A 57,671-nucleotide genomic window follows, 5' to 3' on the forward strand; every position below is an offset into this window, starting at 1 on the left:
AACCACACAGGTGACGAAGATTTGAAGAAGTTTTTAGAAAGCTTAATTGAAAATGATATGAATTCAGAAGTAGAAGAGTTAAAAACTCTTTTAAAGATTAATGGGGTAGCTTTACCGCCTGCTCCTCCAGAACGACCAGTTGCATCTATCGAAGACATTCCCCCAGGGGCACGTATTAATGATGTTGAAATTGCTGCTGCTGTATCTGCAGGGCTAGCAGCTGGACTTGTGACATGTAGTCAAGTGATGGGGAAATGTCTTCGAGAGGATGTAGGGATGCTATTTGGACAATTTCATATGAAAAAAGCGCAAGCAGGTGTAACGTTGCTGCGTTTAAGTAAGAAAAAAGGGTGGGTAGTTCCACCTCCATTACATGTAAGAAATTCTGATCAAGCTTAATAAACAAAAATAAAAAAGTGGTATTGGCCACTTTTTTATTTTTTAGATGTATCCTCAACTTTAGATTTATTTATTGTAGAAGAATCCATATATTCATCTGACATTTCCATAGCATATTTATCATGATGAATATGGTTGTGATTTCTTAATTCATCATCGTTACGCAGTACTAGTCTCTTCATATAAATGTGGAAGAAAACCTCTATTCCGCCAATAATTAATGCGGCTAAGAATGAAGAAAGTCCAATGTTACGAGTAGCATCTAAATTAGTAAACAAGGATGTTAGTAACCAAGTTCCGAAAAAGCTTAAGCCGAAATCTGCCATTGTAGCAATCATATTTCCGTATTTAGGTAAAATGAAGAGGTCTCCGATTAAATAGGCAGCTCCCGTAAGAAAAAGAGAAATTAGTAATACTCTAGGAATTGAAATGCCTTGAAAGATACTGAGCATGATTAGCAATACTGCAGTTATCGCTGTGTATTTAATTAATAAGGCAACAATATGTTTCATCATTTTCCTCCATTGTTTAAACGTATATGGAATACAATATTTCATTAAAAACGGATTATGCTTTTATATAGCGTAACCCGTTTTAATCACCCTTTAATGGTAAGAAGTACAACCTGGTTAAGAAGCAGGCTTATACTACAGATAGTATTTTCGGAATAACGAGTTTTATTCACAAGGTGTATTTCCATTCTTATAATACAGACGTTGCCTAAGTACAGTGTTTCTTTATTAAACTTAATAATTTTTTCCGTTTTGATTTTTATACTTAATGTATCTTTTTGTCTACATATTTTCCGTAATCAGGTACAGCAATTTTATCAAATTCTTGAACCAGTGTTTTGAGGCTCGTTGATAGCAATTCACCTGACATTGGTATCCCATGTCCAGTAATAGCGACTAGAGGCTTTAATTCTTCTAATTTAATGACTGATTCTTTAGCGGCTTTCCAGTCTGTTGTTAAATAACGAGGCGGACCGCTTATTTCCTGTTCTTGAGTTATTACTTTATACAGATACTCCTGTTTCACTGTAACAAAAGCGTCCCCAGCAATTAAAGTTCGGTCTTTCTCTCGGAATAATGAAATATGTCCAGGAGTATGCCCTGGTGTATGAATCCATCTAAACTCTGGCATATGGGGAACAGTTCCATCGATAGGTAGTGCTTTTACGCTATTTCCTAAATCAATCGGTTCATTAGGGAACAGGGGAGACATTTTCGCTACCATACCACCTTCAACTGTTGGATCTGGTTCAGGGTAGCTTTGTTGTCCAGTCAAAAACGGTATCTCCATTTGATGGGCATAGACTGGAACATCCCAATATTTAATGAGTTCAATTATTCCTCCAACATGATCAAAATGCCCATGAGTTAAAATAATTGCTTTTGGACGGCTATTTGTACCAAATCGCTCCTCGGTAACAGAGATAATTTCATTTGCACATTTAGGCATTCCAGCATCAACTAAAACAAAATCATTGGTCTTAGGATTTCCAACAAAGCATATATTGACGATTTGAATCGTGTAACAAAATAAATCAGGTAATACTTCGAGGCCATGACCACTTTCAATTGAAGTTGCTGGAATAAACTTGTAATCACTTCCATAATTCATTTCCTTGTCCACCTTTTATCCCCCTTAATATGTTTCAATACGACATTATAGTTCCCTAATTTCTCAAATCCATTTTGGGGGATTTGAGAAAAGAATTAGTGGGGATTACAAAAAATAAAAATTAAGGTGGAGACATATCAATTTATATAAAGTGCAAACAGAAAATATTGATTTTACAAGTGTAGTTTTTACTATTTTTTGAGGAGGGGTTATGAGTTAATAAAAGGTTCATCTGAATATTTTAATGTAGGTTTATAAAGAATACAGAACAGTAGCTAATAGAAATCCATTAAATGAGGCGATTACTTGTACCGATGCTTTTTATAATCGAAGGATATTTAAGTTTTGTGATGTAATTGAGATTGAGTAAATTATGCTTTTCAATAGCTATTAACAGCCCTTTCAGTGATACTAATATCTCTTACTAGCTATATGATATATTCTATTTTTTATCTAACTAACGCTCTTAGTGTAGTTGGTGTCCTTGCATTGAGTACTTCATGGTTTTTATTCATTTTCACATGTTTCATCCGAAAGAAAAACGGAAATCCCTTCTTTATTAGAGATAGGAAATTCCGGTTCATCTTTTTTATAAACAGTTCAATTGTATTTCAAATTCACATGATGATTCGGTAAATCACCTTGGATAAAGTAGGCTTTATTGATAGCGAATCTGTATTTCTTGATTAATTACTGCCTATTCCTCATACATCATTTTCCTCGTCATTCCACCGTCTACGACAAGGTTTATACCTGTAACAAAATCATTTTCACTGGCTGTTAAATACAGACAGGCTCGTGCAATATCATCTGGTTTTCCTACACGCTTTGATAGATGCTGTTCATGATCAATTTTACTTAATTTTGAATAATCTCCGGTTTCAATCCAACCTGGGGAAATAGCATTCACTGTAATCCTATCTTCGCTAAATGAGGCTGCGAGCGCATGTGTAATAGCAACGATCCCACCTTTTGTGGCAGCATAAGATTCTGAATTTGGCTCAGACATAATCGCCCTTGTAGAGGCGATATTCACAATAGATCCACCTTCTTTGTTATGACGCATATACTTTGCTGCTTCACGCGAACCCAAGAAAACACTTCTTAAGTTTGTATTGATCACATCGTCCCATTCTTCTAACGAAATATCGTAAGGGGACTTGAATAACTCTTTTCCTGCATTATTAATTAAAATATCTATCTGACCGTATGTTTGATTAGCTACTTCCATTAATCGAATAATATCTGTTTCCAGCCTTACATCTGTTTGTACGAAAAGTGCTTCTTTACCCTGTTCTTTCATCTTAGTAACTGTTTTTGCACCTGCTTTTTCGTCTATATCTGCTAAAATAACATTGGCCCCTTTTTCTGCATAATGTAAAGCAATTCCTCTCCCGATTCCATTTCCAGCCCCTGTTATGATCACTGATTTATTAGAAAAATTCATTGTAATTACACTCCTTTTAAAAAAATATAACGTCTTTATTTTTTTATATAACATACAAAAATTATCCTTCTGCATAACCAATAGTTAATTAATTATGCTAGTATTTTTACTCTTCACTAATAAAAGGAGTAATTATCTTTTTTTCATAAGAAGATAACACAATATTCGTTGATGGAGTACCATATTGCATTGAATCATCAATAAATTGTTCTAAACTTTCTACAGAATGTGTTGCTATTTTGACAATATAGCTAATTTCTCCTGCTACTCTATAACACTCGAGTACATCTGGATGATTATAGCAAAAGTTAGATAATGATTTACAATTTGTTGATTTAAACAGTATAAGTGCAGAAATTGGACGATTTATTTTTTTTAGAGAAACATGTGCATGGTAACCTTCAATAATTTGTTGTTCCTCTAACTTTCGTACTCGCTCAGTTACTGACGGGGAAGATAAGTGAACCGCTTCCGCTAAATCCTTCATTGAAATTTTTGCATTTGACTGTAATAGTCCCACGATTTTTTTATCAATTTGATCCATAAATTACCCAACCTTTTTTTATAAAATAGAATAACCTAAATTCTTTATAAAATAAAGCAGAACAATCAAATATCCTTATTGAACTTATTTATCAGCCTTCTATACTTGTATAAAATAAGGGTAGAAGGAGGCGGTTTACGATATGAAAAAGATTTTATTATTATTAGCTGACGGGTTTGAAGCAGTAGAAGCTAGTGTATTTACAGATGTACTAGGCTGGAATAAATGGGAGGGAGATGGATCAACCGAGGTCGTAACAGTTGGTCTTCGGAATAAATTAACTTGTACTTGGAATTTTACTGTCATACCGGAAAAAACGGTTGATGATATTCAATTAGATGAATTTGATGCACTAGCTATTCCAGGAGGATTTGAAGAGGCTGGTTTTTATCGGGATGCATACAGTAGAGAATTCTTACATGTTATTCAACATTTTTATGCCAAGCAGAAGCCTATTGCCAGTATTTGTGTTGCATCATTAACGCTTGGCAAAAGTGGAATTCTTGTAGGTAAAAAAGCTACCACATACAGTCATCCAACGAGTAAACGAAAAGAGCAGTTAAAGAATTTTGGTGCAATAGTACAAAATGATTTAATAGTACAAGATGGAAATATTATTACATCATCAAATCCAGGCACAGCTTTTGATGTTGCGTTTTTATTACTTGAAAAATTAACATCTAAAAAGAATGCTGAACATGTAAAGGACCTTATGGGATTTTAGGCATTTATTCTTTTTGTGAGTTTTTTGTGCTTGCTAGAAGTAATGTGAAAAGTCGCCGTGCTCTAGCTCTATTTGCTGAACCCGAGGAAAAAGAAAAAGGGTTTGATTATTACAATACTTATAATAGGAGAATTTTTATGATTATAACACTTTTCACATATATATTGTTAGGTTTATCTTTAGCGATACCTGCAGGTGCTATGACAGTCCAAATGACGAAACAAGGAATGAGAAATGGTTTCGTACATGGTTGGTTTGTAGGTATAGGAGGAATGACTGTAGATTTATCTTTAATAGTTCTGATTTATCTAGGGTTCTCTAGTGTATTAACCAACCCATGGGTAGAAACAGTTATGTGGCTACTAGGTTTTGTATTTTTAATGTTTATTGGAATAGAAAGTATTAAAGAGGCAAAGTCAGAAGTTAACATGGAGGGAGAAGATCCTAATAAATCTTTATTATCAGCTTATTTATCTGGTTTTATGATTGCTATATCACCGGCTAATATTGTATTTTGGATAGGGGTCTTTGGCCCGGTTCTCGTTTCTTCATTAGGTAATGCAAGCACATCTACATTTATATTAATAGCTGTAGGTATTTTATTAGGTATCTTAATGCATGATATGATCTTATTAAGCTTTGTTCATTTTACTAGACGTTTTCTAAATCCAACCTTTATTAAAAGGGTATCTATATTTGCCGCAATAGTCCTATTCGGATTTAGTGGTTATTTTGGGTACGAGTTTATAAAACAAGTAATGACTTTTATCTCAAAAGCATAGTTCTTATAAACTTAAATAGGGTGGTTATAATGTAAATGAAAAAGATACGTATTTTAAACGTAACATAATTGTAAATATGTTATATCACGTAGGCAACCCCTTAGGAATCCATTGATCCCTAAGGGGTCTTTAAATTCCTTACACGTAGCCTTTAGAAAAAAGAAACGATCTCAACTATAATTGATGTTGTATGAGCTTAGCTCGATAGCTGGGGTACTACCCGCATTTTAACGAAAATATACGCTAAGCAAATTTCGATATAAAAGAAGCCAAATTTTCTACTTTAAGAAACTTTCGGCTTCAATTCGTTATAAGTTAGTTGCCACTTCGTTTTCTCCATATTCTTTCACTATTTTATAAAAAGTATTTTTCTTTAGTTTCAATAGCCCCGAACTTAATTCCCGTTAATTCTCCATTTTTCCACTTTGGATAAGTTTCTTCTATAGTTCATGTGTTGGAGGGAGTGTGAGGCTCCGATCTTGCATTCCATTTTTTTATTCTCTTCGAAAATTCTTCTTATGTAATCTGTTGCGATTGACTGTAAACAAGTTCTAGTGATACATTTGCAGTTGTCTTTTAACATATTCTTGTTGTTTTGAGTTTGATTTTTTGATCATATTAATCACAGCATCGTATTCGAAAAAGAAATGTTTTTTTGTTAACTTCAATGATAAAAACATCATTTTGAACAGGATTTTCAAAGAAAAATTGCTCAAAGAATGTAGGGTGGGTCTCGTTATGCACAAGTTTTAACATAGATTATTGTTCCTTTAACTGTATGATTTTATATTGTGTTATCTAATAATATGTTTAAGATGGAGTAGCACTACATCGCTATTAAGCTAAGAAATACATTCTTTCTCAACACGAAAAAAATGAACTGAATTTCTATGGACAACTATGAAAGGATAAAATTTTCGTTTTGGGGATACTTCAAAACCTTAGGTTGGTGGGCATGTATGGAGTGCCCCAAAATTGATCCTTTTATTATTAGATATTATTTGCTGAAAAAAGCTTGCCATTAATGAAAATGGCAAGCTTTTTATCTCTATGAGCAATATTTAACTACATTAAATTAGAAATTAATTAGCTCGTTCTAATTTTTATATAAAAGGAAGCAAAATCGTAATTAACGTATTTTGTAGATATTTCCTCTTTCTAATAGTCATAAGTGTAATGACTATTCTTTCCAAGGTGAATGTAAAACGCAATCACAGAAATTTTTGCGTTTAAAGCCTGGAAGAAGTAACGAGCAAACATCTGCTTTAATGTTTCCAAAAGTAGTTTCAGGTTTATGAGCGAAACCTTCAAGGAAAGCAGGAAGGATTTTTTGTTTGAAATTATCTCGAGGGAAAGCAGATACAACTTGCTCGCGAATTTCCTCTGAAATTTCGTCATATCCATCCCCCATAACATCGTATCCTACTCCAGAATAAATTAATGAAACTTGGGGTTCTTTATATTCAGCAATTCCAATCGTTGTGTGAAGTGCAATCGAATCCCAAACCAGTCTAATTGACTCATTATCCATGCCATGTTGTTGCAGAAAACTACGTGCAGCATTTGCACCATCTACTTCAAAACGTTTGTCTGGACTACTAAATTTCTTTGTAAGTCCAAGATCATGGAATAGAGCGCTAACATATAATAGCTCTTCGTCATACTTAAGATTAGCTTTTTTCCCTTGAAGAGCACCGAATAAGTAAACACGATTTGAATGATTCCAAAGTAAATCGTTACCATATTCACGAAGAATTTCTTGCGCCTCTACTGCTATTTTACTATCTGGAATTACTATACCTGCAACTGTTTTTTGCATATAAATTGCCTCCTATAAATAATTGATATTGTCCATTTTCTTGCTAGCTCATGAGCTTAACTTAATTATATAAAGCATCTATTATTTATCAATGTAATCATTTCTATCGTTTTCATAGAAAGTATCTATGATTAAGGTTTCAATAAATCATAAAGAAACAAACTCAAATAACTACTTTTAACTTAAAAAATTTTGGCGCCTCCTATTTCACGAATTAAATTTATCCTTAATATATAAATGTTTTATGTACTCAAAATAATAGATGTCATCTATGTTAACTATAGAAATTATAGAATTGATTAATAGTTGACTGAGAGTTAAACTGAAGTTGCTTTACAAGATAGCAATACGAAATGATAAGTAACTTTAATAGATAAAAATTTCACGATAAGGGGTATATAAAGTATCTTGTAAAGCGTGGTTTTAAACGTAATGATATCTGTATATGTTTAGGTTAGAACTTAAAGGTAATCCTTTGAATCCATTATGCTTTTGCAAAAGAGGACTAGTGTGAAATGAAGTTATTTTCTTGTAGTGAATGGCTTTCATTCTTCTATGTATATTAATAAAAGTAATGAAAGCTTGTTGATGGCAAAGATTATATTATCAATGTTTGCTTTATGTTTTTTAGGAAGCCAATGTTTTTTATTTCATTTAAGTATTTGAATGTGTTTTAGCTAGTTCGCTATTGCAAAGTAGATTGGAGGAATAATAAATGGAGGTTTTTCATTCTGGAGAGCGTACTGTACACGATTTACTAGGTGTACAAAAGATTGCAAACTCTGCAAGTACAATGATTCAACAGACACTCCCAAAGAAGTTCATGAATTTTCTCAATGGACAGAATTCATTCGTGATGTCTTCTATGGATCAAAGAGGAAGAGTTTGGAGTTCATTTTTAGCAGGAAATCTTGGTATCATACAAGCTATTGAAGCCGACATAGTTAAAATCAATACAAAAATAAACGAAGGTGACCCTTTATTTCTAAATATTTTACAACATAAAGAAGTAGGGATTTTAGTAATTGATTTTGCTTCCAGAATAAGAATACGAATAAATGGTAAGGTTTCGATAGTTTATCCAGATGGAAACTTTGAAATCAAAATTGAACAAGTATTCGGTAATTGTCCTAAATATATACAGGCGAGAAGATTCGAATATAAAGCTGTTGAAGAAATTGTAAATAAGAAACTTCATCCACTTAACACTTTAAATAAAAAGCAACAGAATTGGATTAGTGAATCTGATACTTTTATTATTGCAAGTGCAAGTTTTGAGGGAAAGATGGACATTTCCCATAGGGGTGGGATGCCAGGATTTGTTCATGTCATTAATGAAAAATCAATTATATTTCCGGATTACTCAGGAAACATGTTGTTCAATACCTTAGGAAATATTTTTCAAAATCCCAATGTTGGGTTACTGTTTTTTGATTTTAATACTGGTGGTACATTACAAATCACAGGAGAAGCAAGTATCATTTGGAACATTGATCAAGATATTCTCTCAAAGTTCCCTGGTGCACAACGTTTAGTACAATTTCAAATAATTGAAGTACTTGAAGTACCTTGTTATGAATCTTATAACTGGGAGTTCTTGAATTATTCTACTTTCAATCCAAAATAGAAAAGGCGGGAAAATATTATGCAAATTAATATCACTGTTACAGAAGCAGCTATTAAACATTTCGAAAGTTTAGAGACTAAATATCCTAACCATTTTCGATTTCTACAATATGAAATGGGAGGCTGCGGGCGTCCATTGGATGGGGTTGTAAGAATACAATTAATTAAATCAGATGTAGGTTTCGAAGAAATTCAAACAAACTGGAAATCATTTTATATAAACAAAGCCTCTTTAGCTTTTCTTGATGATAATTTAACTATTGATTTCTTTGAAGGATTTCAAATTAGAAGCTCTAGTCAAACTTATAGTCACAACATCCCTTTAGAAATTGAAAAATAAGGGTACTCATTGTTAAATAGATAGAAATCTTTAAGCTGAAAGGTGAAATAAATCATATATAACCAACAAAATTTTTGTAAGGGAAAGGCTATAGGAAATTAAATATACCCACTAAGCAAAATTATTATCGAATCTCAAATAACAAAAGCGTAATTTTCTCTAGTAAATTTAATTAGAGAAAATTACGTTTTTTTATAAATGAAGGAATAGAACATTTAGGCAATAATACAGTAAAGGGAGAGTATGGAGCGTTTATAAGGCTGAAAAATTAAGGATTTCTTATAATATGAATAAAGATATGCAAAAAAATATAATTATTTTTTTAAAAAGGAGATTATTTTTATATGGAATTAAGACAGTTAGAGTATTTCATGACACTTTATAAAGAACTTCATTTTACAAAAGCAGCAGATAAGCTAGGTATTACGCAACCTACATTAAGCCATCAAATTAAAGCTCTTGAAGACGAAATAGGTATGCCGTTATTTGACCGCATGGGAAAGAAAATAGCCATCACTGACGTTGGTTCTATTTTAGCCAACGAATGTAAAAATATTTTTAATGCATTAGATAATGTAAAAGAACAAATCAGTGAATTAAAGGAGATAAAAGGAGGTAACATTGCAATTGCCACTTTGCCTGGCGAACTAACAGACTTAGTCTCCACTTTATTATTAGATTTTCATAAAAATTATCCGGAGGTAACAGTAAAAATTATAAGTTCAGATGAAATACTAGAATTAATAAACCAGAATCAGGTTAATTTTGCTGTTACAATTGATTCTTCCGAGTACGTATTCGAAGATGAAAAAATTGTAAAAATACCATTATACACAGAAGAGTTATTTTTAGTGGTATCAAATAACCATTCACTAGTTAATGAACAAGAAATACAATTCTCAGAATTGAGTAAATTACCATTAATCTTGTTCCCAGACAGTCATGAATGCAGAAAGTTATTGAATTATACATGTTTACCACAAAAAATAAACTTGTCTCCAATTATTGAAACCTCTAGTATCGAATCGTTATTTGATCTTGTTAGAAATGGATTTGGCGTGACAATTGTCTCTAAAACTTTACTTGATATTACTGTAGATAATGATGTATTAGCAATTCCTATAGTAAATCCTAGAATTAGTAGGAAAGTTAACCTTATTTTACGTAGAGATAAATTTATTGGGTTTGGCACTAGAAATTTTATTGAATTGCTTACAAATGAAATTATAAAATTAGGATTTCCTATTTCTGAACAAAGTAAAGAACAGATTAGAAAATTAATTAAATAGTGATTGAATTTCGAATAACTATTAGAGGGGAGATAGAACATATCTATCATTATAATAGAAAAAGTAACATTGCCCTATCTTGTTATAGATATATAATTTAATTAAAGTTTCAATTAGTTTAGATCATCAAAAAAATGTCCTTTTTATCTAAATTTCTTAGAACTTATTTGTGAAGCTTTAATTGACGAGCGTATTTTTTTGACTTTTATTGAAAGTGGATTACACTATAAAAATTTTAGAGAGTAGATAATTTGAAAGTAGGTAAAAAAATGTGTGGCTATGTAGGATGTTTGTATAATACTGCAAAAAGATATTCAGAAACAGAAAAAATACAATTTGAAAATATGACGAATCTGTTATACCACCGTGGTCCAGATGACCAGGGATATTTTCGTGACGAGCATGTTCAATTTGGGTTTAGACGGTTAAGTATTATTGATTTGGATGCGGGACATCAACCGCTAGCATATGATAATGAACGCTATATACTTATGTTCAATGGTGAAATTTATAATTATATAGAATTACGTGAAATGTTAATTAAACAGGGAGCATGTTTTTCAACTCAGTCAGATACGGAAGTTATTGTTGCATTATATGCCCAAGTAAAAGAAGAATGTGTAAATTATCTTCGTGGAATGTATACTTTTGTAATTTGGGACCGTCAAGAGAAAAAATTATTTGGTGCTCGCGATCATTTTGGAATTAAACCACTTTACATTGCACAACAGAACGATATAACTTTCTTCGCATCTGAAAAGAAAAGTATCCTACATGTAATGCAAGATAAGGGTGTAAATCCAACTGCTCTCCAACATTATTTTACATACCAATACGGACCAGAACCAGAAACATTAACAAATGATATTAATAAAATTGAACCTGGTCATTATTTCATAAAAGAAATTGGAAAAGAGATAGAGGTTTATCGCTACTGGAAACCATATTTCAATGCTTCAGATAACAAAAAAGAGGAACACATTCGAGCAATTCGTGATGTATTATATGACTCAGTAAAAGTACATATGCGTAGCGATGTTCCAGTGGGTGCATTCTTATCTGGCGGGATTGATTCATCTATTATTGCTTCTATTGCAAAAGAAATAAATCCAAATCTCCTAACATTCTCTGTTGGTTTTGAGCACCGTGGATTTAGTGAAATAGATGTAGCGAAAGAAACTGCTGAGAAATTAGGAGTAAAAAACTATAGTGTATTGGTAACACCACAAGAATTTATGAATGAATTCCCAAAAATCATGTGGCACATGGATGACCCATTAGCAGATCCAGCAGCAGTACCATTGTACTTTGTTGCAAAAGAAGCACGTAAACATGTAACAGTTGTTCTGTCTGGTGAAGGTTCAGACGAGCTATTTGGCGGATATAATATTTATCGTGAGCCAAACTCTTTAAAAATGTTCTCATACATTCCCACTTCCGGGAGAACGGTTTTAAAAGCTTTAAGTGGAGCACTTAAAGAAGGGTTTAAAGGGAAAAGTTTTCTAGAGCGTGGATGTACACCAATTGAAGAACGTTATTATGGTAATGCAAAGATCTTTCGTGAAGAAGAGAAGATTAAGTTAATAAAGTCTTACAATGAAAGTGTTAACTATAAGGATGTTACCAAAGCATTGTACAATGAAATTAAGGATTATGATGATGTAAGTAAAATGCAATACATTGATATGTACACATGGTTACGTGGAGATATTTTATTAAAAGCGGATAAAATGTCTACAGCTCACTCACTAGAATTACGTGTTCCATTTCTAGATAAAGAAGTCTTTGATGTCGCTTCTAAAATTCCAACAGAATTAAAAATTGCCAATAGAACTACAAAGGCTATTTTACGTGAAGCCGTACGTGGTATTGTTCCAGATCATGTACTAGATCGTAAGAAACTCGGTTTTCCAGTGCCAATCCGTCATTGGTTAAAAGATGAAATGTATGACTGGGCTCTGAATATTATTAAAGAAAGTAAAACCGAACATTTAATTGATAAAAAATATGTATTAAACTTACTGGAGGCACATCGCACAGATAAAGGTGATCATAGTCGTAAAATTTGGACAGTACTAACCTTTATGGTATGGCATCAAATTTATATAGAACATACATATGATACAAATTTATTTAGTGAAGAGTGTCGAGTATATAATTTAGTTTAAATTTATATGTCCATCAATTTAAGAATTATATAACGCCTTCAAACAAAACTGTCCATTTTTACTTGGAGGGAAAGCATCAACAAAACGTGAATTTCGTACGCTAAGCAATTTTCAACATAGAAAAGGCCGATTCCCTGTACGCTAAGGGAATTGGCCTTTTTTATCAGTGTAAGAAACATTCAACCAATCATTACATATCATCATTAAAATACGAACGTATATACTTCAATAACAGCTAACCAAATGATAGGAAAAACACTGTAGTATATTTAACTGCTTGCTAGTATGCCAGAGCAGTTCGTCTGTATTAAAAAAATGATACAGGAGCAAACAAAGATTCCGCGCCCAATCTTAACGCAAGATGCAAAAGAAAGGATTGAAAATAAGCTGTTAACTTCATATTTAGGTGAAGAAGAGGTTTTATTTACATATTATAAAAATAGCTATCTATATAAAAATTACATAACAGAAGCTGGTATAAATCCAGTAAATAAGACAATTACTTGTACGGAGGACGGAGGATGCTTTTCATAATCAAAGGATGTTTAAGTTTGGTGATGTAGTTGAAGTGAATTAGAGGAGGCATATCTCTTCCTAAGTTAATTATATCATGTAAATCAAGTTCGAAATAGACTATTTATTCGTATTGACTCCTGCTACAATCAAGAACACATGCATAGTAAGGAGAGATGTTACATGAGTTCTTTTGTTCTCGATTTTCAGGAAATAGAAAACACGCAGCTTTCGCTCGTCGGTGGAAAAGGTTTGAATTTAGGGGAGTTAACAAACATTCAAGGTATACAAGTACCCGAAGGTTTTTGTGTTACAACGGTAGGATATGAAAAGGCTATCGAGCAAAATGAAGAGCTTCAAACTTTGTTGCAGCAGCTAACAAAGTTGAAAATGGAAGAGCGTGCTCAAATTGGTGAAATGAGTAAGAAGATTAGAGAAGTCATTATGGCAGTAGAAATCCCTACTGATGTAGTGGAAGCAGTAGCTCATTATCTCTCACGTTTTGGAAATGAACATGCGTATGCCGTGCGTTCTAGTGCGACGGCTGAAGATTTACCGTATGCTTCATTTGCAGGTCAACAAGATACGTATTTAAATATTATCGGAGAAGAAGCGATTTTACAGCATGTAAGAAAGTGCTGGGCGTCTTTATTTACAGAGCGAGCAGTTACGTACCGCATACAAAATGGTTTTAAACATAATCAAGTTTCTATATGTGTTGTCGTTCAAAAAATGGTTTTCCCTGAGGCTTCGGGCATTTTATTTACGGCTGATCCGATTACTTCTAACCGAAAGGTGTTATCAATTGATGCCAGTTTTGGACTTGGTGAGGCATTAGTATCGGGACTGGTCTCTGCCGATAATTATAAAGTAAAAGAAGGCGAAATTTCAGAAACGATGATAGCGACTAAAAAAATAGCTATTTATGCTTTAAAAGAGGGCGGAACAGAGACGAAACAGATTGATCCGGTTCAGCAAAAACTTCAAACATTGTCTGAACAACAAATTTTACAACTAGCACAGATCGGAAGACAAATCGAAGCTTATTTTGGTTGTCCGCAAGATATTGAATGGTGCTTAGCCCATGATACAATTTATATAGTCCAAAGCAGACCGATTACGACTTTATATCCAATTCCAGAAGTAAATGATGGGGAAAATCACGTGTATATATCAGTTGGTCACCAACAAATGATGACCGATGCGATGAAACCATTAGGTTTATCTTTTTTCCTGTTAACGACTAGTGCCCCTATGCGTAAAGCGGGAGGCAGGTTATTTGTTGATGCTACGCAACAATTAGCTTTACCTGCTAGCAGAGATTACTTAATAAACACTTTAGGAAAATCGGATCCACTTGTAAGAGATGCATTAACGACTATAATCGAGCGAGATGATTTTATTCAATTGTTACCGGATGATGAAAAAGAAAAGGATCTTAGTAAAAATGTGCCATCTGCAAGTTCGCAACAACAACCTGAGAATGATCCGGAAATCGTTACGAATTTAATAAAGAATAGTCAAACATCAATAGAAGAGTTAAAACGAAACATGCAAACGAAATCAGGGGTGGATGTACTTGATTTTATTTTAGAAGACATTCAGCAATTAAAGAAAGTATTATTTAACTCGCAAAGTATAGCTATTATTATGGCAGGTATGAATGCTTCATCATGGATTAATGAAAAGATGGAACAATGGCTAGGGGAAAAGAATGCAGCAGATGTACTTTCACAATCTGTACAAAATAATATTACTTCAGAAATGGGTTTAGCATTATTAGATGTTGCAGATGTGATTCGGCCGTATCCAGAAGTCATTGCGTATTTACAACATGTAGAAGATGACAGCTTTTTAGATGAATTAATTCAGTTTAAAGGCGGGGAAAAAGTTCGGGATGCAATCGATGCCTTTCTAAATAAATATGGAATGAGATGCAGCGGAGAAATCGACATTACGAAAACGCGCTGGAGTGAACAGCCAGCTACAATTATACCGATGATTTTAAATCATATAAGGGACTTTGAATATGGTGCTAGTAAACGGAAGTTTGAAGAAGGGCTGCAGGAAGCTGTGAAAAAAGAAGAAGAGTTAGTAAATCGATTACAACACTTACCGGATAGTAAACAAAAAGTAGAAGAAACGAAGCGTATGATTCGCAACATCCGTAATTGTATCGGGTATCGTGAATATCCAAAATACGGCATGGTTAATCGTTATTTCATATATAAGCAGGCGTTACTGAAAGAAGCTGAGCAACTTGTGCAGAGCGGTGTCATTCATGAAGTTGATGATATATACTATTTAACTTTTGAAGAGCTTCACGAAGTTGTTCGCACGAATAAACTAGATTACGAGCTGATACAAAAACAAAAAAATGATTACAAATTATATGAAAAACTAACGCCTCCTCGTATAATGACGTCTGATGGAGAAATCATTACAGGTAAATATAAACGAGAGAACCTCCCAGCTGATGCGATTGTAGGTTTGCCTGTTTCATCAGGAGTTATAGAGGGAAGGGCACGCGTTATTTTAAACATGGAAGAAGCGAATTTAGAAGAGGGCGATATATTAGTTACTGCTTTTACTGATCCGGGCTGGACACCGTTATTTGTGTCTATAAAAGGGTTAGTCACTGAGGTTGGTGGACTTATGACACATGGAGCAGTGATTGCACGTGAATATGGATTACCGGCAGTTGTCGGTGTGGAGAATGCTACGAAAATAATAAAAGACGGACAACGAATTCGGGTACATGGAACAGAAGGATATATTGAAGTGTTGTAATGAAATAAAAGATCATCCGCTATTAAAGTGGATGATCTTTTATTATATAGCGGACTTATTTCTTTAAACCAGCTGCATAAAAAGGTCCATGAACTGCAATAGTTGATAAAAAGCGAGCAATCTCCTCAGGTGTTTCTTTTTGTCCATTATTTAACCATTGCTGGATGACACCTATATGTGCAGATGCCATATAAGAAGTTAAGTATTCGCTTGGAACAAGTAAATTCTCCTTATTAATGAGAGGACCATTCGTATCTTCAAATAATGTTTTCCACATAAAGTCTTTCAGTTTTGTTTGGAAAGATAAATCTCCTTTCGGACTTAGTACAGCTCTCATAAAATCACTATTTTCATTTAGAAATTCAAGAATAGAAGTGATAAGTATAAATGGCATTGTTGGAGAAGGATTTGTTCCAAGGTCAGCAATAACTTCCGGGAATTTCTGTTTAGCAATGTTAGAAAACTCGTACATAATGTCTTCTTGGCATTTTGTCATTAAATCAAATTTATCTTGATAGTGCGCATAGAAAGTACCGCGATTTATGTTTGCTTTCGTTGTAATATCTTTCACTGTAATGGCGTCAAAACCCTTTTCTTCAATTAGCTCCACCAATGCGTTCCGTATGGCAGTTTTCGTACGAACAACACGCAAATCTAAATTACTATCGCGCAAAGCATGTCCCTCCTTAATTTTACTGAACACATTTAGAAAATGTGTCTTATAACCGACACATTCACGATTTTTGATTATTGTATAAGGTTCAACTCGAACATATAATTCAAAATATAAATAAACAACACGTTGTTGATTATTATAAATCAAATTAAAGGAGGAGAAAAGAAGATGTTTAAAAATAAACTTTTATTGTTATCACCAGTTATTGCACTACTTGTTGTTTTTATTTTTTCATTAACGTTATTTCCAACTGTTCAACCGCAGCCGAAAAACTTGCCAATTGCAATTGTAAATGAGGATCAAGGTGTAGAAATTCCAAATCAACCGAAAATGAATATGGGGCAAACAATTGTTGATACGGTGAAAAAATCATCGAAATCAGAGGAAGAACCCGCAGTGAAGTGGGTAGAAGTAAAAAATAAAGAAGCCGTTCAAAAGGGATTAAACAATAAAGAGTATTACGCGGCATTAGTCATCCCGAAAGAATTTAGCGCAAAACAAGCGTCGTTACGAACACCACAGCCATCTTCACCTGAGATAGAAATATATATTAATCAAGGAATGAATACGGCTGCATCAACTATGGCAGGACAAATATTACAGGCGACCGTTGATAATATGAACAATAATGTTCGTACGCAAATATTAGAAGGGTTAAAAGCAAAAGGAGATACTGTAACAACAGATCAAGCTGTGAAATTAGTAACACCTATTGTAAAGAACGTGAAAAATATGAATGAGGTCGGCAAAAATAGTGCGAACGGTAACTCACCAATATCATTGTTCCAGCCGTTATGGATTGCAAGTTTAGCGAGCGCAGCGATTATTTTTATTGCGATTAGTAAAATACCGGTAAGTTCACGAAAAGAAAACTTTATATTGAAAGTAAAACAAATCGTAACAGGAGCTATTGCGGCACTTGTAATTGGATTTGGTCTTACATGGATTGCAGATGGGATGGTAGGATTAAATATTTCGAACTTCACGGATACAGCTCTATTCTTATCCATTACTTCTTTTAGTTTCTTCTTAATGATATCTGTGGTACTTTCATTAGTTGGGCTAAAAGGAATCGGTTTATTCGCTTTATTACTATTTTTCGGGGCGCCGTTATTATCATTAGCACCTGAGATGTTGTCTCCGTTTTATCAAGACTGGGTTTACCCATGGTTACCAATGAAATTTATGATCGAAGGCTTAAGAGAAATCTTCTTCTTCGGAAAAGGGGTAAGCTGGAATACACCTGTTACTGTACTCGTTTGGATTGGTATAGTAAGTGCGGTTATTATATTAGCAACTGCATTCAAACGTAGTGCAGTAAAAGGGCATAAAACAGAATTGAACGCTTAAAAAAAGCCGTTTCACTAAATTAGTGAAACGGCTTTTTTTGATGAAATCTATAAGTTGAAAAATTAGTATTTGCTGTTGTCGCCTTGGAATAAGTTTTGATGACTTTTTCTTAACGTAAATGCCTGATTGTTAAAAAGTGTTGTATGTAATTAAGCCGGAATTTCTAAAGATCGCGTACGTTCCAAACAATCTCACCGCGCTCGTCATCCCACGTACTGTGATGCCTCTTAAACCCTATCTTTTCTAGCACCCGGAGGGAAGCGATATTCCAAGCGCCTACAGTCGACCAAAGCCTGTGGCGCCCAGTAGCAATTGCAGCGTCCAGTACAACGGCTGCTGCCTCAGTCGCATAACCTTTTCCATGAGCGCTACGGAACAATTCGTATGCAATCTCCGGCTCTTCAAGTGTGGAACGACCGATAATCAAGCCACAGTATCCAATAAAATCGCCTTCGTCTCGCCTACGAATAGTGAGAAGGGAAATGCCATTTTCGTCTGCTTTCTTGCGCATCTCAATAAGCCGGCTACGAACGGAATCAAGGGCTGGCATGTCCACACCACGTTCGCCAATTAATTTTCTCATCCAAACTGAATCGGATTCCTCCCACATACTCAGGTCAAGTCGTTCGGTTTTTAGCTGGAACTCCATAGTTTTAAATAAAGATGGCATAGCGGAACCTCCTAGTTATGTCACTGAATTCATAATAGCTTCGCACCGCATCATGTTGAACTTCTCGTTGATTCGCGAATGTATTTTCCCACTCCCGCGAGAGTTTATAGCAACAGTATACAATAGTGTTATTTTTATGCATAAGCAATTCTTTTGCAAAATAGACCATTTTCTCAAACTTTACTTTCAATCTAAAGCTGTCCCGTTATATACACATGCTCCTACTATTTCAAAATGCATAAAATGTTATGCGAAAGTATGGAGGGGATACAATGTATAATTCGAATTATTATGATTGGTATAGGCAGAATGATAAGTTGATAAGTGATATTGAGAAAGCTATAAATGGAGAGTATAGCGCTATAAGCTGCTATGCAAAATTAGCGAATATGGCTCCAAGTCAAGCAGAGAAAAAACAAATTCTTGAAATTCGTAATGATGAAATAAAACATTTTCATCACTTTGTACAAATTTATACGAATTTAACTGGCAGGCAGCCGAAACCACAGATTACCGAAGACTGTCCGAATACCTACTTACAAGGATTAGAGTTCGCTATACAGGATGAGCAAAAGACAGTAGATTTTTATTTGGAAATTTCAGATGAGACATCGGATGCACATCTGAAAGATTTGTTACGGAGAATAGCTGCGGATGAACAAAATCATGCAGTATGGTTTTTATATTATTTTGTGAAGTCGAAGTGAGCATTAAGAATGACTGATGTGGTGAATATATTAGAAGTTATTTTAAAACGCAGTGCAACGATTGAATAAGATATGTAAATGTAAGTAGAAGGAAACCGTTTCGCTAGTAGTGGAGCGGTTTTTTATGATGCACATAGGTATCGACAAAATATAGTAATTAAATTTGATATATAATGTATGGAACAAAAATAAATAAGCTAGGAGCAGACATATGAAAAGAGGGATTACAGTAGATATTCTAGATGGATATGATAATTTACTTTGGAAAGTGTTAAAGCCAATTGATATTACTGCATTTGATTGGCAAGCCATGGGAAGGGAGGAAGCTTATATAATAATAGAGGATGAATTAGGTCCAGAATTATTTTCAGAAGATAACGAGATCATGGTAGGTTCAGCTTTAAAAAAGCTAATAAAAGACAACATATATTATCTTTTATTTGTAGACTTAAAAGCATATCCAAAAGGGGAAGTACTAGGAGAAATTGAAACATATGAAGAATTTAAGGAGAGTAAGTGTGAAGTAGTCGTATTAGTAGCGGATGGTGATTACATACAAATTTATGTGAAAAACCAAGAAGAGATTGAAATGATGTATGAAAACGCACGGAATCAAGGATTGTATGTAGAATATATTACAGATGAAAATGATGGAAGGACTCGTTTGTCAGTATGGTAGCAATTTGAAAGGGGAAAGGCAATATGGAGAGAAATATAAGTAAAGAATATGCAATTCGAATTGCTACCGAAAATGAGAGTGATAGTATTAAAACTCTATTAAAAGAAGTAGCACAATGGCTACAACATAAAGAAGTGGATCAGTGGCAGTATCTTTTAGGAGAGGAAGCTACGGCTGAAATACTAGAACGTATAAGAGAGAAATATACGTATGTTGTTCTGAAAGAAGATGAAATAGTTGGTACGATTACAGTTTCTCCTAAACAAAATGAATGGGATGAACATATTTTTGGTAAAGAGGAAGTTTCTAATTCATTATATATTCATAGATTTGCGGTGAAACGAAAATATAAGGGGAATGGAATAGGAGAGAGGGTTTTACAGTGGATAGACGAGAATGTACAATGTGATAAAGAGTATTTGAAGTTAGATTGCGTGGGGCATAATCGTACGTTGAATGATTTTTATAAGAAAAATGGTTTTGAATATGTTGGAAGTACGGATGGGCTTAGTAAGTTTCAAAAGAAAAGGAGAATGTGAATGCATCCAATTAACGTAAGTTTAGTTGAAAAGTTAATACAGGAACAGTTTCCCGAATGGGCCCCTTTAGAAGTGAAACCTGTAAAGTTTAGTGGGCATGATAATAGGACGTTTCACTTAGGGGATGAGATGAGTGTAAGATTGCCAAGTGATGTGGCATATGCACCGCAAGTAGAGAAAGAAAATAGTTGGCTTCCTATATTAAGTAAGGGACTTTCTTTACCAATTTCTACACCAATTGCGAAAGGAAATCCGTCTGAAGCGTATCCATTGCCTTGGTCTATTAATAAGTGGATAGAGGGAGAAACAGTTACGAAACAAAACGTTCGTGATTTAAATGAATTTGCAGCGGACTTAGGATCTTTTTTAGTAGAATTGCAATCTATTAATGCGAGTAACGGCCCTTTAGCTGGACCGCATAATTTTTACCGGGGCGGACTTATATCGGTATATGATGAAGAGGCGAGAGTTGCTATCGAAAATAATAAGGATATTTTTGAAGATGCATTATTAAAGCATCTTTGGAATTTAGCACTTAGCTCAACGTGGGATCGTAAACCAGTTTGGGTGCATGGAGATGTAGCGCCGGGTAATTTACTCGTTAAAGGTGGAAAGCTTTGTGCTGTAATTGATTTTGGTATTTTAGGAGTAGGAGATCCTGCTTGTGATGCAGCGATGGCGTGGACGTTTTTTGATGAAAATAGTAGAAATGTATTTAAAGAAGTATTACGCATGGATGAAGAAACGTGGAATAGAGCGAGAGGATGGGCACTTTGGAAGGCGTTAATTACATATGATGCGAATAGGGGTAGTAATGAAAAAGTAGCAGAAGAATCGTATCGTATCATGCAAGTGATTGTGGATGATTATGAGAGGTAATAGAAAAGCCTATTTTAAAATAGGCTTTTTCATATGATTAAATAGTAGAAATAGAAAGAAGGAATATAACATAATTATACAGAATATTTAGATAATAGGAGGTGTCGAATTTTGAGTGAAATTGAATTAAAGAGTAATGTAATTAAGACAGGGCGAGAGAAGGGGATTATTCTTCGGTTTATACTTACTAGTCTCGTTGGAGTGTTTATGTTTTTCGTTCCTGTTACGATAAACGGTGCATCGTCTATTATGATTGATCATATCGTATCGTGGATCAGGGCTTCCGTTCCAGGTGTAGTACCTTATTATGCATTATTTGTTATGGCAATTGGTGCGATTTATCCATTTTATACGAAGAAATGGAATGCATCTATCGTAGACGTTTGTTTTTCTATTTTAAAAGTAGTTGGTGTCGTTTTTGGAGTATTATATTGTTTGAAAATAGGGCCAGCTTGGTTCTTTGCACCAGATGTTGGGCCGTTTTTGTATGAGAAGCTAGTCATATCAGTAAGTTTGCTCGTTCCAATTGGTTCGGCATTTTTAGCGTTATTAGTTGGATATGGATTGCTTGAATTTATCGGTACATTTTGCCGTCCAATTATGAGGCCATTATGGAATACGCCAGGGAGATCGGCGATTGATGCAGTTGCTTCCTTCGTTGGAAGTTATTCGCTTGCCCTTCTTATTACGAATCGTGTGTATAAAGAAGGAAAGTATACGACAAAAGAAGCAGCAATTATCGCTACAGGATTTTCTACAGTATCCGCTACATTTATGATCATCATCGCAAAAACATTAGATATTATGCATTTATGGAATGTTTATTTTTGGACTACGCTTGTTGTAACATTCATCGTGACTGCTATCACCGTAAGAATCCCGCCCCTTAGTAGAAAACCAGATACATATGTAACAGAAGAAGGATTTCCAGAGCCTGTTTATAAAGAAAAAATGCTAGAACGTGCTTGGGAGGATGCGTTAGAAGTATCAAAGTCTGCACCGAGCATTATGAAAAATATTACAGTGAATTTAAAAGACGGATTTATTATGACAATGGGAATTTTACCATCTATTATGTCAGTAGGATTAATTGGTATCGTCTTAGCGAAGTTCACGCCAATATTTGATTGGATCAGTTATATTTTCTATCCGTTTACATGGCTATTACAATTACCGGAAGCAGACTTAGCTGCTAAAGCTGCATCAGTTGGTATTGCAGAAATGTTTTTACCGTCATTATTAGTAGTAAGTGCACCACTTGTGACAAAGTTTGTCATTGCAGTTGTTTCCGTATCATCTATACTGTTTTTCTCCGCTTCCATTCCTTGTATATTATCAACAGATATTCCGTTAAAAGTATCTGAACTTATTATTCTGTATGTGCAGAGAACGATTTTAACGTTGCTTATCATTACGCCGATTGCTTATTTGTTGCTTTGAAGTTTTAATAAGATAAAGTTAAACAAAAGAAGCCGTCTGTAAAAAAGAGGGCTTCTTTTGTTTAAAAGCGGGATATTCTTATTTATTTTTCGTATATGAGGTAACGCTTCTTAAGAAGATTCCTAGTCCCGCAAAAAAGAATCCTAAGCATAATAAGCTGCCTGGCGTTCCCCAAGTAATTTGATCTAGCATTTATTATCCCCTCCCGTTTATCATTATATAGAATTTATTGGAAATTATCAAAAAAATTCTTTTTTAAGGGTTACTGATGAGTCTTCCTACCTTATACGAGAAGAATATATTTGAAAAGAATTCTTTTCTTTATATTTCTTTATTCTTATAATACGTTTTTGATTCTTATGATATAGTAACAACAAAGGGGGCTTAAAAATGGAAATTATTCACGAAAGAGCAAAGTTGCGGTTAATGGATAATACTGATGTCGAAACTTTGTTTTCGATTGTAGAAGGAAATCGGGATATTTGGGCGTATTTAATTTCTAAAATGGATAGTGTGCAAGATATGCAACAATACGTTCAAAAAGCGATAAAGGGTTACGGAAGAGGTACTCAAATACCTTTCATAGTCGTAGATCAACAGTCGAATAAGATTGTAGGAAGTACACGTTTATATAATATTTCAGTAGAAGATAAGACAGTTGAGTTAGGGCAAACGTGGTATCATCCGAGTGTGCAACGTACGAGTATAAATACAGAGTGTAAGTATATGCTTCTTCAGTATGCTTTTGAAAAATTGCATATGCTGAGAGTGCAAATTAAGACGGATACAAGAAATGAAAAAGCACAACGAGCAATTGAAAGATTAGGCGCAGTAAAAGAAGGTGTGCTTAGAAATGAAAGAAAATTACCGAATGGTTATGTGAGAGATGCGGTGGTGTACAGTATTATCTCGAGTGAATGGCCAGGCGTAAAAGAACAATTGTTAGAAAAATTAGAGTTGTATAAAGAAAAGTTATAATTCGTGTTTTGAAAGGTATATTGTTCGTGAGATATGAAAAATATACCTTTTTTCTTACAAAATGCTACTTTATTTTAATTCCTTTTGTTTCATCGTTCCCTTCTGAGAAAAAATTCGTTACAATGTAGTTGTATGGTAATAAACTTATGAATTTAAAAAATGTAATGAAAACCGCAAATGAAAATGAATTGATAATCCTCAATTTTAAATGAAAACCCTTTTATACATAAATAACAAGTAAAGTTCCTTCTTTTAAATAAACTCAAACAAAACGATTTGATATAAATGTTTTTTATAGAAGTATGGATGATGTACGGAGGCAATTACAAATGAAAGAAAATAAGAAAAGTAAGAAAAGACGAATCTTTCAAGTATTTTTACTAATGATTTGTTCTGCTATTTTATATGTAAGTTATGCAGCTTACGATATTTGGAGTTATCGTTTTAAAGCAAATGATGACGTGAAAACGGATGCTGGTATCGTACTAGGCGCAGCTTCATGGAATGGAAAACCATCTCCTGTATTTAAAGAAAGAATTAATCATGCGATTTCTTTATATAGGAACGGAAATATTAAAAAGATTATTTTTACAGGTGGTACAAAGTTCGAGGCAGAACTTGAGGAAGCACGTACTGCAAGAGTATATGCAATGAAACAAGGTGTAAAAGAGGAAGATATTTTAATTGAAACTAAATCCCTTTTCACTGAAGAAAATTTAAAAAATGCGAAGCAAGTTGGAATAGAGAACGGTATACAAACATACACGATTGTAAGTGATCCACTTCATATGAAACGCGCAATGAGAATCGCAAAACATATTAATATTGAAGCGTATGCTTCACCAACGCCGACATCAGCATATAAAACGTTAGATACAGAAATACCATTCTTCTTTAAAGAATTATTCTCGTATATTGGATATGTAACCTCTTTGCCGTTAAAAGCATTGAAGGGGGACTAATATAAGAAAAGAATCTATCCTTAAATAGGAACTTTTCTTATTAGTCAAAAACATTGTATTTTTATCGGAATAGTGAAACAATAGAGAGGTAGCTTCATATAATCATAATGACAAAATGAACGGTTTATGAATCGAGCATAAAGGAGATTATAGTATGGCACTCTCATTTGTTGAAACAGAAGAACAGTCTTTAATTATTGAGAAAATAAATAAATTGATTCCGAAGTTCATGGAAAGGGAGCATCAGCTAAGTGAATTAGGATCATTTCCGTATGAAAATATAAATGATTTGAAAGATATTGGATATACGAAATTAACGTTACCGAAGGAATTTGGTGATAGTGCGATTTCTTTATATGACTTCGTTTTATTTCAAGAGAAAATCGCGGAAGGCTGTGGAGCTACTGCATTATCGATTGGCTGGCATCTTGGCATTGTGAAGGAGCTAGCGGAAAATCGCTCTTGGAATGATGAGATGTTCAAATGGTTTTGCGAAGAAGTAGGTAATGGTGCGCTCTTTAACAGGGCAGCAACAGAACCGAAAACAGGGAGTCCGACGCGTGGCGGCAAACCAGAAACAATAGCGGTTCAACAAGGCGAGAAGTGGGTTATAAATGGAAGAAAAACTTTTACAACGATGGCGCCAGTACTTGATTATTTTATTATTTCAGCAAGTATGGAAGGCCAAGAAGAAGTTGGTGAGTTTGTCATTCCAAGAAATACACTCGGTGTATCTATTGAAGAAACGTGGGATAGCGTTGCAATGAGAGGGACTGCTAGCCACGACCTTGTCTTACAAAATGTAGAGATAGAAAGCCGCTTTTTTACGGATGTAAAAAGCGGGAAAGTGAAACAAAAGGGTATTGGCTGGTTGCTACATATACCAGCATGTTATTTAGGAATTGCACAATCAGCAAGAAATTATGCAGTTCAATTTGCGGGATCATACAAGCCAAATAGTTTAAACCATTCTATTAGTTTATTACCGAATGTTAGAAAATTAGTTGGAGAATTAGAACTCGAGCTTATGCAAGCTCGCGTCTTTTTATATCAAATTGCGAAAAAATACGATGAGGCAGAAGATAAACTGTCACTGCAAGCAGAATTAGCGGCAGTGAAATACGCCGTAACAAATGCGGCGATATCCATAGTGGATAAATCAATGCGCATCGTAGGAGCAAAAAGTTTATCAGAAAAAAATCCGCTCCATCGTTACTATTTAAACGTCAGAGCAGGATTACACAATCCACCGATGGATGATGCAACATTGTCTATGCTGGCGGATGCGGCGTTTCGGTCGTAGTATTTAAAGCTTACATTTTATTGTTTATGGATATTATAGTTGTTTTGAAAGCACGGGTTTGATTAGTAATCAAACCCGTGCTTTTTATGTGTATGAAGTACTTGGTTGAGATGTAGGTTTTTAATATAAATGATTATCATGGTTTTTTGATTGTTTCTTGTTGAAAATTCTTATTGTAATGCCAGTTTGGAGGCTGTATAAACATTTTTCGTATTTAATCCCAAATTAATGGTCTTTCTAAGTTTACCATTCGTAAATATTGTAAAAATTGACCTGCATGGACCGCATCATGATAGGCAATTCTTAATAGCATATCACCTAAATATCGTTGATAGCCAACATCACTTCTATCAATAAGTCTTGAATCTAGCTCGGCTATGCTTATTGATTGAACATATTCTATGAAGTCAGTAAAGTATGATTGTGCCAATTCAATTTCTTTTTTTACACAAGTAATTGGCTCGTCATCATACGGGGTACGTATGTCGTTTATTGAACCGTTGTTTTTTATAATCATATGATAGTAAAAAGTTGAGCTCCATACGTGACGAATCATTTCACCAAAGGACATAGCCTCAGGATCAGGCTTCCAATTAAGAAAATTATCGGGAAGAGAATTCCATAATTTTTCTGAGCGCCTTCTCGTTTCTTTTAAATTTAATATACTAAGATCAATTGCATTCATAATACATTCTCCTTTACTATTAAACTTAAAATAATTGTATCAATTTAATAGTTAGGGTATCATCGAAATATGAATGTATATCCGAATATCTCATATATAGCTAAACTAATTGCTGAACCTACAAGAGCAATCATCTTAGAGTGTCTAATGAATAATCAGGCACTACCTGCTAGTGAATTGGCTTATATGGCAAAAGTGTCACATCCAACAATTAGTTCGCATCTTTCTAAATTAGTAGAAGGGAATTTACTTACAGTTGAACAACATGGTAGACATCGTTACTATCGACTTGCTAATCAAGAAGTTGCAGAAGTGCTTGAAAAGTTAGGGACAATTGCACCAACAGTTCAAGTTCGCTCTTTAAAACAATCAAGCCAACTAAAACAAATTCGTTATGCTCGAACTTGTTATGATCATCTTGCAGGCAAACTCGGTGTAGAGATAACTGAAAAATTACTTGATAGGAAATTTATAATTTTAGAGGATGGAGAATACATTGTAACGGAACAAGGTAAGAAATGGTTTCTGAATTTTGGAATAAATATTGATAAGGCAGATATAAAAAGGAGGGTATTTGCAAAACCTTGTCTTGATTGGAGTGAACGACGCTACCATATTTCTGGTTGGTTAGGGTCTGCAATTGCAAAACTGCTTTTTGAACAGGGATGGATTACGAAAACGGATAAGAACCGAGCTGTCCATCTTACAAAGAAAGGTGTAAAGTTATTAGAAGATCAATTAGGCATTGATATGAAAACTGAGGAAAGAAAAGCTTGAAATTAGAAAAGTCCGTCAAAATGACGGGCTTTTTCATTATGGTAGGAGTGTACATGAATAATAGGATGTTATCAATAATCGTTGCTAATAAAAAATCTTTCTTTTCATTCTTCTTTTTTAAGTTTTAAAGGAGAAAGCTAGGCTTCTTATTTTTACTAATGTTATAATAAGAAAAAAGCACGAAAAGAGGTCATCTCATGCTAGAGGTTATTGCAACATGTTTAGAAGATGTAAAACGAATTGAAAGTGCTGGCGGGAAGCGGATTGAATTAATTTCATCTTATACAGAAGGTGGTTTAACACCGAGTTATGCTTTTATAAAGAAAGCGGTAGAAGCGGTAAGTATACCAATTCATGTTATGATTCGTCCGCATGCGAAGTCTTTTACATATACGGAAGAAGAAATTGAAATGATGAAAGAAGATATTGTAGTTGCTCAGAAATTAGGAGTAGCTGGTGTTGTATTAGGTGTATTAAATGAACGAAATGAAGTGGATGAAGGGAAATTAGCGAACTTACTATCTGTTGTAGATGGAATAAATGTAACGTACCACCGTGCGATAGATGATATAGAAAATCCAGTAGAAGCAATGAACACTTTAAAGAAGTTTCATAAAGTGACTCACGTTTTAACTTCAGGTGGACAGGGAAATATAGTAGAGAATATTCCGGTGCTTACAGAAATGCAAAAGGTAAGCGATGGTCAAATTCAGCTTGTAGCTGGAGCTGGGGTGACGAAAGAAAATATAAAGCGATTGCTAGATGAAACTGGAATTTCGCAAGCTCATGTCGGTACAGCGGTAAGAGAAGGAAAATCATGTTTTTCTGAAATAGACCCTAATTTAGTACAAGAATTAGTTGAAATCATAAAATAAGTGCTTAAGAAAGAGGAGAAACGATGAAGGAAAATACGAAGAAAGAATTATTCTCTTGGGCTAAAACGATAGGTTTTACCCTTGTATTAATTGCTATTATTCGCGGTGTTTTATTTACACCTTCTTTAGTGCAAGGTGAATCAATGATGCCCACTTTAAAAAATAACGAACGAGTTCTCGTGAATAAGATTGGTTATAGTATAAGTGGATTAGATCGCTTTGATATTATCGTCTTCCACGGAAAAGAAGGATACGATTTAGTAAAACGAGTAATTGGTTTGCCAGGCGACACAGTTGAGTATAAAAATGATGTTTTATATGTAAACGGAAAAGCGATGGAAGAACCATATTTAAAAAAGTTTAAAGAAAAAGCAGTAGGCCGTGTATTAACTCCAGACTTTACGTTAGAACAAATCACTGGGAAAACGAAAGTGCCAGAAGGCCAAGTATTTGTTTTAGGGGATAATCGTGAAGTTTCTAAGGATGGTCGCATGTTTGGCTTTATTTCAGAAGATGAAATTGTCGGAAAAGGACAAGCTGTTTTCTGGCCGTTGGAACAAGTAAGAGCGTTATAAAGTGTGGTGAAGTATGGGAGAGATATTCTTCCATACTTTTTTATTTGCTTAAAATCTATTGAATGAATTGAAAGAATATTTTATAATTTTAAATTATATGTTTGTTTCGAAAAACGGAATTTAAGTTCCGTAATTCGGAACGAAAGGGAGATAGAATGAGTATAAATAAAACGGCAGTTAAGACAATGGATATTTTAGAGTTGTTTTATGAGCATGAAGAGCTAAGTTTAACTGAGATGGTTCAGCTTACAAATATGCCGAAAACATCTGTTTATCGTTTAATTGGTTCGTTGGAAGAGATGGAGTTTTTACAAAAAAACGAAAAGGGGAAATATCGTTTAGGGGTCGTATTTTTACGGTTCGGTCAACTTGTTTCACACCGATTATCAGTAAGAAATATAGCAATTCCTTATATGAAAGAACTTAGAGATAGTTTAGGACAGGCAGTTAATTTAATAATTCAAGATGGTAATGACGCAATTTATGTTGAAAAGATGGAAGGTGTTCAGCCAGTACGCGTGTATACGGCGGTTGGAAGAAGAGCACCGCTTTATGCTGGTGCATGTCCGAGAATTTTACTATCGTATTTTTCTGAGGAAGAGAAACGGAGATACATAGAGGAAGTGGATTTAAAACAGTTTGCAGATGGAACAATTGTGGATAAGGAACAATTGCTAGAAGTGTTGCAAATGGCAAAAAAGGAAGGCTACACAATTAGTTATTCTGAGTTAGAAAATCATACAGCCGCAATAGCAGCGCCCATTTTCGCAAGTGATGGAACGGTTGTAGCAGGTATGAGTATTTCGGGATTAGCAATTGAGTACAGCGAAAGTAACATTTCATATTTTATCGCTAAGGTGAAAGAAACAGCACATCGCATTTCGAAAGAACTCGGCTTTTTGGCATAGAAAGAGGGAGTAGGATGAAATTTTCTGCGTTAGGGGATCAAGCAATTATTGTTACATTTGGTGAAGAAATTAAGATGGATATATATGAGAAAGTACAGCGGTTATTTCAAGCACTGCAGCAACATCCGTTTGCAGGAATGATTGAGTGCGTTCCGTCGTTTACTTCATTAGCTGTTTACTACAATGTATACGAAGTATGGAAGAGAAATGAGAGAAGTGAAAGGCCATATGATTACGTTCGCCAGTATATAAAGGAGCTGTGTGATTCTTATAAAGAAGAAGTAAAACAGGATGTGAAACATATTTCTATACCAGTGTGCTACGGGGGAGAATATGGACCTGATTTAGAAGAGGTTGCACATTATAAAGATATACAAGTAGAAGATGTGATTCGAATACATAGTGAAACTACATATTTTGTATATATGTTAGGTTTTACACCAGGGTTCCCGTATTTAGGAGGACTATCAAAAGAATTAGAAACACCTAGAAAAGAAACACCACGGTTACAAATCTCTCCTGGTTCAGTAGGTATTGGCGGAAATCAAACAGGTATATATCCGCTTGAAACACCAGGAGGATGGAATATTATCGGCCGAACTCCTATTTCATTATTTAATCCGGAAGAAGAAATACCAACATATATTCAAAGTGGTATGTATTTACGATTTATCCCAATAACGAAGGAAGAGTACGTATCACTTGAGGGGGCTAAAGAATGGATGTAGAAGTTTTGCATGCGGGAATGTTTACAACAGTCCAAGATTTAGGGCGATCTCATTATCAACAATACGGTGTACCAGTTGGCGGGACTATGGATCAAAGTGCACTTCGGATGATCAATATGTTAGTTGGTAATAAGGAGAATGAAGCGGGACTCGAAATGACGATTATGGGACCTAAATTGTTAATAAAGAAAACGACTTTACTTGCGATTGGCGGAGCAGATATGGAACCGTTATTGAATGGAGAACGTATCCCGTTATGGCGTCCCATTTTAGCGGAAGAAGGTAGTATGCTTTGTTTTGGAAAAGTGAAAAGTGGTTGCAGAGCGTATGTAACTTTTGCGGGTGGTATACATATTGAGCGTACAATGGGAAGCAAAAGTACGTACATACGTGCTGCGATTGGTGGTATAGAAGGAAGAATGTTGGAAAAGGGTAACTACTTCCAAATTGGTGCACAACCAGAAATGGCGAGTCGTTTCATTCAAGATTTACAAAAAGATGCGAGAATAAAAACGAAATGGGCAATTAGCAACAGAGTACTACCAAAGTATAAGAAACATCCAAAGCTTCGTGTCATAACTGACTTTGAATATGATCAATTTACAGAAGAAAGTAGAAAGGCATTTTTTACGAAAGAGTATAAGGTATCTAATTATGCTGACCGTATGGGCTATAGGGTTGAGGGAGAAGTTTTAAATAGGAATGAAGAAAAAGAGATTTTATCGAGTCCTGTTACATTTGGAACCATTCAAGTTCCTAATGGTGGACAGCCGATTATATTAATGGCAGATAGGCAAACGACAGGTGGCTATCCGAGAATGGGAAATATCATTTCAGTAGATTTACCTCTTCTTGCCCAGCTAAAGCCGGGGGACTATGTTTCTTTTGAGAAAATTACGCTTGAAGAAGCGGAACAATTGTACATAGAACAAGAAGTAAATATGAATCTATTAAAGAAATTCATCGCTTTACGAAGCTGAAATTAGGAGGAATACATTATGACTACAATCGATTTAAACTGTGATTTAGGAGAAAGTTTTGGCGCTTATAAAATGGGGAATGATGATGAGATTCTTCCGTTCGTTTCCTCTATAAACGTTGCTTGCGGTTTTCATGCGGGTGATCCGTCTATTATGCGTCAAACTGTTGAAAAAGCTTTGGAGCATAACGTAGCAATAGGGGCGCATCCTGGATTTCCTGATTTAATTGGATTTGGTAGGAGAAACATGAATGTTTCAGCAAGTGAAGTATACGATTATGTTTTATATCAAACAGGCGCATTAGACGCATTTGTGAAAGCGGCAGGCGGGAAAATGCAGCATGTAAAGCCGCACGGTGCCTTATATAATATGGCGGCAACTAATCCGGAAATTGCAGATGCAATTGCAAAGGCAATTTATTATATAAATCCAAGTCTATTACTTTATGGTTTAGCAAATAGCGAGGCGTTTATACAGGCTGCAGAAAAATACAAAGTAACTCTTGTACAAGAGGCTTTTGCGGATCGTACATATAAGCAAGATGGTACATTAACGAGCCGTACAGAAGAAAATGCGCTTATAAAAGATGAAGACGAAGCGATAAAGCAAGTACTTCAAATGGTGAAAGAAGGCCATGTAAATGCGGTCAATGGAGAGAAAGTAGCAGTTCAGGCGCAAACGATTTGTTTACACGGCGATGGGGAAAAAGCAGTGCAATTTGCGAGAAGAATATACAGAACATTCGAACTTAATGAAATTTCTATTTGTGCACCGAAATAAAAAATGAGAGGAAGTGCTAGAAATGATTAAATTAATTGGGATACTACTTGTTGCAGTGGGCTTTTTATTTAGATTAAATACACTTTTAGTAGTTATGGTTGCAGGTATTGTTACTGGTATGGTTTCAGGGTTAAGTTTTTATGATGTGATCAGCATGTTCGGTAAATTTTTCATAGAAAATAGATATATGTCTATGCCAATTATATTAACTTTACCGGTAATCGGAATTTTAGAGCGTTACGGTTTAAAAGAAAGAGCAGAAGCACTTATAACGAAATCAAAAGGAGCAACAACTGGAAGAGTATTAATGTCATATTTTACGATAAGAGAATCATCAGCAGCACTAGGGCTTAATATTGGTGGGCATGCGCAAACAGTAAGGCCGCTCGTTGCACCGATGGCAGAAGGGGCCGCGCAAGGTAAATACGGTAAACTTCCTGAAAAATTAAGAGAAAAGATTAAAGCAAACGCAGCAGCTGCTGAAAATACAGCTTGGTTTTTCGGAGAAGATATTTTCATCGCAACTGGAGCTATTTTATTAATGAAAGGATTCTTCGATTCAGTAGGTATGCATGTCGGAGTATGGGATATGGCACTTTGGGGCATTCCGACAGCAATATCTGCACTTATTGTAAGCTGGATTAGATTTAGAAGGTTTGATAAATATATAGAGAAAACAATGAAGGCAGAAGGAAAAAAAGAGAAGGAGGCAATCTAATATGAACATCATAACAATGGATACAATCTATTATGTATTAGGGATAATCGTTACTTTTATTGCTGTTCGTATCGCATTCGATCGTGAACATCCAAACAGATTAGGTTCTAGTTTATTTTGGGCATTGTTTGCAGTTACATTTTTATTCGGAAATGTAATTCCTTCGTTTTACGTTGGCTGTATAGTGCTCGCTATGGTCGTTTTAGCTTCACTAAATAAAGTAACAAAATCAGAGGAAAAAGAAGTTCCAGTACAAGAACGTGTGAAACATGCTGAGAAATTAAAAAATAAAATTTTTATGCCTGCACTTTTAATTCCTATTTTTACAATTATCGGTACGTTGACGTTAGGGAAAATCAAATGGGGAAATGTCTCTCTTGTTGATCCAGATAAAGTAACGTTAGTTGCATTAGCGCTTGGTGCATTACTTGCATTCGTTGCGGCGATGCGTATTACAAAATCAAAAATAACAACGCCTGTACAAGAAGGAAGCAGACTATTACAAGCTGTCGGCTGGGCTGTAATTTTACCACAAATGTTAGCAGCACTTGGCGGTATATTCGCGAAGTCTGGCGTTGGGCAAGTTGTTTCAGATTTAGTCGGACAAGTGCTGCCGACAGAGTATCCGTTCGTTGCTGTTATGGCGTACTGTTTAGGCATGATGCTATTTACAGTCGTAATGGGAAATGCATTCGCAGCGTTTGCTGTTATTACTGGCGGAATTGGCTTACCTTTAATAGTTCAAATGCACGGCGGAAACCCAGCAATTATGGCAGCACTCGGTATGTTTGCTGGATATTGCGGAACGCTGCTTACACCAATGGCAGCAAACTTTAATATCGTACCTGCGATGCTTTTAGAGCTAAAGGATAAAAATGCGGTTATTAAAGCGCAAGTACCAATTGCTCTTTCAATTTTTATCATAAATATGTTTATTATGTACGGCCTTGTATATCGTTTCTAATTAGGAGGATAAAACTATGAAAACAGTATTATTAACAGGGTTTGATCCGTTTGGCGGAGAAAATATCAATCCAGCTTGGGAAGTAGCAAAAGGTTTGCATGAAAAAACAATTGGAGAATACAAGATAATAAGCAAACAAGTACCAACTGTATTTCATAAATCAATAAGCGTATTAAAAGAGTATATAGAAGAACTAGCGCCGGAAATTATTATATGCATTGGACAAGCTGGGGGCAGACCAGATATCACGATAGAACGTGTCGCCATTAATATTGATGATGCAAGAATTGCTGATAATGAAGGGAATCAGCCGGTAGATGTACCGGTTGTAGAAGAAGGAGCGATTGCGTATTGGTCCACACTCCCGATGAAAGCAATTGTAAAAAAACTTCGCGAAGAGGGCATACCGTCATCTGTTTCACAGACGGCAGGTACATTCGTTTGTAATCACTTATTCTATGGACTTATGCATGAACTAGAGAAACATGATAAGAAAATAAAAGGCGGATTCATTCACATTCCGTTCTTACCAGAACAAGCGATTAATTATCCAGGGCAATCGAGTATGTCACTTTCTACTATTCGTAAGGGGATAGAATTGGCAATCGAAGTAACGACGACAGTTGAAGTAGATATTGTAGAGGTTGGGGGCGCAACGCATTAAGTAAAATGAATTGTACAACACCTCCTGTAAACAACTGGTATAATAAGAATAGGAAAATACATAGAGGTGATTTTTGTGCAACAATTTGAAGAAGTACGTTCAATTTTAGAAAAAGCGAAGAAAATTACAGTATTAACAGGCGCTGGTGCAAGTACGGAAAGTGGTATTCCAGATTTTCGTTCAGCAAATGGATTGTATGCTGATGCGAATGTGGAGATGTACTTATCAAGAGGGTACTATAACCGAAGTCCGAAAGAATTTTGGAAGCATTATAAAGAAATCTTTCAAATTAATACGTTCCATCAATATAAACCAAATCGTGGCCATCGCTTTTTAGCTGAGCTAGAAGAACAAGGGAAAGATATTACGATTTTAACGCAAAATATTGACGGTTTACATCAATTAGGTGGCAGTAAGCATGTCATCGATTTACATGGAACACTTCAAACAGCACATTGTCCAAAATGTAAATCAGGCTATGATTTACAGTATATGATTAATCATGAAGTGCCGCGCTGTCAGAAGTGTAATTTCATTTTAAATCCAGACGTTGTTTTATACGGAGATACATTGCCGCAATATCAAAATGCAATCAAACGTTTATATGAAACAGATGTGCTTATCGTTATGGGAACGTCACTAAAAGTACAGCCTGTCGCTTCATTCCCGCAAATTGCAAAGAGGGAAGTAGGAGCAACAACTATTTTAGTAAATGAAGAGTTAACAGGACAGGAATATAACTTTGATTTTGTTTTTCAAAATAAGATTGGTGAGTTTGTTGAAGGGTTATCGTCGGTTAAATAAGTTATTATTTTTATGAAAAACTGAGGTGTATAGAGAACACCTCAGTTTTTTGTTTGAATAAAATTCATGTTATGACGTATGAAGGGGAATGGTAATAAATAGGTTATAAAATTAAAAAACTGAAAATTAAATCTTTTATTTCTTTAGTAATTAATATAAAATTCTATATATATCATATAAATAAATTTGATACATAATGATTTTGCGTAGAAATGTTAATAGAATGAAGCGAGGGAGCGAAATGAGACAGAAAAAGGAGCAGAAAAGACAATCGAAAAAGAAAAAGACTCATATTCCATTTCGGTTAAATGTACTATTTTTTATTGTCTTTCTTTTATTTTCAGCTATTATAATTCAATTAGGTAAAGTACAAATCATTGATGGAGAAACGTATAGAAATGAAGTAAACAAAAAGGAAGATGTAACGGTAAGTACTCCCGTTCCTAGAGGGAAAATGTTTGATCGACAAGGTCACGTTATTGTAAATAATAAACCATTACGAACCGTTACATATACGAAAATGAGAGGAGTGGACTCGAAAGAAGTTTTACAAGTAGCAAGAGATTTAGCTAAGCTAATTGAAATGTCGCAAGAGGACATGGATAAGTTAACAGAGACAGATAAAAAAGATTTTTGGATGCAGTTAAATGAAAAGCGGGCAGCAGCGAAAGTAACGAAAGAAGATGAGAGTAAATTTAGAAAGCAAGAAATAGAAGGAAAAGAGTTAGATAAAAAAGTAGAAGAACTGCGCCGGGAAAGAATTACACAAGAAGAATTAAATGAGCTTTCAAAGGAAGATATAGAAGTATTAGTAATTAAAAGCAAAATGAATGCGGGATATAAAATGACGCCGCAAATCGTTAAAAAAGACGTAAGTGAAAATGAATATGCTGTCGTTAGTGAAAGGTTGGCAAGTTTACCGGGGGTAGATACAACAGTAGATTGGGAACGTGAATACCCAAATGATAAAATACTGCGCTCTATACTAGGTAGCGTTTCTAATGAAAATGAAGGGTTGCCAAGAGAACAATTAGATTATTATTTAGTTCGTGATTATAATCGAAACGACCGTATTGGTAAAAGTTACATCGAAAAACAATACGAAGATGCACTACATGGAACGAAAGAACAGTCTAAAAATATTATGGATAAAGCAGGGAAGATTGTTCGAACAGAAAAAGTGACTGAAGGAAAAAGTGGAAATAACTTGATGTTAACAGTCGATATGGATTTACAGAAAAGAGTAGAGGGAAGCCTTGAAAAGAATTTACGAGCCTTTCATGCTGCAGAGCCGATGATGGATCGTGCGTTCGTAGTAATGATGAATCCGAAAAACGGTCAAATTTTATCAATGGCAGGAAAGAAAATTGTAAATAAAGATGGCGGTATGCAAATAGAAGATTATGCATTAGGAACGATGACAAGTTCTTATGAGTTAGGGTCAACTGTAAAAGGGGCTACTTTATTAACTGGATATCAAACAGAAGCGATTAAGCCGTATACACACTTCTTTGATGCGCCAATGTATTTTAAAGGAAGTTCTAAGCCGAAGAAATCGTGGAAAGAATTTGGGGATATTGATGATTTAAGAGCTTTGCAAGTGTCATCGAACGTTTATATGTTTAATACAGCTTTAAAAATGGCAGGCATTAATTATGTTCCAAACAATCCATTAGATATTAAACAAGAAACATTTAATAAAATGCGCTACTATTTTAGACAATTTGGCCTAGGTGTGTCGACTGGTATTGACCTGCCAAATGAATCGATCGGTCAAATAGGTAGAACTGATAACATACCCGGATTTTTACTTGATTACGCGATTGGACAGTATGATACATATACACCGCTTCAGCTTGCGCAATATATTTCAACCATTGCAAATGGCGGTTACCGAATGAAACCACAAATTGTACAAGAAGTTAGAGAGCAACCGAATAGACCAGAGGATGCAGGAAAAGTCGTTCGGTCGATTGAACCAGTTGTATTAAATAGAGTGGATATGGAAACTTCGTACATTAATCATGTAAAAGAAGGATTTAGAAGAGTTTTTCAAGAAGCTGACGGAACCGGAACCGGAACATTTAAAGGTCTACCATATAAACCAGCGGGAAAAACAGGAACAGCTGAGACAGTATATGGTGGAGAAAGTGATATTGGAAGAGATGAGAACAACAACCGAAAAAAATGTTATAATTTAACTCTTGCCGGTTATGCACCATATGATGCGGATCCGGAAGTAGCTTTTTCAGTTGTTGTACCATGGGTGAATGATGATAAATCAGGAATTAATTCTGCGATTGGTAAAGAGATTTTGGATGCGTATTTTGAATTAAAAACAAATAGATCAAATACAAATTCAATTCCAGTAGAACAACCGAACAAGGCACAGTAAAAATAGTATCACTGCATGGAAACATATTGTGCAGTGATATATTTTTTGAGTTAAAAAGCGCTTTATAAGGTGGGAATGGATATGAAAAAGGAGATTAAGAGAGGCTGGGGAAAGTACATACTATTTATATTGGTGATAGTCATAGGCTACCATTCTTTTACTTTATGTAAGGTGGAAGGGGAATCGATGCAGCCGACTTTATATGAAGAAGACTACGTATTTGTAAATAAAGCGGTAGTACGTCTTTCTAATTTACAACACGGAGAAATTGTCATTATAAAAGAAGAGGATGAATCGAAATATTATGTGAAACGTGTAATAGGGCTTCCTGGTGATGTAATTAACATAACGAACGGAAAGGTATATGTGAACGATAAAAAGCAAGAAGAACCATATACGAACAAAGATTTATTTAACAACACACAAGTGTTTTATAACTTTCAAAAGACAAAAATTCCACCAAATAAGTTATTTGTAATGGGAGATAACCGCGAAGTAAGTAGAGATAGTCGAAATGGCTTAGGATATATTGAAGAAGATAACATAATTGGCAAGGTGGAATTCGTATATTATCCTTTTTCAAAAATGAAAATGATAGAATAAGTGGGGGATGAGCAAAACCCCACTTATTAAAGTTTCACTTTATTTTCTTTAAAAAACCTTTTGGATTAAATGATATGAAAAATTTATGTTTAGACTCGTCGATTATGAAGTTATTGTTTTTTGTTAAAAACTCTTCCACAGCTTCCATTGGGCCAGGACCCCAATCGGGAAGAAGCGGATTTCCGTTAATGGAGGTATCTTCTACAATTATATAACTGCCAGTAGTGACGATAGATTTATATAGCAAGAGTTCTTTTGAAACATGCTCTTTACTATGATCAGAATCTAAAATAACTAAAATCACATCATCAGGTTTGCGCATACTTACTATTGTTTGGATGGCCTGCACAGAAACAGAAGATGCTGTTAAATACGTAATCCGATTATGTGATGGCCGATTTGGCTGCGGAGTTATATCGATAGTAAGTACGTGACCTTTTCCAATTAAATCTAACATAGAAGCTAAATACAGTGCACTACCACCGTGAAAAGTCCCGCATTCAATAATTAAATCGGGCTTTAATTCATAAATGATTTCTTGATACAAAAAGAGATCAGAGGGAAGTTTACAGATTGGAACTCCAAACCAATGTGTATCTTTTAACCACACAAGGCTGTCGTAATATTGTTTTAGAAATTCATTGCTTATAGTATCGATTTTAAATTCTCCTTTCTAAAAAGGATTCTCTCGTTTGACGTAAAGTGTTTACGCATGAAAGTTGTACTATATATTATGTAGTAAGGAATTGTAAGGCGAGTGTTTTTACTTGAAAATAAGCCAAATAACTCATGTGGAAAATGAAAGGAAATGATCGTATGTACAAATACACAATTTGCTTTATTAGAAAAAGCGATAAAATACTGCTATTAACATAGAAATAAAAAGCCGAATATGGGGATGTGGAATGGTGTTGGAGGAAAAATAGAAGAGAATGAAACGCCATACGAAGGAATAATTAGAGAAACGTTTGAGGAAACGGGCATAGAACTTTCAAGTGTAACGTATAAAGGGACTGTTGGTTTTAAAGGTAAAGGTGAGCCCCAGGCTAGTGAAGGAATGTATGTGTTCGTTGCTGATTTGCCAGATGGAATGCAAATGAATACACCATTACGTACGGCTGAAGGCTTATTAGAATGGAAAGAAATTGATTGGATATTAGATGGTGATAATAGAGGAGTAGTTAGCAATTTACCAAAATACTTACCGACAGTATTAACAAGAAGAAAATAAGTTAAAACATATATTCACGTACGATAACCGGAATATTATTAATTACACAACTGCATGTTTGAAAGAAGATGATGCGAACAAGCGATATGAAAAACAACTTGTTTCTCAATAGAAGAGGAAAGTGAAAAATCACGTTTTTGCTCTTGTTATATATGCGAGGTGATTATAAGTTTCAGAAATACAATTCATTGGTCATAATTGTAATATGTATGATATAACTTTTCTTATGGTGAAAGAGTAGAGAACATACGTAAAAGGAACAAAAAAGGAGGTGGCTTTGCCACCTCTTTTCCGTTAGTCACGAATCGCCTTAATCATAAATCGATGTTGCTTCACATCAAAATATCCTTTTTGCAAGATAATCTCATGTATACGATATAACTCCTCATAATACCTTTCGACAGTGAAATCAGGAATTTGCCACGGAATTGCTTTTAAATAATAGACGATAGCGCCAATATCATAAAAGCGTTGGAAAGGGAATTCTTCTTTTGCTTCTAAGATAGTAAATCCGTTTTCCTGTAGTTCATTACATGCCGCTTCAAGCGACCAACTTGCAAATTCACTATTTAGTGGTGTGTCAAATTGGTCATTAAGTTCCGCGCAATCGAGACCGCCAACTTGTTGTGTAAGAAATGTTCCATTTGGAGAAAGGATTCTTTTTACTTCAGAAGCAGCATATGATTCATGTTGGTTTAGGATTAGATTAAACTGACCATCTTGAAATGGCAATGCAGTATCATCGTTCACCTCTACAACAGTAACCCCCAAAGGCTCTAATTTCTTTCGAGCAATTGGCACGTTTGGAGCGTAGCCCTCAGTAGCATAAATAGTTGACGGGAACGGTTGTAACATAGATAAAAACTCTCCGCCGCCAGTCCCCATATCGAGCATTGATTCTGCATGCTGCATAAGCTGGAAAGCTGTACTGCCATATGACCACGATAAAGGCTCGCTCTTCATTCGACCCGTTTCTGAAATAAAAGAAAAATCCCAACCGCTAAAATTTGTATTAGCACTTTCTAATAAAGTTAAAAATAATGGATCACGTTTCATAATTGTATCCTCCTATTTTGTAAGTAAATGATATGGTGAGAAAAGAAAAAAGGAGGACCTCTTATGAAAGGGGAACGGTTTTACGTTTCGTGTTCGAATAGATTCATATAAATTCGCTCCTTGTGAGAATAGTAATTTATATATTCGGGATAATCGAGTGGGAATCCTTTAAAATTATGGGAGAAGGTAGTTGTTTGATGAAAGATTGGATGGAGTGTACAGAAAAAGGTTGCACTCAAACTTTAGAAAAGGTATTTAGTAAACTTAAATTTCCGCCCAGCCCTTTTATGAGATATGTGATATTTCTCACTACTATTATGTAACAATAAAGTCGTACTGTTTATAAAAGAAGTGACGTTTTTGTATCCCTTTGGATTTACTTATCTATGGGATAAGTAAATAAGTAGACATATAAACTGAATATAAAAACGTTTTAATTCTTTGGAAACATTCCATAATTTAGTATTGTTATATATGGAATAATTTATTTGTACGAAAAGAGGAATAAGATGTTTATACAAAAGTATAAGGATTTGATGCTAGGGATAGTTGGTGCTGTATTAGGAGTAATATCCTTTGTTTATTTTAAAGATTTAGATTATATATAAGACGGGCCTTAAGTTATTATCTGTAACATTAATCATTATAGGTCGGGTTATTGCCTGTGATTCGATCCGTTTCAATAAAAAAGAGAATAATAACGTATAAGATTATTATTATATAAATTTAGCTTGTTGAGCATGGGGAATACTAATCTTACAAAATTGTAAGATTAGAAGTCACATAGTTAGATAGAAGTCATTAACTTATGAAAAAAACTCATCTATAATCCAAATATAAATCATTTACTAAAGGAGTATTCTAATGAAAAAAATTATAAGTTATACGGTTGTTATTGCTATTTTTATAGGAATAGGATTAGGAGTAAAACGTTATGTGCAAGGTCCAGGACAACCAGTCGATGGGATTCTAGTTAGTGGTACTGCAACTGACGTAGAAAAAGTTAAACAAGAGTTTAAAGATGACACTAAACAATCAATAGACTATAAGGTAAAGTACGTCACAATAACAAAAAGGATTCCATTATCAGAAGAAGATAAGAAACAAAATGATACAAATGAAGAATTTGAAATCAACACTACAGAATATGCAGTTATTAATAGTTCTACCGCGGTAAAATTATTTAATAAGGGACTTCTAAGAGCTAGAAAAGATCCAAATTCAGCATCTATTATTTCTGAGAGGGTGAAAGATAAAAATAAAGTATCTAGTGATCAGAATCTATTATTTTCTTATGCGGGTGATAATTTTGAAAATAACCAGTTGAATTTGAACGGTAAGATAGTACCTGCTCAGTATGTTAAACAGCAAATTTGGATTGGGTATGTTCCAATGAACCTTGTTATTCTAAACGACCAAGAATATAATACAATTTCTGAATCAGAGTCAATAATGAAATTGATTCAATTTCAAAAACGTAATTTTGATTATAAAAACAAACAAGAAGTAGACAAAGTTTTACAACAGATTGATAAGCTCTCTTCGAATAATCAGAATAAAATAAACTTTGTAGAGGTACAAGACTAAATTAAAATGAAAATAAGGTGATATAAATGGAAATCGTAAGAATAGAAAATGTAGTCAAAAGTTATGGTGAAGGAAATAGTAGGGTAGATGCTTTGAAGGGCATAAATCTTTCTATACAGCAAGGGGAATTTGTATCAATCGTAGGAGCTTCTGGCTCAGGTAAAAGTACATTGTTACATATTTTGGGAGGGTTGGACCGTCCGAGTTCAGGACAAGTATTTATTGGAGAGAACAATATTTATAATTATTCAGATAATGAACTTTCGATATTTAGAAGAAGAAAAGTTGGTTTTATATTTCAGTTCTTTAATTTAATTCCTGTATTGAATGTGCAAGAGAATATAGCTTTGCCCACTTTACTAGATAATGAACCTGTAGATAATCCTTATATGGACGAAATTATTGAAATTCTGGGACTTCATGAAAGACGAAATCATTTACCATCTGAATTATCAGGAGGTCAGCAACAACGGGTTTCGATTGGGAGGGCACTTATAAATCGCCCACATTTAATCTTAGCTGATGAACCTACAGGAAATCTGGATACTCAAAATACAAAAGAAGTCATGGATTTATTAAGATTGACAGCAAAAAAATATAATCAAACTATTGTATTGATTACTCACGATTTAAAAATTGCATCAACTTCTGACCGTATTATTACAATTGAAGATGGCCAAATCATTTCCGATCAGTGGCTATCCACGAATAAGCCTAAGACGGGAGGAAACTAATCTTGATTGGTAATTATAAACAATTAAGCAGGAGATACTTAAAGGGAAATAAGAAACGAACAATTTTAACTTTGATAGGAATCGTACTCTCTGTATCGTTAATTTCTACAATCGGCCTATTTATGAACGGTACTCAGATTTCTCAAATCGAGAATACGAAAAAGAGGCAAGGGTATTCTTTTCATGCCGTTGTATTAAATTACGATGAATCGATATTGAAAAAAATTAAATATAACCCGCAAATTGAATCATTTGGTTTAATGTCACAGGGAGAAACAGTCCAAGTTGGAGAGGCTGCTGTACAAATGAATTTTGCTGATGATAACGCCTTGGAATTTTTAAAATACAGTATTATTAAGGGCAGATTGCCATCTAATGATCAAGAAGTTGCTGTTGATCCCTGGGTATTACCTTATATAAAAGAAAATATTCAAATAGGTGATTCATTCGAATTAAATGAAAAAAAATACAAATTGGTTGGTTTTCTAAGTGATAGTACATATACACAGGAAAATAAGGTGGGACGGTTACTAACCTATAAGAGTAAGTTTAGCGCTGGTGAAGGAAAAATATTAGTTGGAATTAGCTCAAAAGCAAACTTTAATGAGGTTTTAGAGGGACTCAAGACCATTTCCGGAGAAAATAATATTAATATAAGTAATGAATTAATTCAATTAGAGAAACCAGGTTACAATAATTCGATTATGGCTACGCTAATTATTACAATCAGCATTGTTGTGATAGCGACAATTGTTGTGATTTACAACGCTTTTCAAATCAGTGTCGTAGAACGAACGAGGCAGTTTGGCTTGTTGAGAAGCATTGGTGCAACACGAAAGCAAATTAGACAAATCGTTCTGAGAGAAGCTACTTTTCTGGCTGTTATCGCTATACCAATTGGAATTATATGTAGCCTAATAGCACTTGCCTCTCTGCAGTTCACTTTTTCACTTTTAATGGAAAATAGTAAAGCGGTCTCGATATTTCATGTTGATTGGAATATTTTACTAATCAGTTCGATTATTACCTTGCTTTCTGTAATAGCGTCAAGTTTGTACCCAGCCTATTTTGCAGGGAAAATCTCCCCTTTGTTGGCAATTAGTAGCAGGTTGTCAATTAAAAAGGAACAAATCAAAAAACAAAAGAATTCCATGGTGAAAAAACCTTTATCTATTCCTTTGAGCATGGCTATGAAAAATGTTAAGCGAAATAAAAATCGCTATACCATTACAATCTTATCAATTATTATAAGTAGTGTGTTATTTATTACTTTCTCGTATTTAATGAGTGTTGCATTTGCATCTAAATCTTTTGATAAGTTATCTGTTAAATCGGATATTACAATTAAAATAGTGGGTAATAATCCAGATCATTTAGCTGAAAGTGAACAAGTTTTGCATCAATTGAAATCACTTGAAAATATATCTAAAGTATACGAAAAAAAGGAGAATAGCTTTGAAACTAAATTAAAGGATGTAACTCAATCTTCCGCGACAGTAAAGGAAATAGAAAACACGATTGGAAAAAGTTATACCATTACAATCGTAAATAATTATCAAGAAAATAAAACAAAAAAAGAAGAAAAACTTACTTTACAAGTGCTTGCATATGGTTTCATCACAGTCATTTCTTTAATTAGTAGCGTTAATATCCTCAATACTATAACTATAAGTATCATGACTAGACGAAAAGAATTGGCCGCTTTGAAATCCATTGGTATGTCACAAAAGGATTTGAAAAAAATGATTACCTATGAAGCTTTGATTTACGGTTTTTCGGGAAGTTTACAAGGAATCTTTTTTGGCTGTATATTGTCTTATATTATATATTTAGCTATATCTGATATGTTGAAAATGACATGGACGATTCCCTATGAGGCTTGTATCATTACGTTTGTTTCAGCTTTAATAATTAGTTATTTATCAGTCTTAAATCCATTGAAAAAAATTCAACAAGATAATATTATTGATAATATTAGAGAACAATAATATTATAAGCCTGGCTAGATTATAGCCAGGCTATTGTAATTGGAGTATAAGCTAGGGGAAAAAGGAGAGGGCATACTTGAATAAAAAAATATTACTAGTTGAAGATGATGAAGCTCTTGGCATAGCCATCGAATTTTCATTGAGAAATGAAGGTTATGAGGTGATTAGAGCGTCCAGTGTAAAAGAAGCTAAACACCAGTTTGTTCACAATACATTTGATTTGTCCATCCTTGATATCGGCCTACCAGATGGTAATGGTTATGACTTATGTTTGTATTTTAAAAAGAAAAACGAGAATTCGATTATTATTTTCTTAACTGCACTAGATGAAGAAGCAAATGTGGTAATGGGGCTGGATATAGGCGGTGATGATTATATAACCAAACCTTTTCGGGTTAGGGAACTCATGGCCAGAGTGAAAGTACAATTGCGTAAACAAGCGTCGCTAGAAACGCCATCTCAAATTTTAAGATCTGAGAATATAAGAATCGATACGAACCTAGTCAAGGTTTATAAAAATTGTGAAAGTATTACATTGACGAATTTAGAATACAAGCTGCTATTGAATTTCATGAAGAATTCTCACAAAGCATTAAAAAGAGATGAACTCCTACAACAAATAACAGAAGGAGAAAATGTTTTTTTTGATGAAAACACGTTATCTGTATACATAAAGCGTTTAAGAGCTAAAGTTGAAGACAATCCTCAAAAACCACAGTTTATCGTTACCGAAAGAGGATATGGTTATCGTTGGAGCAAGGACGTGATTGGGTGAGCAAGATAATGAAAAATACCGAGTTAAAAAGCTATATGACGATACTAGCCGTCCTTTTATCTATATTTGTGATTTACCAATTTATTATTCAACAATTATTTTATGATCATTTGAAAAGAGACTCTATTGCAACATGGGGGGGAATTACAGCTAGGTTGGTAGAGCAGAATCCAGAAAATGAAGCGGAAATTATGAAAGTCTTATCAAGTCATTCGTCTCACTCAAGTAAATATCAGGAAAAAGGGACAGAGATCCTAAAGCAATATGGATTATATGAAGACTTGGATTCAAAATTTTTTCCTCACTTAAATAATCTAATTATTAATCACAATCAATTTATGATGTGGGGATTGATTGCTTTTGGATTTTTACTTTTTGTTGCAAACTACATGCAACAAAAAATTATTTTCAATAAGATTAGCCAGCTTACTAGAGCTGCAAAAAAGATAATCGAGGGAGATTACTCGGTTGTCATCAATGAAAATAAAGAGGGGGATTTCGCGAAACTGGCGATTTCATTTCGTTCAATGAGGGATATCATTAGAAAAAATATGCATGATTTGCTTGAAGAGAAACGGTTTTTAGGAGAAATGTTGCAGGATATATCTCATCAGTTAAAAACGCCGCTTTCAACTATTTCTATCTATAATGAAATGTTGTTAAATGAGAAACTATCCCGAGAGCAACAAGCTCAATTACTACAAAATAATGATATTCAGATTTCTAGAATGAATGTCTTAATTCAGAATTTGTTAAAAGTAGCAAAAATTGATGCAAAAGCGATTTCGTTTGATAAAGAGCCAGGGAATTTAGTAGATACGACTGAGGAAGTACTAAATCGCTTGCAAAGCATGATAAGTGATAAAAATATTTTGATTGATTGGAATGCCCCAAGAGAAATAGTCGTTATTCATGACAAATTATGGATGCAGGAAGCTTTGTTAAACCTGTTGAAGAATGCAATCGAACATTCTAAACCCGGTGGTAAAATAATGATTCAGGCCAAAAATTCTCCAATCTATACAGAACTAGTAATCCAAGACTTTGGAGAGGGAATTTCAGCTGAAGAATTACCTCATATTTTTGAACGATTCTATAAATCAAGTAGTTCTAAAAAGCACGGATCGACCGGAATTGGATTGGCACTTGTCAAAGCTATTATAGAGGCACATCACGCCTTAATTACAGTTGAAAGTGAAAAAAATGCTTATACAAAATTTACAATTATTTTTATGAAATTTTAATAACAGTGTGGTATATATTTTAATCTTTTTAATATAAAGGGGTTTTTTTATGTTTAATAGATTGAAGTGTTTTCTTTTATCTGAGAAAGAAATAGTTGATACTGTGAAAAAATACAAGGAGGAAAAAATACACGTTTCCATAATAAAAGATTTTTTAGGGGATTTAATCTTAATAAGAACTTTTACATTTTTAATGTTTGTTCCAGTATCAACTTTTATTTTTTCAGTTATAATTTATGGAGCTGTTTTCTTTTTATCAGGCATTAAGATTACTGTTTGGGGCATCACTATAATGTTATTAGTTCCAATAACATTACTTTTCTATATGAATATAACTAATACATCAATTATTATTACTGATTTAGTGAGAAAATTTTTATTAACCATAAAATATCTAAATCCATTTTACTCAATCATAAATAAACCTTGGCTCTTTATTTTTGAATTATTAATTGGTTTTTTATATGTATTTCTGCTATCTTTATTTTCTATTTGGATAGTATTACATTCATTAGAAATAGATTTTTCTGAATTTAGTTCGGAGGACAATCGAAGTTTTCAATTTTCAATTATTATTTTACATACAGCAATTTATTTGTTTATAAGAGTTCATGGCCAGTATTGTAAGACAACTAAGCAAAAAATTAAAAAGCTGAAAATGAAGTTTTATTTATGGTTTTGTTCTATGATTGCAAGTATTGTATATATATTTGAATCACTCTTTAATTATATGAATGGAATCCAAGCAATTTATTTTATTTTTGTTTTAATGATTGCTTTAGAAAGAACAGTGACACATTATAAGAAATTTATAGATTTTTTAGAATGTGAAAATTTGTATGAAAAATATTTTTAGAGAGAAAAGTCTTTTGAAATATAAAAAGTTATACCTACTAAATACTGGACGAGTAAAAAAACGCTATTCTTTTTCTAGAATCATAGGAAAAGATAGCGTTTTTGTTTAATATACTCAAAAACAAAAATCTTTTGGTAAAGTACCATTTTTAATAACTGTTCTTAACCCATGTTTTATAATCCAAGGATTAATAGGATGCTGTTTATCACGTAATTGCTGTAACCACTGAAAAACGAGTTCTTTATCTTCTTTCGTAATATCGTTAATATGATTGGCTACAGATTTTTGAACATATTTAGAAGGGTCATTCATTAATGGTTCAAGAAGTTGTAAATTGTACTTAAAATCACCTTTTAGAGCTCCTATTTTTTTAGCCCAAGGAAGCCTTGGTCTTGTACCTTCAGAAACTAATCTCCTAATGTGGCTGTTTTCATCATGAATCCACTGTTGTAATATGTTTAGTGTATCTTCATGGTATGTTTCAAGAAAGGGCCGAATGGCATATTCAGCAGTATTCCTTTTCGTTATTTCATACATTGCATTAAACGAGATTTTAAAATCGTTAAGCCCATATTTTTCAACGTATTTTGCAACAGGCATGTACATATATCCATTTGTAAATGTGCCTACTTCTGTTGTATTTTCTGGTCCTAATGTTTTCAGTAATATATGTATTGCGGCATTAAAATCTTTTTGTAAAGCATTGTGTAATTCATCTGCAATTACTTCAATACGCTGTTTTAACTCTAAATTTTCAACTTTACAAGCTACAGAATCTACAAAGATGCTTTTAGAGAAACAAGGATCGTGTTTACAAATAGAATCAGCTATTTTTTCTGCTAATTCTTCATTAAATAAAAATTTTAACGGAATATATTTACCCATTTTTTCACCTCGGTGGTCAAATGAAAACAATTTTTATTTTTTAATCGACAATCCATAAACCAAAGTCTCACTCGGAGTCGTAATACTAAAACCTGTCGTCTTATAATCAAGTTTCACCGTATCACCAGTGTAGTCTTTCGTGAATGAATCCATTTGTACGATAAGCTCTGCATCTTCATATACAACATCATCTGCGTTATATGTATCCCAAATTAAATCGACATCAACGAAAATACTACAAGAGTTCGTCATTGTTCCTCTAATGCGAACGATCTTTTTATCTTCAAGTTCTAATCTATGTATAGCTGCTTTCGCTTCATCAGTAATGCGAATGTTCATTGTATCCCAACCTTTATTTATATTTCCTTTATTATTGCAAAAACAGGAGCAATAGGGAAGTAAAGAGGTTTGCAACAAAAAACGAGCAAACAAATTTGTTTGCTCGTTTCACTTTATTTTAGTTCACATTTATCAAGTGGAATCACTTTTGTTTTTTTCGTAAATTTATAACCTAACCATAGTACTAAAAAGAGTGGTAAACCGATGTAAGAAACGAGTACACCGTTCCAATCAATTGCTTCACCCATAAATGCGCCGTAGTTTTGTCCTAAAATTACGATGATACAAAGTGTAAATGCGAAGATTGGACCGAATGGGAACCATTTTGCTCTATATGGTAAGTCATTTAAATCTTTTCCTTGTGCGATATATGCTTTACGGAAACGGTAATGACTAATTGCAATTCCAACCCATGCGATAAAACCAGACATTCCGGATGCGTTTAATAACCAAATGTATACAACACCATCACCGAATAAAGAAGCAATGAAAGCAATACTCCCAACAATTGACGTTACGATTAACGCGTTAACAGGTACACCGCGGCTATCTAATTTACCAAGAAACTTTGGTGCTTTTCCTTGGCGAGCTAAATCCCAAAGCATACGAGTTGATGCATACATACCAGAGTTACCAGCAGATAGTACAGCAGTTAAAATAACAGCGTTCATAACAGAAGCAGCAAAGGCAACGCCCGCTTTTTCAAAAATAAGTGTAAACGGACTTACTGTAACATCACTTGCAGCAAGGCTTTCAGTTGTATAAGGAATTAATAAACCGATAACGAGAATCGCAAGGATATAGAATAAAAGAATACGCCAAAAGATTGAACGAATTGCTTTTGGGATATTACGTTCTGGATCAGACGTTTCACCAGCAGCTACTCCTAATAGTTCAGTTCCTTGGAATGAGAAACCAGCTGCCATAAACACACCGATAATTGCCATGATACCGCCGTTAAATGGTGCATCTGCAACAGTGAAGTTTTTAAATCCAACCGTTTCACCGCCCATAATTCCAAAAATCATCATGAAACCAACAATTAAAAAGATAATAATCGTAACTACTTTAATAAGTGCGAACCAATATTCAGATTCACCAAACCCTTTAACAGATAAATAGTTTAAAAGGAAAATAATAGCTAAACATAATCCGCTCCAAATAAGAGAAGGGGTATCTGGGAACCAAAATTTCATAATTAATGTTACGGCTGCAAGTTCAGCAGCAATCGTAATTGCCCAGTTATACCAATAGTTCCATCCAAGTGCAAAGCCAAGTGATGGATCAACAAATTTTGTTGCATACGTGCTAAAAGATCCAGTAACAGGCATGTAAGCTGCAAGTTCAGCTAAGCTTGTCATTAAAAAATAAACCATAATTCCAATTGCGGCGTATGCAATTAATGCGCCACCAGGTCCAGCTGTATGGATGACACCACCGCTGGCAAGAAATAGTCCGGTACCAATTGTACCACCGAGAGAAATCATCGTAAGGTGACGAGATTTTAATCCGCGTTTTAATTCACCTTGTCCTTGTGTAGTTTGCGTTTTAGAGGTAGATTGATTTGTTGCGCTATTCATGTTCAACACTCCTTTTCTTGTAGGTTAGGAAGGAGCGGGGGAGAAAAATACAAAAAACCGCCAAAGGAATTTGGCGGAACGTTTCACAAATAACCACCCCATCATACCCTTCCGTTAAGATAGCACCCCACGTTTACACGGTAATTTTGTAAACGTGACAGTTCTGTTCCTTTCGGAGACAGCCCCAGCTCATATTTCCAGAGAAGAAATATAAACTTCGGCAACTTTTCCTTTCAAACGGAGTCAGCTGACATTCTCTGTGTCTCGTCCGTTTTACTATTAAAAGTCGCAACCTCTACCTCATCGGATTGATGAGGATTTATATATTGCTAAGATTTTTAATATATGGCAATTGTAATGACTTTCTGAATATATTGCAAGATATTTTGTTAGGAAAAGTCAAAAAATATCGGTTATTGTATAGGAAACGCTTGCAAAACTCCACCCGAACCTACTATTATGTAGCAATAAGCAAAGAAAAAATTGTTATACAAATGTTTCGCAAAAAATATTGAAAAATCCTCTAAATTAAAAGAAAATTCAGAAAAATATAATTCGACATAACTATCAAAAGAGGATTATTCCTTAAATTCGTTTCAAAGAATAAGTATAAATTTAACGAATAGGATGAATATTCTTTTTATTTTTAGTAAAATTGGGGTATTGTTTAATTGAAAAGGGGAAATCAATATGAAATTAGAAACAGAAAGGCTCTATATAGTGCCGTGTACAGAAGAGAGAATTCAAATTGCTAACGAGCAAGGATACAATAGCGGTCCGCATATTGTAGGGCATGTAAAGAATGTAAAACAAGATGCAGCTATATTACCATGGGGCGCGTGGTATGTTCTTCGGAAAGAAGATGATAGCGTTATAGGTGATATTGGGTTTAAAGGGAAACCAAACGAGAATCAAACAGTGGAAATTGGCTATGGATTTATTGAGAAATATTGGAATAAGGGCTATGCAACAGAAGCTGTAAGAGAACTAATCGATTGGGCTTTCAAAACAGGAGAGGTAGAAACAATAATTGCAGAGACACTTCTAGATAATTATAGTTCGATTCGTGTTTTAGAAAAGTTACATATGAAGAGAGTAAATGCTACAGAAACGATGATTAATTGGAAAATAGAAAAATAAAAAATACCGCTCTAAATTGGGCGGTATTTCTTATAGTTATGGTAGCATTTGCTTCTGATCATTTGGATACTCAGCCGTTGATGCGTTAGGACGATTGGAATGATTTCGAACAGCAATGAAAATAGAAATAATAACGACAAGACCAACTGCAACGTAAGAAAGTGAAATAATAGTTGGATCCACTTTAAATGTAGTAAGCAGTGTACGTATATTCGTAAAGATAATAAGACCGCCAACTAATACCCCAAGTAAATGTGCTGGAACGATACGAACTAACCATGCAGCAATTGGAGCTGCGACAATACCGCCAAGCATTAAGGCAAATACCCAAACCCAGCTTACTTGTTCCCAGCCAAGTGAGATGAAGAAGCCAATTGTTGCAGCGAGTGAAACAGGAAATTCACTCGTATCTACAGATCCAATAACTTTTCTAGCTTCATTTCCTCTTGCTAGAAGAACAGGCGTCGTAATCGGCCCCCAACCACCGCCACCAGTTGAATCAACGAATCCAGCGAATAAACCAAGCGGCACAAGTTGTTTTGCAGACATACGCTTATTTGAAGTGACAATTTGTTTTTGAATGATGAATCGTAATAAAATATAAACCCCTAAAGTAAATAAAAATACGGAAATGTACGGTTTGATTACATCGCCAGGCAAATTACTTAAAAAACATGCCCCAACAAATGCGCCGATTGCCCCAGGTAATGTAAGTCTAGAAACGGTATATTTATCAACGTTTCCAAATTTGATATGAGATGCGCCAGAAGCTGCAGTTGTAACCACTTCAGCTAAATGAACGGACGCGGAAGCTACAGCCGGTGCAATACCAAACATTAATAATAGTGAAGTAGACGTTACCCCATACGCCATTCCAAGTGCTCCATCGATCAATTGAGCGAAAAATCCGATAATAGCAAAGACAATTAATTTCTGCATAAATAATCCCCCTGTAATAATAAATGAAAAAGACACTTTTCCCGTATGAGAAAAGTGCCTTTGGTTTTTCCAATCAGCAATAATTAAATTTGTTTCATTATAATACATATTAATCGTATAAATCAACTGGGTTTTAAAGTTTTTGAATTGAATGAAAGAAAAATAAAATATACAATAAAAGGATGAAGAGAAAGGGGAGAAAGACATGTTACGATTTGATCATCTCGTTCATGCAGTTCATGGTACACCGGAGGAAGCGGCAAAACAAATGCAGGAACTTGGATTTCATACCGCACTAGGCGGAGAGCATACGAATTGGGGTACTTGGAATAGTTTAAGTTATTTTGATTTATCATATATAGAATTTTTAGCAGTTCAACATGAAGAAAAAGCGAAAGAAGCAGAAAATCCATTAGTACAAGAAACAGTGATGAAACTACAAAATGGAGAAGGAATGCTACAAATCGCAATCCGAACAGATGCAATTGAGGAGCTAGTAGTTAACTTTAAGAAGCACGGCTTACATACGATAGGGTCATTTGAAGGGAAACGCATGAGAAAAGATGGCCGGCTTTTAGAATGGAAAATGTTATTTGTTAAGCAAGAAGAGAACGGACCGAAATTACCTTTCTTTATACAGTGGAATGAAACGGATGAAGAAAGAAGAAACGATTTACGTAACAGTGAGACGATTACTGAACATAAAAACAAAGTACAACAAATTGAAACGATTCATTACGCAGTGAAAAACGTTCGAGAAACAGTGCGGAAATGGAAAGAAGTAATGGGACTATCTACAAGCTCAGTTGTGAAAAATGAAAACTGGAATGCTGAGTGTCAAAGTGTAGTATTTGGAGATATTCATGTGCAGTTTTGTGAACCGATTGGAGAAGGGCTAGTACTAGAACATTTGAATAAGAATGGTGAAAATCCATTTGCAGTAGAGTTTACAGGTGGAAATAAAAGAGAGCATGAAGTGCTAGGTAGTTTGTACATATATTAATAGAGGTGAATGTTGTGGAAGAAATCCTCAGAGAGATAGAGAGAATACTAGAATGGCCTCGTATGTTAAAAGCGACTGTTATTTCAAAAGGCTTTTCATTCGATGAGAAATATAAAATTGAATTAGAGAGTGGGGCCTCGTATTTTATTAAAGTATGCGATTCATCATATTTTGAACGGAAGCAGGAAGAATATGAATATATGCAGCAGCTAGATTCTTTACATATTCCTATGCCAAAATTAATTCATTTTATTAGTCTTACTAAATTCAATAAATGTGTACAAGTTTTTGAATGGATTGATGGATTAGATGGTGAAGATATATTAAGAACGTTGTCTACAGAAGAGCAGTATAGGGCTGGAAAAAAGGCTGGAGAAGTACTAAAAAAGATTCATTTAGTTGAAAAAGAAGATAAAAGTAATTCATGGGAAATGTCTATATGGAGTAAATATGAGAGATACTTAGAAGCGTTGAAAGAATATGAAGTAGACTTTTTTCGTTTAAATACAGTGATAGATTTTGTAGGAAATCATAAAGATTTATTAAAAAATCGTCCCATCGTATTTTTACATGACGATTTTCATCCGGCTAATATAATGATTGACCAAAATGAGTTTCGGGCTGTCATTGATTTTGCTAGATTCGATATTGGTGATCCTATTCATGATTTTTATAAAGTAGCACTATTTACAACGAATATAAGCAAACCATTTGCGGTTGGACAAGTTCACGGTTATTGCGGAGGAGAACCTGATCTACATTTTTGGAAACTGTACTCATTATATGCAGCAATGATATTCCCGGCTGATATCGTATGGACAAACCGAAGCACACCATATTTATTAGATGATATGAAGGAAAGATTAAATGGAATTTTAGAAGATCATAATGATTTTTCATCCTATATTCCAAAATGGTATCAATCAAGCGAATTTAATAAATAAAGGAGTAATTTATATGGATAAAATAGCAGTAATTTCAGATATTCACGGTAATATTCAAGCATTAGAATCCGTGTTGAATGATATTAAATTAAGAGGAATCGAGCGCATTATTTGTCTTGGAGATTTAGTAGGAAAAGGACCTCATTCCAGTGAAGCAATTGAAATCATTCGTAAAGAATGTGAAGTAGTCGTAATGGGAAACTGGGATGATTTTATTACAAAGCCGACTGAATTTGAAGCATTAAAATGGCATCAAAAACAATTATCAGAAGAACAAAATGACTATTTAAGAAGCTTACCATTTTCAATCGAGTTTTATATGAGTGGAAAACTCATTCGTATGTTCCACGCTTCACCGAGAAGTTTGTATGAAAGAATTCAACCACACGCTTCAAGAGAAGAGCGTATTAGTATGTTCGAAAATAGTGATTTGACTGAAAATATAGAAGGGGAAAGAAAACCAGATGTCGTTTGTTACGGTGATGTTCACCAAGCGTTCGTTCAAAATTTCAGAGGGAAAACGTTATGTAATGCTGGTAGCGTAGGAAACCCACTTGAAATAACACAAGCTTCCTATTTAATATTTGAAGGGACTTACAATGAAAAAGAAGCAGCAAGTTTTTCTATCCAACTCGTACGAGTACCGTATGATATTGAATTAGCTATCAGACTAGCAGAAGAACTCGAAATGCCAGAAATTGCAGAATACAAACAAGAATTACGGACTGCACTGTATCGAGGATTTAAGGGGAAATAAGGAGAAATATAAATCAATATTTGTTGTTTATAATTATGTTATGTAGACTAATTACAGGGGAGATATTAGATGGATAAAAAAGAGAATCCGAACGATTGGCCTGTATGGGCGAATGAGTCAGTAGAGATAGTTAGTGCAAATCCTGATTGGCAAGATAAAGGCCGATGTGAAGAACAGCAACTATATGAACTGCTTGCTCCTCTCGGTATAAGCAAAGTAATACATATAGGAAGTACATCCATACCTGATTTACCTGCAAAACCTATCATTGATCTAATGGCTGAAATAGACTCATTTGAAAGAGTACTAGATATTTCAGCTACATTGGCCATATATAATTGGCATTATGTAAGCCCAGAATTAGATGAAAGACCTTGGAGAAGGTTCTTTGTGAAAGTTAAGAATAATAGGCGTGTAGCTCACCTGCATTTGATGGTTAAAGGAACTGAGCGATGGGAGCAACAACTTTTATTTCGCAACCACTTACGAGAAAATCCACAATTAGTTTATGAGTATTCAAATCTTAAACAAGATTTAGCTAAAAAATTTAAACAAGATAGAGAAGCATACACAAAAGCTAAAACAGAATTTATTAAACAAGTTCTAAAATGATACAACCTTGGATTGTAACTATGTTTGAATACAAAAGAAAAAACAAACTTTATTTTATAACTTAAACTTACATGAAAGGCATGTAAACAAAGTGATAGACTGCGATATTTTAATGTATTTCCTTTTATTTATTAGGATAAATTATATATAATTGAATCAAGTTCATATAAGGATAGGCAATTACAGGGGATAAGGCGAAAATATGTTAAAAAACGCAAAAAGGGGACAAGAAATATAATGAATGAAGTACTAGAACTAAAAGAAGAACTACTACAAATTAAAAATAACAATTATGCTGTACCAAAAGACGTAGATGCATATCCATATGCGCAGTGGATGCTAGATTATATCGGATCACCTGATGCTGAACTGCGTGATGATTTGATATATAGTACGCTTCACAAATGGATTACAAATGATGTATTTAGACAAAAAGAGTTAAGAGGATTAATGTTACAAGCAATTAGTCCTGATTATTTATTTTATAAAATTGGTGAAAAGGGAACAGACTCTGTATTTAAACGTGCATTCTCCGTATTAATTCCACCACTTATTTTATCTGTTCATGAAAGAGAACCGTTGTTATCGGAAGAACAATTGTACAGTGTGGCAGAACAAGTGTTGGAATATGTATATTTAGAAGAAGATGTAAGGGGCTACGTAGAAGGAAAAGGCTGGGCACACTCTACTGCACATGCAGCAGATGCGCTCGATGCGTTAGCACGTACAATTCAAAATCGTGAGTTTTCATATGCGATTCTTGCGGCTGTTCGTCAGAAGGTTCGATTGAGTGATTACGTATATGTACACTTTGAGGATGAGAGATTAGTAAAGCCAATTATGTCGTTACATAACCAAAAGCTTTTAACTGAAGAAGAGTGGAGCAATTGGTTACATAGTATAGCAACTGTTGAAGACATCCGACATCCGCAGCATGCTATTTTAGTACAAAATATTAGAGCTTTCTTAAGAAGTTTATATTTTAGAGTTTTAGAGACAGAGGGTAGCACATCCTTTACAGATGATATATTGGAGACTTTGAAAGGGTTGCGTAGGTATTAAAAATACGTTTTTCTAAGAGAAAAGTACATAAAACCACTACCTCCCAACCATACTAATAAAATGTGTTGGAGGTGAGTTTTATGGACAAAAAAGACTTTGAAAAAGTGTATAATGATTATTTACATCAAGGAGAAGAGCAAGCTCAATTTGAAATAGCTCAGGAAGTTACTTCAGGAGCAGAACAAATTGTTGCCGTTCGTAAAAATGATGATGGAGATTTAATAGCGTTTAAAACA

The 57,671-nt window shown here is 34.3% G+C and carries 57 protein-coding genes, 4 pseudogenes and 1 riboswitch (2 of these 62 cut by a window edge); of the genes and pseudogenes, 46 read left to right on the forward strand and 15 right to left on the reverse strand.

From position 1 onward, the window contains the following. Positions 1–399, forward strand: partial view of a DUF3231 family protein gene (locus BM089_RS18415; protein ID WP_000512135.1) — the 3' portion only. 117 nt of this gene lie to the left of the window's left edge; 399 of the gene's 516 nt are visible here — the last part of the coding sequence; the start codon falls outside the window, past its left edge; it ends in the stop codon at positions 397–399. Positions 400–434: 35 nt separating this feature from the next. On the opposite strand, the gene BM089_RS18420 is transcribed toward BM089_RS18415, so the two are convergent. From BM089_RS18420 to BM089_RS18435, 4 genes are all read right to left on the reverse strand, one after another. Beyond that, the gene (locus BM089_RS18420) at positions 435–911 is read right to left on the reverse strand and encodes a YndM family protein (RefSeq protein WP_000680673.1); all 477 of its coding nucleotides are present in this window, start codon (positions 909–911) and stop codon (positions 435–437) included. A gap of 265 nt (positions 912–1,176) precedes the next feature. Beyond that, positions 1,177–2,034, reverse strand: a complete 858-nt coding sequence (locus BM089_RS18425; protein ID WP_090977681.1) for an MBL fold metallo-hydrolase — start codon at positions 2,032–2,034, stop codon at positions 1,177–1,179. Between the two features lie 685 nt (positions 2,035–2,719). After that, positions 2,720–3,469 (reverse strand): glucose 1-dehydrogenase, encoded by a 750-nt coding sequence (locus BM089_RS18430; RefSeq protein ID WP_090977683.1) that lies wholly within the window; start codon positions 3,467–3,469, stop codon positions 2,720–2,722. Between the two features lie 106 nt (positions 3,470–3,575). Further along, positions 3,576–4,013 (reverse strand): Lrp/AsnC family transcriptional regulator, encoded by a 438-nt coding sequence (locus tag BM089_RS18435; protein ID WP_000372089.1) that lies wholly within the window; start codon positions 4,011–4,013, stop codon positions 3,576–3,578. Positions 4,014–4,155: 142 nt separating this feature from the next. On the opposite strand from BM089_RS18435, the gene BM089_RS18440 reads away from it, so the two are divergent. Both BM089_RS18440 and BM089_RS18445 read left to right on the forward strand, forming a co-directional pair. Continuing rightward, on the forward strand, positions 4,156–4,737 hold the full coding sequence (locus BM089_RS18440) for a DJ-1/PfpI family protein (RefSeq protein WP_000722336.1): 582 nt from the start codon (positions 4,156–4,158) through the stop codon (positions 4,735–4,737). Positions 4,738–4,874: 137 nt separating this feature from the next. Beyond that, positions 4,875–5,519, forward strand: coding sequence for a LysE family translocator (locus BM089_RS18445; protein WP_000587495.1), 645 nt, complete (start codon positions 4,875–4,877; stop codon positions 5,517–5,519). A gap of 394 nt (positions 5,520–5,913) precedes the next feature. Here the strand turns inward: BM089_RS18445 and BM089_RS31555 are convergent. Both BM089_RS31555 and BM089_RS18460 read right to left on the reverse strand, forming a co-directional pair. Then, positions 5,914–6,275 (reverse strand): annotated as a pseudogene (locus BM089_RS31555) (hypothetical protein). A 424-nt stretch (positions 6,276–6,699) separates the two neighbouring features. After that, positions 6,700–7,338, reverse strand: coding sequence for an HD domain-containing protein (locus BM089_RS18460; RefSeq protein WP_001174225.1), 639 nt, complete (start codon positions 7,336–7,338; stop codon positions 6,700–6,702). Positions 7,339–8,053: 715 nt separating this feature from the next. On the opposite strand from BM089_RS18460, the gene BM089_RS18465 reads away from it, so the two are divergent. The 6 genes and pseudogenes from BM089_RS18465 (at position 8,054) to ppsA (ending at position 16,064) form a co-directional block, all read left to right on the forward strand. Beyond that, positions 8,054–8,965, forward strand: a complete 912-nt coding sequence (locus BM089_RS18465) for a pyridoxamine 5'-phosphate oxidase family protein (RefSeq protein WP_072938881.1) — start codon at positions 8,054–8,056, stop codon at positions 8,963–8,965. Positions 8,966–8,983: 18 nt separating this feature from the next. Next, complete coding sequence (locus BM089_RS18470; RefSeq protein ID WP_001166648.1) at positions 8,984–9,304, forward strand: iron-sulfur cluster biosynthesis family protein; 321 nt, start codon at positions 8,984–8,986, stop codon at positions 9,302–9,304. A 344-nt stretch (positions 9,305–9,648) separates the two neighbouring features. Then, positions 9,649–10,593, forward strand: coding sequence for a LysR family transcriptional regulator (locus BM089_RS18475; protein WP_072938878.1), 945 nt, complete (start codon positions 9,649–9,651; stop codon positions 10,591–10,593). Between the two features lie 269 nt (positions 10,594–10,862). Then, positions 10,863–12,761: an asparagine synthase (glutamine-hydrolyzing) gene (gene asnB / locus BM089_RS18480; protein WP_002094073.1), complete on the forward strand. Its 1,899-nt coding sequence runs from the start codon at positions 10,863–10,865 to the stop codon at positions 12,759–12,761. Positions 12,762–13,046: 285 nt separating this feature from the next. Beyond that, positions 13,047–13,338: pseudogene (locus BM089_RS18485) on the forward strand (YolD-like family protein). 119 nt (positions 13,339–13,457) lie between these two features. Beyond that, the gene (gene ppsA / locus BM089_RS18490) at positions 13,458–16,064 is read left to right on the forward strand and encodes a phosphoenolpyruvate synthase (RefSeq protein ID WP_072938875.1); all 2,607 of its coding nucleotides are present in this window, start codon (positions 13,458–13,460) and stop codon (positions 16,062–16,064) included. Between the two features lie 55 nt (positions 16,065–16,119). On the opposite strand, the gene BM089_RS18495 is transcribed toward ppsA, so the two are convergent. Further along, positions 16,120–16,737, reverse strand: a complete 618-nt coding sequence (locus BM089_RS18495; protein WP_043315287.1) for a TetR/AcrR family transcriptional regulator — start codon at positions 16,735–16,737, stop codon at positions 16,120–16,122. Positions 16,738–16,908: 171 nt separating this feature from the next. Here BM089_RS18495 and BM089_RS18500 point away from each other — a divergent pair, with 171 nt between their 5' ends. Beyond that, positions 16,909–18,090, forward strand: a complete 1,182-nt coding sequence (locus BM089_RS18500) for a YhgE/Pip domain-containing protein (RefSeq protein ID WP_072938873.1) — start codon at positions 16,909–16,911, stop codon at positions 18,088–18,090. Positions 18,091–18,253: 163 nt separating this feature from the next. Here the strand turns inward: BM089_RS18500 and BM089_RS18505 are convergent, their stop codons facing one another. Then, complete coding sequence (locus BM089_RS18505) at positions 18,254–18,760, reverse strand: GNAT family N-acetyltransferase (RefSeq protein ID WP_001139527.1); 507 nt, start codon at positions 18,758–18,760, stop codon at positions 18,254–18,256. A 272-nt stretch (positions 18,761–19,032) separates the two neighbouring features. Between BM089_RS18505 and BM089_RS18510 the strand changes: the two genes are divergently transcribed. The 8 genes from BM089_RS18510 (at position 19,033) to BM089_RS18545 (ending at position 26,247) form a co-directional block, all read left to right on the forward strand. After that, positions 19,033–19,467 carry a ferritin-like domain-containing protein gene (locus tag BM089_RS18510; protein WP_000282836.1) on the forward strand — a complete coding sequence of 145 codons (435 nt, stop codon included), beginning with the start codon at positions 19,033–19,035 and terminating at the stop codon, positions 19,465–19,467. Positions 19,468–19,678: 211 nt separating this feature from the next. Then, positions 19,679–20,146, forward strand: a complete 468-nt coding sequence (locus BM089_RS18515; protein WP_072938870.1) for a DUF2691 family protein — start codon at positions 19,679–19,681, stop codon at positions 20,144–20,146. A gap of 23 nt (positions 20,147–20,169) precedes the next feature. Continuing rightward, entirely contained in the window at positions 20,170–20,685 is a 516-nt protein-coding gene (locus BM089_RS18520) for a GNAT family N-acetyltransferase (protein ID WP_000440752.1), read from the forward strand. Next, entirely contained in the window at positions 20,686–21,564 is an 879-nt protein-coding gene (locus BM089_RS18525; protein ID WP_072938867.1) for an aminoglycoside phosphotransferase family protein, read from the forward strand. A gap of 111 nt (positions 21,565–21,675) precedes the next feature. Beyond that, positions 21,676–23,004 carry a YjiH family protein gene (locus BM089_RS18530; protein WP_001289425.1) on the forward strand — a complete coding sequence of 443 codons (1,329 nt, stop codon included), beginning with the start codon at positions 21,676–21,678 and terminating at the stop codon, positions 23,002–23,004. A gap of 390 nt (positions 23,005–23,394) precedes the next feature. Beyond that, the gene (locus BM089_RS18535; protein ID WP_000402588.1) at positions 23,395–23,982 is read left to right on the forward strand and encodes a GNAT family N-acetyltransferase; all 588 of its coding nucleotides are present in this window, start codon (positions 23,395–23,397) and stop codon (positions 23,980–23,982) included. Positions 23,983–24,311: 329 nt separating this feature from the next. Continuing rightward, on the forward strand, positions 24,312–24,944 hold the full coding sequence (locus BM089_RS18540; RefSeq protein ID WP_000662218.1) for a YdcF family protein: 633 nt from the start codon (positions 24,312–24,314) through the stop codon (positions 24,942–24,944). A gap of 154 nt (positions 24,945–25,098) precedes the next feature. Beyond that, on the forward strand, positions 25,099–26,247 hold the full coding sequence (locus BM089_RS18545) for an acyl-CoA dehydrogenase family protein (RefSeq protein WP_090977685.1): 1,149 nt from the start codon (positions 25,099–25,101) through the stop codon (positions 26,245–26,247). A 214-nt stretch (positions 26,248–26,461) separates the two neighbouring features. On the opposite strand, the gene BM089_RS18550 is transcribed toward BM089_RS18545, so the two are convergent. Further along, on the reverse strand, positions 26,462–26,932 hold the full coding sequence (locus BM089_RS18550; protein WP_000991274.1) for a DinB family protein: 471 nt from the start codon (positions 26,930–26,932) through the stop codon (positions 26,462–26,464). 69 nt (positions 26,933–27,001) lie between these two features. Between BM089_RS18550 and BM089_RS18555 the strand changes: the two genes are divergently transcribed. From BM089_RS18555 to lepB (BM089_RS18615), 13 genes are all read left to right on the forward strand, one after another. Continuing rightward, positions 27,002–27,709: an ArsR/SmtB family transcription factor gene (locus tag BM089_RS18555; RefSeq protein ID WP_001103831.1), complete on the forward strand. Its 708-nt coding sequence runs from the start codon at positions 27,002–27,004 to the stop codon at positions 27,707–27,709. 197 nt (positions 27,710–27,906) lie between these two features. After that, positions 27,907–28,584: a copper homeostasis protein CutC gene (locus BM089_RS18560; protein WP_000895115.1), complete on the forward strand. Its 678-nt coding sequence runs from the start codon at positions 27,907–27,909 to the stop codon at positions 28,582–28,584. A gap of 23 nt (positions 28,585–28,607) precedes the next feature. Next, the gene (gene lepB / locus BM089_RS18565) at positions 28,608–29,159 is read left to right on the forward strand and encodes a signal peptidase I (protein WP_000662498.1); all 552 of its coding nucleotides are present in this window, start codon (positions 28,608–28,610) and stop codon (positions 29,157–29,159) included. A gap of 155 nt (positions 29,160–29,314) precedes the next feature. After that, on the forward strand, positions 29,315–30,067 hold the full coding sequence (locus BM089_RS18570; protein ID WP_000026359.1) for an IclR family transcriptional regulator: 753 nt from the start codon (positions 29,315–29,317) through the stop codon (positions 30,065–30,067). A 14-nt stretch (positions 30,068–30,081) separates the two neighbouring features. After that, a complete protein-coding gene (gene pxpB / locus BM089_RS18575; protein ID WP_090977687.1) occupies positions 30,082–30,795 on the forward strand; it encodes a 5-oxoprolinase subunit PxpB in 714 nt (237 codons plus the stop codon). Continuing rightward, complete coding sequence (locus BM089_RS18580; protein WP_090977689.1) at positions 30,786–31,775, forward strand: 5-oxoprolinase subunit C family protein; 990 nt, start codon at positions 30,786–30,788, stop codon at positions 31,773–31,775. The genes pxpB and BM089_RS18580 overlap by 10 nt, the downstream gene beginning before the upstream one ends. A gap of 18 nt (positions 31,776–31,793) precedes the next feature. Beyond that, positions 31,794–32,555, forward strand: a complete 762-nt coding sequence (pxpA, locus tag BM089_RS18585; RefSeq protein ID WP_090977691.1) for a 5-oxoprolinase subunit PxpA — start codon at positions 31,794–31,796, stop codon at positions 32,553–32,555. 22 nt (positions 32,556–32,577) lie between these two features. Beyond that, positions 32,578–33,273: a DUF969 domain-containing protein gene (locus tag BM089_RS18590; protein ID WP_016512633.1), complete on the forward strand. Its 696-nt coding sequence runs from the start codon at positions 32,578–32,580 to the stop codon at positions 33,271–33,273. A gap of 1 nt (position 33,274) precedes the next feature. Continuing rightward, positions 33,275–34,237, forward strand: a complete 963-nt coding sequence (locus tag BM089_RS18595; RefSeq protein ID WP_090977693.1) for a DUF979 domain-containing protein — start codon at positions 33,275–33,277, stop codon at positions 34,235–34,237. Between the two features lie 16 nt (positions 34,238–34,253). After that, positions 34,254–34,901, forward strand: coding sequence for a pyroglutamyl-peptidase I (pcp, locus tag BM089_RS18600; RefSeq protein WP_061659991.1), 648 nt, complete (start codon positions 34,254–34,256; stop codon positions 34,899–34,901). Between the two features lie 75 nt (positions 34,902–34,976). Further along, positions 34,977–35,705, forward strand: coding sequence for an NAD-dependent protein deacylase (locus tag BM089_RS18605; protein WP_063547776.1), 729 nt, complete (start codon positions 34,977–34,979; stop codon positions 35,703–35,705). A gap of 241 nt (positions 35,706–35,946) precedes the next feature. Next, positions 35,947–38,100 (forward strand): peptidoglycan D,D-transpeptidase FtsI family protein, encoded by a 2,154-nt coding sequence (locus BM089_RS18610; RefSeq protein WP_090977695.1) that lies wholly within the window; start codon positions 35,947–35,949, stop codon positions 38,098–38,100. Positions 38,101–38,181: 81 nt separating this feature from the next. Further along, positions 38,182–38,703: a signal peptidase I gene (lepB, locus tag BM089_RS18615; RefSeq protein ID WP_002094069.1), complete on the forward strand. Its 522-nt coding sequence runs from the start codon at positions 38,182–38,184 to the stop codon at positions 38,701–38,703. Positions 38,704–38,737: 34 nt separating this feature from the next. On the opposite strand, the gene BM089_RS18620 is transcribed toward lepB (BM089_RS18615), so the two are convergent. Further along, positions 38,738–39,361, reverse strand: coding sequence for a cephalosporin hydroxylase family protein (locus tag BM089_RS18620; RefSeq protein ID WP_265736938.1), 624 nt, complete (start codon positions 39,359–39,361; stop codon positions 38,738–38,740). A gap of 158 nt (positions 39,362–39,519) precedes the next feature. On the opposite strand from BM089_RS18620, the pseudogene BM089_RS18630 reads away from it, so the two are divergent. After that, a pseudogene (locus BM089_RS18630) lies at positions 39,520–40,046 on the forward strand (8-oxo-dGTP diphosphatase). Positions 40,047–40,228: 182 nt separating this feature from the next. Here BM089_RS18630 and BM089_RS18635 read toward each other — a convergent pair. Beyond that, complete coding sequence (locus BM089_RS18635; protein ID WP_000817586.1) at positions 40,229–40,990, reverse strand: class I SAM-dependent methyltransferase; 762 nt, start codon at positions 40,988–40,990, stop codon at positions 40,229–40,231. A gap of 509 nt (positions 40,991–41,499) precedes the next feature. Between BM089_RS18635 and BM089_RS31920 the strand changes: the two are divergent. The 7 genes and pseudogenes from BM089_RS31920 to BM089_RS18665 all read left to right on the forward strand — a co-directional run bounded on the left by BM089_RS31920 (position 41,500) and on the right by BM089_RS18665 (position 48,174). Then, a pseudogene (locus tag BM089_RS31920) lies at positions 41,500–41,698 on the forward strand (hypothetical protein). A 156-nt stretch (positions 41,699–41,854) separates the two neighbouring features. Then, positions 41,855–42,577 carry a lipoprotein BA_5634 family protein gene (locus tag BM089_RS18640; protein WP_072938836.1) on the forward strand — a complete coding sequence of 241 codons (723 nt, stop codon included), beginning with the start codon at positions 41,855–41,857 and terminating at the stop codon, positions 42,575–42,577. Positions 42,578–42,603: 26 nt separating this feature from the next. Beyond that, positions 42,604–43,311, forward strand: coding sequence for an ABC transporter ATP-binding protein (locus tag BM089_RS18645; RefSeq protein WP_000407086.1), 708 nt, complete (start codon positions 42,604–42,606; stop codon positions 43,309–43,311). 2 nt (positions 43,312–43,313) lie between these two features. Continuing rightward, positions 43,314–45,299, forward strand: a complete 1,986-nt coding sequence (locus BM089_RS18650; RefSeq protein WP_061659996.1) for an ABC transporter permease — start codon at positions 43,314–43,316, stop codon at positions 45,297–45,299. Between the two features lie 76 nt (positions 45,300–45,375). Further along, positions 45,376–46,074 carry a response regulator transcription factor gene (locus BM089_RS18655; protein WP_001035094.1) on the forward strand — a complete coding sequence of 233 codons (699 nt, stop codon included), beginning with the start codon at positions 45,376–45,378 and terminating at the stop codon, positions 46,072–46,074. A gap of 8 nt (positions 46,075–46,082) precedes the next feature. Beyond that, positions 46,083–47,318 (forward strand): HAMP domain-containing sensor histidine kinase, encoded by a 1,236-nt coding sequence (locus BM089_RS18660; RefSeq protein ID WP_090977697.1) that lies wholly within the window; start codon positions 46,083–46,085, stop codon positions 47,316–47,318. 49 nt (positions 47,319–47,367) lie between these two features. Beyond that, the gene (locus tag BM089_RS18665; protein WP_000483294.1) at positions 47,368–48,174 is read left to right on the forward strand and encodes a hypothetical protein; all 807 of its coding nucleotides are present in this window, start codon (positions 47,368–47,370) and stop codon (positions 48,172–48,174) included. A 114-nt stretch (positions 48,175–48,288) separates the two neighbouring features. Here BM089_RS18665 and BM089_RS18670 read toward each other — a convergent pair whose 3' ends face one another. The 3 genes from BM089_RS18670 to BM089_RS18680 form a co-directional block, all read right to left on the reverse strand. Next, the gene (locus BM089_RS18670; protein WP_075717761.1) at positions 48,289–49,059 is read right to left on the reverse strand and encodes a DNA alkylation repair protein; all 771 of its coding nucleotides are present in this window, start codon (positions 49,057–49,059) and stop codon (positions 48,289–48,291) included. Between the two features lie 33 nt (positions 49,060–49,092). Beyond that, positions 49,093–49,398, reverse strand: coding sequence for an iron-sulfur cluster biosynthesis family protein (locus tag BM089_RS18675; protein WP_001026167.1), 306 nt, complete (start codon positions 49,396–49,398; stop codon positions 49,093–49,095). A 113-nt stretch (positions 49,399–49,511) separates the two neighbouring features. Next, positions 49,512–50,978, reverse strand: coding sequence for an amino acid permease (locus tag BM089_RS18680; RefSeq protein WP_001083396.1), 1,467 nt, complete (start codon positions 50,976–50,978; stop codon positions 49,512–49,514). Positions 50,979–51,090: 112 nt separating this feature from the next. Beyond that, a riboswitch (Lysine riboswitch) is annotated at positions 51,091–51,284 on the reverse strand. Positions 51,285–51,668: 384 nt separating this feature from the next. Between BM089_RS18680 and BM089_RS18685 the strand changes: the two genes are divergently transcribed. Further along, positions 51,669–52,118 carry a GNAT family N-acetyltransferase gene (locus BM089_RS18685; RefSeq protein WP_025117841.1) on the forward strand — a complete coding sequence of 150 codons (450 nt, stop codon included), beginning with the start codon at positions 51,669–51,671 and terminating at the stop codon, positions 52,116–52,118. Positions 52,119–52,154: 36 nt separating this feature from the next. On the opposite strand, the gene BM089_RS18690 is transcribed toward BM089_RS18685, so the two are convergent. Then, positions 52,155–53,057, reverse strand: coding sequence for a sulfite exporter TauE/SafE family protein (locus BM089_RS18690; RefSeq protein ID WP_001170743.1), 903 nt, complete (start codon positions 53,055–53,057; stop codon positions 52,155–52,157). Positions 53,058–53,262: 205 nt separating this feature from the next. Between BM089_RS18690 and BM089_RS18695 the strand changes: the two genes are divergently transcribed. The 6 genes from BM089_RS18695 to BM089_RS18720 form a co-directional block, all read left to right on the forward strand. Continuing rightward, on the forward strand, positions 53,263–54,060 hold the full coding sequence (locus tag BM089_RS18695) for a VOC family protein (protein WP_090977699.1): 798 nt from the start codon (positions 53,263–53,265) through the stop codon (positions 54,058–54,060). 14 nt (positions 54,061–54,074) lie between these two features. Continuing rightward, on the forward strand, positions 54,075–55,004 hold the full coding sequence (locus BM089_RS18700; RefSeq protein WP_090977701.1) for an aminoglycoside phosphotransferase family protein: 930 nt from the start codon (positions 54,075–54,077) through the stop codon (positions 55,002–55,004). Positions 55,005–55,017: 13 nt separating this feature from the next. Beyond that, complete coding sequence (locus BM089_RS18705; RefSeq protein WP_088115492.1) at positions 55,018–55,761, forward strand: metallophosphoesterase family protein; 744 nt, start codon at positions 55,018–55,020, stop codon at positions 55,759–55,761. A 69-nt stretch (positions 55,762–55,830) separates the two neighbouring features. Beyond that, complete coding sequence (locus tag BM089_RS18710) at positions 55,831–56,373, forward strand: GrpB family protein (RefSeq protein ID WP_053564111.1); 543 nt, start codon at positions 55,831–55,833, stop codon at positions 56,371–56,373. A 237-nt stretch (positions 56,374–56,610) separates the two neighbouring features. Further along, positions 56,611–57,435 (forward strand): DUF2785 domain-containing protein, encoded by an 825-nt coding sequence (locus BM089_RS18715; protein WP_075717767.1) that lies wholly within the window; start codon positions 56,611–56,613, stop codon positions 57,433–57,435. Positions 57,436–57,515: 80 nt separating this feature from the next. Continuing rightward, positions 57,516–57,671, forward strand: partial view of a DUF3892 domain-containing protein gene (locus BM089_RS18720; RefSeq protein ID WP_000358159.1) — the start only. Its footprint extends 159 nt past the window's final position; only the first 156 of its 315 coding nucleotides appear in the window; the start codon lies at positions 57,516–57,518; the stop codon falls past the right edge of the window.

The organism is Bacillus sp. 5mfcol3.1, from assembly GCF_900114335.1.
GTDB classification, from domain to species: Bacteria; Bacillota; Bacilli; order Bacillales; family Bacillaceae_G; genus Bacillus_A; species Bacillus_A thuringiensis_S.

What these genes read in the sequence shown, in the direction of transcription:
- BM089_RS18420 (WP_000680673.1), bottom strand. Translation starts at nt 911, where the DNA reads ATGAAACATATTGTTGCCTTATTAATTAAATACACAGCGATAACTGCA.
- BM089_RS18430 (WP_090977683.1), bottom strand. Translation starts at nt 3,469, where the DNA reads ATGAATTTTTCTAATAAATCAGTGATCATAACAGGGGCTGGAAATGGA.
- BM089_RS18435 (WP_000372089.1), bottom strand. Translation starts at nt 4,013, where the DNA reads ATGGATCAAATTGATAAAAAAATCGTGGGACTATTACAGTCAAATGCA.
- BM089_RS18440 (WP_000722336.1), top strand. Translation starts at nt 4,156, where the DNA reads ATGAAAAAGATTTTATTATTATTAGCTGACGGGTTTGAAGCAGTAGAA.
- BM089_RS18445 (WP_000587495.1), top strand. Translation starts at nt 4,875, where the DNA reads ATGATTATAACACTTTTCACATATATATTGTTAGGTTTATCTTTAGCG.
- BM089_RS18460 (WP_001174225.1), bottom strand. Translation starts at nt 7,338, where the DNA reads ATGCAAAAAACAGTTGCAGGTATAGTAATTCCAGATAGTAAAATAGCA.
- BM089_RS18465 (WP_072938881.1), top strand. Translation starts at nt 8,054, where the DNA reads ATGGAGGTTTTTCATTCTGGAGAGCGTACTGTACACGATTTACTAGGT.
- BM089_RS18470 (WP_001166648.1), top strand. Translation starts at nt 8,984, where the DNA reads ATGCAAATTAATATCACTGTTACAGAAGCAGCTATTAAACATTTCGAA.
- BM089_RS18475 (WP_072938878.1), top strand. Translation starts at nt 9,649, where the DNA reads ATGGAATTAAGACAGTTAGAGTATTTCATGACACTTTATAAAGAACTT.
- asnB (WP_002094073.1), top strand. Translation starts at nt 10,863, where the DNA reads ATGTGTGGCTATGTAGGATGTTTGTATAATACTGCAAAAAGATATTCA.
- ppsA (WP_072938875.1), top strand. Translation starts at nt 13,458, where the DNA reads ATGAGTTCTTTTGTTCTCGATTTTCAGGAAATAGAAAACACGCAGCTT.
- BM089_RS18500 (WP_072938873.1), top strand. Translation starts at nt 16,909, where the DNA reads ATGTTTAAAAATAAACTTTTATTGTTATCACCAGTTATTGCACTACTT.
- BM089_RS18505 (WP_001139527.1), bottom strand. Translation starts at nt 18,760, where the DNA reads ATGCCATCTTTATTTAAAACTATGGAGTTCCAGCTAAAAACCGAACGA.
- BM089_RS18510 (WP_000282836.1), top strand. Translation starts at nt 19,033, where the DNA reads ATGTATAATTCGAATTATTATGATTGGTATAGGCAGAATGATAAGTTG.
- BM089_RS18515 (WP_072938870.1), top strand. Translation starts at nt 19,679, where the DNA reads ATGAAAAGAGGGATTACAGTAGATATTCTAGATGGATATGATAATTTA.
- BM089_RS18520 (WP_000440752.1), top strand. Translation starts at nt 20,170, where the DNA reads ATGGAGAGAAATATAAGTAAAGAATATGCAATTCGAATTGCTACCGAA.
- BM089_RS18525 (WP_072938867.1), top strand. Translation starts at nt 20,686, where the DNA reads ATGCATCCAATTAACGTAAGTTTAGTTGAAAAGTTAATACAGGAACAG.
- BM089_RS18535 (WP_000402588.1), top strand. Translation starts at nt 23,395, where the DNA reads ATGGAAATTATTCACGAAAGAGCAAAGTTGCGGTTAATGGATAATACT.
- BM089_RS18540 (WP_000662218.1), top strand. Translation starts at nt 24,312, where the DNA reads ATGAAAGAAAATAAGAAAAGTAAGAAAAGACGAATCTTTCAAGTATTT.
- BM089_RS18545 (WP_090977685.1), top strand. Translation starts at nt 25,099, where the DNA reads ATGGCACTCTCATTTGTTGAAACAGAAGAACAGTCTTTAATTATTGAG.
- BM089_RS18550 (WP_000991274.1), bottom strand. Translation starts at nt 26,932, where the DNA reads ATGAATGCAATTGATCTTAGTATATTAAATTTAAAAGAAACGAGAAGG.
- BM089_RS18555 (WP_001103831.1), top strand. Translation starts at nt 27,002, where the DNA reads ATGAATGTATATCCGAATATCTCATATATAGCTAAACTAATTGCTGAA.
- BM089_RS18560 (WP_000895115.1), top strand. Translation starts at nt 27,907, where the DNA reads ATGCTAGAGGTTATTGCAACATGTTTAGAAGATGTAAAACGAATTGAA.
- lepB (WP_000662498.1), top strand. Translation starts at nt 28,608, where the DNA reads ATGAAGGAAAATACGAAGAAAGAATTATTCTCTTGGGCTAAAACGATA.
- BM089_RS18570 (WP_000026359.1), top strand. Translation starts at nt 29,315, where the DNA reads ATGAGTATAAATAAAACGGCAGTTAAGACAATGGATATTTTAGAGTTG.
- pxpB (WP_090977687.1), top strand. Translation starts at nt 30,082, where the DNA reads ATGAAATTTTCTGCGTTAGGGGATCAAGCAATTATTGTTACATTTGGT.
- BM089_RS18580 (WP_090977689.1), top strand. Translation starts at nt 30,786, where the DNA reads ATGGATGTAGAAGTTTTGCATGCGGGAATGTTTACAACAGTCCAAGAT.
- pxpA (WP_090977691.1), top strand. Translation starts at nt 31,794, where the DNA reads ATGACTACAATCGATTTAAACTGTGATTTAGGAGAAAGTTTTGGCGCT.
- BM089_RS18590 (WP_016512633.1), top strand. Translation starts at nt 32,578, where the DNA reads ATGATTAAATTAATTGGGATACTACTTGTTGCAGTGGGCTTTTTATTT.
- BM089_RS18595 (WP_090977693.1), top strand. Translation starts at nt 33,275, where the DNA reads ATGAACATCATAACAATGGATACAATCTATTATGTATTAGGGATAATC.
- pcp (WP_061659991.1), top strand. Translation starts at nt 34,254, where the DNA reads ATGAAAACAGTATTATTAACAGGGTTTGATCCGTTTGGCGGAGAAAAT.
- BM089_RS18610 (WP_090977695.1), top strand. Translation starts at nt 35,947, where the DNA reads ATGAGACAGAAAAAGGAGCAGAAAAGACAATCGAAAAAGAAAAAGACT.
- lepB (WP_002094069.1), top strand. Translation starts at nt 38,182, where the DNA reads ATGAAAAAGGAGATTAAGAGAGGCTGGGGAAAGTACATACTATTTATA.
- BM089_RS18635 (WP_000817586.1), bottom strand. Translation starts at nt 40,990, where the DNA reads ATGAAACGTGATCCATTATTTTTAACTTTATTAGAAAGTGCTAATACA.
- BM089_RS18640 (WP_072938836.1), top strand. Translation starts at nt 41,855, where the DNA reads ATGAAAAAAATTATAAGTTATACGGTTGTTATTGCTATTTTTATAGGA.
- BM089_RS18645 (WP_000407086.1), top strand. Translation starts at nt 42,604, where the DNA reads ATGGAAATCGTAAGAATAGAAAATGTAGTCAAAAGTTATGGTGAAGGA.
- BM089_RS18660 (WP_090977697.1), top strand. Translation starts at nt 46,083, where the DNA reads ATGAAAAATACCGAGTTAAAAAGCTATATGACGATACTAGCCGTCCTT.
- BM089_RS18665 (WP_000483294.1), top strand. Translation starts at nt 47,368, where the DNA reads ATGTTTAATAGATTGAAGTGTTTTCTTTTATCTGAGAAAGAAATAGTT.
- BM089_RS18670 (WP_075717761.1), bottom strand. Translation starts at nt 49,059, where the DNA reads ATGGGTAAATATATTCCGTTAAAATTTTTATTTAATGAAGAATTAGCA.
- BM089_RS18675 (WP_001026167.1), bottom strand. Translation starts at nt 49,398, where the DNA reads ATGAACATTCGCATTACTGATGAAGCGAAAGCAGCTATACATAGATTA.
- BM089_RS18680 (WP_001083396.1), bottom strand. Translation starts at nt 50,978, where the DNA reads ATGAATAGCGCAACAAATCAATCTACCTCTAAAACGCAAACTACACAA.
- BM089_RS18685 (WP_025117841.1), top strand. Translation starts at nt 51,669, where the DNA reads ATGAAATTAGAAACAGAAAGGCTCTATATAGTGCCGTGTACAGAAGAG.
- BM089_RS18690 (WP_001170743.1), bottom strand. Translation starts at nt 53,057, where the DNA reads ATGCAGAAATTAATTGTCTTTGCTATTATCGGATTTTTCGCTCAATTG.
- BM089_RS18695 (WP_090977699.1), top strand. Translation starts at nt 53,263, where the DNA reads ATGTTACGATTTGATCATCTCGTTCATGCAGTTCATGGTACACCGGAG.
- BM089_RS18705 (WP_088115492.1), top strand. Translation starts at nt 55,018, where the DNA reads ATGGATAAAATAGCAGTAATTTCAGATATTCACGGTAATATTCAAGCA.
- BM089_RS18710 (WP_053564111.1), top strand. Translation starts at nt 55,831, where the DNA reads ATGGATAAAAAAGAGAATCCGAACGATTGGCCTGTATGGGCGAATGAG.
- BM089_RS18715 (WP_075717767.1), top strand. Translation starts at nt 56,611, where the DNA reads ATGAATGAAGTACTAGAACTAAAAGAAGAACTACTACAAATTAAAAAT.